We start from the raw sequence: 55323 nt of genomic DNA, 5'->3' as shown, positions 1-55323 counted from the left end.
ACGACGCTGATGAAGCTCCTGATGCGAATGTACGACGCGGACGACGGCGCGGTCAGGGTCGACGGCCGCGACGTCAGAAACGTGACGCTGCGGAGTCTGCGCGACGCCGTCGGTTACGTCAGCCAGGAGCCGTACCTGTTCTACGGCAGCGTCCGGGAGAACATCGGCTACAGCCGACCGGGGGCGACCGACGAGGAGATCGTCGCGGCGGCGAAGGCAGCGGGCGCCCACGAGTTCGTCGTCGACCTGCAAGACGGCTACGACACCACCGTCGGTGAGCGCGGCGTCAAGCTCTCGGGCGGCCAGCGCCAGCGCGTCTCCATCGCCCGCGCGGTCCTCAAGGACCCGGAAATCCTGATCCTCGACGAGGCCACGTCCCACGTCGACAACGAGACCGAGGCAGTCATCCAGGACAGCCTGCGCGACCTCGTCGCGGACCGGACGACGTTCGCCATCGCCCACCGGCTCTCGACGGTTCGCCACGCCGATACGATCCTCGTCCTCGACGACGGCGAACTCGTCGAACGCGGCACCCACGACGACCTCCTGGCCCGCGACGGGCTCTACGCCACCCTCTGGCGCGTCCAGGTCGGCGAGGTCGACGCGCTCCCCCAGGAGTTCCTCGACCGGGCGGCGAGTTACTCGCCACAGCCCGGCGACGGAGACGACTGATACCGTCGGTCCCAATCCGTAGCCGCACTTCGACGCAACCGTGGGGTCTCGAACACCGGTAAACCGTTACGACCGACGGTATGTCGGGGCGGGCGTACGCCGACTCGCCGGTCGAAGCGGCGCTTACGCCGACTCGCCGGACGCGGTTCCGTCGCCGTCGCGGAAGAACTCGGGCTGTTCGAACGCCTCCTCCTCGCCCTCGACGTCGAGGACGTCCAGCGCGGTCACGACGGCGTCGACGCCGAGTTCGCCGGAGAGACTCGGTTCGGTCCGTCCCTCGTCGCTGGAGACGAGTTCCTTGACGTACAGCCCGCCGGCACCGTGAATCTCCAGGTCCGCGTGGCGGTCGTCGACCAGTTCACCGCCCGCGGCGTACACTTCGCGCGTGCGGACGAGCGACGCGCGCCGGTGGTCGACGCGCTGGGGCGTCTCCTGTTCGATGGTCGCGCCTTCGAGCGCGTCGAGGGCGGCCAGTAGCTGGTCCTCGTCGACGGGCTCGTCGAACTCCACGTCCATCCGGTAGGTCTTGGAGGCCTCGTGTCCCTTGACGCGCTCGACCATGTCGTAGGTCGCCCGGCGGAGGCCCTCGACCTCGGCCTTCCCGTCGGCGAACTCGTTGATGTCCTCCTGCAACTGCTCGACGTCGACGTCCCGCTCGCGGGGCTGCTTGACCTCGATGACGAACGGCCGCCCGCCGCCGAGCATCAGCGCGTCGACGTCCTCACGACCGGCGCCGTGGAACACCGCCTCCTCGCCGTCCATCGCCTCCAGTACGACTGGCGCGGTCAGTTCCTCGACGCTCTCGTCGTAGCGGTAGCCTGTCCCGTCGCAGCCCGGACACTCCTCGCCGCGCTTGATCCCCGTCTCGTGGCACTCGTTACAGGGCCACTCGGTCTGGGGGATGTCCCGGACGAGCTTGCGGTACCGGCCGTAGACGAACGCGGAGTTGACGTTCACCTCGATTTCGTCGGTCGCCAGGTCGAGGAGTAACTGGATATCGGGGCGCTCGAAGTCCACCTCTGCGCCGGTCAGCTCCCCGACGCGCTTGCCGACTTCGCGGTTGAACTCCGTCTTCAGCGCCTCGCCCTCGTCGTCGTCGATCCCGACCTCCTCCCAGAGCAGGTGGTCGTTCTCCTCGAGCAGCGGCGGGACGCGCGTCCCGAGCTGGTAGGTCTCGAACTCGTAGCCCCGGACGGCCGCCGCGGCGCGTTCGGCCAGGCGGTCGTACTCGGCGGTCTCCATCTCGCAGACCCAGCAGTCCTCGCTCGCCTCGTACGGTTCGTCGTCGTCGAGCGCCAGCGTCGTCCGGAGCGCCCGCCCTCGCTCGGCGTTGGTGAGGCCGAAGCTGCGGTCGGCGAACGGCCGGCCCAGACAGGGATCACAGAGGGGGCCGGTGTCGAGCGCCGCGCGCGCGTCTTCGAGTATCGTCATTGGACAACGGAACGGGCTCGGCCGGTAATTCAGTTTCGAAGGCTAGCTGTGGTAGTACTGTACAGATGAGTTACGACGATAACGCGAAGACCCCGAAAGCCCTCGTGTGGCTCCAGTCCCGGGACCCGTACTGCGCTCCTCGGCCTTCGACCTGCGGTGCTTGTCGGGTCCGGGTTCCCGGAGCCACACTCGCCCTTTCAGTCCACCAGGAATCTCGTGTGGTCACCAGCAGACCCTGGTGGACTGAAAGGGCGAGCGGCGGTCGAACCCTCCCGGGCGAAGTAAGCACCCACTGGAGCGCAGCGAGGCCCGGAGCGGTCGAGCGCCGCGAGGGCTTTCGACGTCACGGTTCTCGGCCAATGTTTTGATTCCAGGGAGTTCCACGGTCGAGACGCAAGGGCTTATTGGACCACGAGACGACGGTTCGGGCATGTCAGAAGCAGACCGAACCGAACTGATCGACGCGTATTTCGACGCGATGGACGCCGAGGACCTGGAGCTCGTTCGGCCGGCCCTCGCCGACGACGTGGTGTTCGAATCGCTCTCGGGCCCACTGGAGGGATTCTCCGGCTTCGAGACGTACATGAACGAACTCCGCGGACTCTCGGACACCGACCACGAGCTGACCAACCTGGTCCACGGCGATGACGCCACGGCCGTGGAGGGCACCGTCACCGGCGAGAGCGACGACGGCCCGGTCGAGACCGACTTCTGTGACGTCTTCGAGTTCGACGCCGACGACGAGGCGATGACCAGAATCGCCGTCTACCTCAACGACGCGTAGGGCCGGCGCGATTGCCCGTCGACGACCTCGTTCGGACGGTCAGGAGTCGACCCGCGGGTCCCCCGGAACGTCGCTATTAGCCTGGATTCCGTCGGTCGAGGCGGGCGACGCCGTCCCGTCCTCGCCACCGGCGGCGGCCGACGACAACCTGACGTCGCGTTGCGGGAACGGAATCTCGACGTTCGCCTCCTGGAACCGCTGGTAGATCCCCCTGTTGAGGTGGTGCGTGACGCGGGCCCGTAGCGCCGGATTGGGCACCCAGCACAGCAGTTCGTGCTCCAGGGCGGAGTCGCCGAACTGCCGAAAGCGGACGCGCGGGCTGGGGCGGTCGAGGACGCTCTCCGTCGATGCTGCGACGTCGAGCAGAATCTCCTCGACCTCGTCGAGGTCGCTGCCGTAGGCGACGCCGACGGGGACGCGGATGCGGCGCTTCCGTCGGGGCGTCGACTCGTTGACGATGGCCGCGTTGTTCAGCGTGGCGTTGGGGACGGTGATGAGGATGTCGTCGCGCGTTCTGATGACCGTCGAGCGCACGGAGATGTCCTCGACGCGGCCGCGTTCGCCGGAGTCGAGCACGACGTAGTCGCCGACCTTGTACGTGCCGTCGACGTACAGCGCCAGCGACCCGAAGAAGTTCGCGATGGTGTCGCGGGCGGCGAGGCCGACGACGATACCGGCGACGCCGGCCGAGGCCAGCAGCGGCGTGACGTCGATGCCCCAGTAGGTGAGCAGGAGGAATCCGGCGACGCCGACGACGACGGCGCTCCAGACGTTCTGGAAGATGGGGACCACCTGCCGGTCGAGGTAGCGGTTGTCGGTGACGGCGTTCGACACCTTCCGACCGACGCGGACCAGCGTCACCAGCCAGATGACAGTCACGAGCGAGAGGACCGCGGCCTCGAGCGTCGCGGCGTCGGTCTCGGCCAGGTCGAACAGGTCGACGCCGACGAACACGCCCCCGATGGCGACCGTCAGGTAGAGCGCGGGGTGGACGCCTCGCAGGACGACGTCGTCCACCTCCCCCGGAATCCGGGCCGTGACCCGCTTGAGGTACCGGTCGCCGGCTATCTGGAGCAGGGCGGCGGTCAGAACCGCACCGCCGACCACGACGAGGAATCCCTGCCAGTCCGGCAGGCCCTCAATCCCCTCCCACATCGTCCCCAGCGTCCCGTTCGATTGCATCTTGCACTCGGGAAGGTGCCAGGAGTATATAGCTACGCCGTCAGGTGCGTTCGGCCACTGGGCGGCAGGGCGGCCGTCGCTGGTATCAGGTGCCGGGTCTCGGACCGAATGACCTTTACCCGGCCACACACGCCTCTGTCCATGAACGAGACGCTGATCGCCGTCCTCCTCGGGGTCGTCCAGGGGATTCTGGAGTGGCTCCCGGTCTCCAGCGAGGGGGGCGTCGCCATCGTGGTGACCGGGCTCACCGGCGCCTCGCCCGCCGTCGCCACCCGGTTCGCGCTCTTTCTCCACGCCGGCACCGCGCTCTCGGCGCTGGCGTACTACCGGGGCGAGGTGGCAACGGTCCTCCGGGAAGTGCCATCGTGGCGTCCGCGGACCGCCTTCGACCGCGACCGCGCCGACCTGTCCTTCCTCGTCCTTGCGACGCTGGCGACGGGCGTGACCGGCCTCCCGGCGTACGTCCTGCTCGACGCGCTCGTGAACGACCTGACCGGCGGGGCGTTCGTCGCCCTCGTCGGCGGCCTGCTCGTGTTGACCGGGCTCCTCCAGCGCTTCGCGGAGTCGGTCGCGCTGGACCCGCGCGCTACGCCGGACTGGCTCGACGCCGTCCTGGTGGGTGCGCTCCAGGGACTCGCTATCCTCCCCGGCGTCTCGCGCTCGGGAACCACCGTCAGCGCGCTGTTGCTCCGGGGCCACGAGGGCGAGTCCTCGCTTCGACTCTCCTTCCTGCTGTCGATTCCGGCGGCGCTGGCGGCGAACGTCCTCGTCCTCGTCGACGACGGCGTCCCGGCCATCTCGCCGTCGGCCGCCGTCCTCGCGGTCGCCGTCAGCGCCGTCGTCGGCTACCTCACCGTCGGCGCGCTCGTCGCGCTCGTCCGCCGGGTCCCCTTCTGGGCGGTGTGCGTCGGCTTCGGCTCGCTCGGCGTTTTCGGCGGCGCGCTGTTAATCGTCTGAGCGGACCAGGGGTGGCCGCCGCGGTGGCGAACATATATAGCGCCGAACGACAATCCACAGTGTGAACGGCGGGCCATGAGCGAGGACGAACAGAAACTGGTCGACACGGCGGGCGATTACTGCTACGCCGTCAAGAACGGCGAACCAGTCGCCGACCCGCAGTGGAACTCCTGTCGTCTCGTCATGACCAGCAAGCGGCTCGTCCTCGCCAACAGCAGCGGCAAGCAGACGCTGCCCCACTCTAACATCGAGATCGTCGACGACGACGTCGTCCCGGACGGCGTCGACGCGGCGGGCGCGACGCCGCTCCGCATCGGCGACAACGTCGTCCTCTTCGACGCCACGGGCATCTCGGACTTCGAGCGCGAGTACTGCCGGGCGACGCTCCACGGCGAGATCATCCTGGCGAACCACCCCGCTGTCGTCGGTGGCGTCGTCCAGGACGACAGCGAGTGGCGCAAGACTCGCTTCCGCCTGGACGACGAGACGATATCGCTGGGGTTCCCCGGCGGCGGATCGACAAGTTTCGCCGTCGAGGACGTCGGGACCATCGAGACGGTGACGCGGCAGGTCATGGGCCAGGAACGAACGGTGCTGGAGGTCGAGCACACCGACGAGGAGGACCGGAGCGTCGAGACCCACTTCTCGGGGATGGACCACCACACCACCGCGCTCCAGTCGCTGTTCGAGCGCGTCATCGAGGACCGCGAGGGCGATTACGAACTCACCGAGACGGAGAACCAGGTGCTGATGGCGCTGTACTCGGGCGTCTCGCCCTTCGAGATGGCGGACTTCGTCGGCCTTCCCGTGGACGAGGTCGAGGAGATCTACCAGAAACTACTCGACGTCGGCGCCGTCGACGAGGTGCGGACGCGGACCGAGGTCGCGTTGAACGCCCAGGGGCGGAACATGGCGAGTGAGGCGATGTCGGAGAACTAGGCTGCTCCGAACGCAGTGAGCGACCAGCTTGCGTGCGAGCGGGGAGGAACGACCCGCGAGCAGTAGGCTGCTCCGAACACAGCGAAGCCTGGTCCCAATCACGTCAGTTCTGAGAGGGCTCAAACGAGAACGGACGAACGGTTATTACAACCGAACACCAATAACACCATACCGTGCCGATCGACATCGAGCGCTTCGAGACGGGGGAATCGCTGGATGCCCCGCCGACGAGCGAGCGCATCCTCCGATTCCTCCGGCGAAATCCTGACCGAGCGTACACCCGGTCGGACATAGCCACCGCCATCGACGCGGACCCCGAGACCGTCGGGACCAACCTGACACGTCTGAAAGAGCGCGGGCTGGTCCGCCACCGGAGCCCGTACTGGGCGCTGGCACCGGATACTGGCTCGGTCGATGACGCCCAAGCCGAGAAGACGACAGACCACCCAGAGCGGCCGAGAAACGTTAAGACGACGACTGGAACCGACGGCCCGGAGGGAGCGCACGGTCGTGCAGCCGACGCCTTCGTCGAGGCGGTCGAGAACGAACTCGACGAACGAATCGAGGCCGTCTACGTGTTCGGCTCCGTGGCCCGGGGAGCCGAGACTGAGCAGAGCGACGTGGACGTGCTGGCGGTCGTCGCGGACGACGCCGACTTCGGTGCCGTCGACGACCGATTGCTCGACATCGCCTACGACGTCCAGCTGGACCACGGCGTCGTCGTCGAAGTCCACACGCTACGGGGCGAGGAGTTCCGAGAGCGAAGAGACCGTGGCGAGCCGTTCGCCCGGACCGTCGTCGAAGAGGGCGTTCGACGTGTCTGACGACGACGTGGCGCGGGAAGACGTCGACCGCGAGTTCGAGCAGGCCGTCCAGATGCTCGACGACGCCAGGAAGGCGCACGAAGTAGGCATCTCGAAGAGTACCGTCGTGAACCGCCTGTACTACTGCTGTTTCCACGCGGCACAGGCAGCGCTGTACGCCAGGGGGTTCGATCCCCAGTCACACGGAGCGGTCCAGACGCTACTCGGTCGAGAGCTGATCAAGCCCGGTGTCGTCGAACGCGAACACGGACGGTTCCTGAACGACGTGGAGACGTATCGGCGCAGGGCCGACTACGGGTCGGGCACTGTCGACCGTGACGCGGACGAACTCGTCCGCCGGACGAGCGCGTTCCTCGACGCGATGCGGTCCGTCGCGGGCGACGCCTCGGAGTGAGTACCCTCGCGTCTGTGCGTCGACGTCGCGTCTCGACGACGACCGATCGGTGGCCCCATTCTCTCTCGCAAAAATGGGGGCGGAAGTTATATTCCCCCGACTGGGCTACCTCCGCAGAGACGCACGACGCGCGTATCATGAGTGACACGGAGAAGAAGATCACGGACACACAGGGCCAGTACCTGCAGGCGGTCCAGAAGGGCCAGCGGCTCACCGACGCGAGCTGGCAGACCTGCCGGATAGTGCTGACCACGGAGCGCCTGGTTCTCATCGCCGACGAGAAGCGCCAGTTCCCCCTGTCCGCCATCGACCGCATCGCCGACCGGTTCGACGTCAACCAGCAGAGCGCCAGCGTGTCGAACTACGTCGTGCTCCACCTCGGCGACAACGTGTTGCTCGTCACCGCCAAGGAGCACGAGTCCTTCGAGACGGACCTCTACCGGGCGGCGCTCGACGGCGAGATCATCCTCGTCCAGCACCCGGCCGTGGAGGGCGGCGTCGTCCAGAACGCCGGGTGGACCAAGGGGCGGATGAAGGTGACCGACGAGGCGCTGCAGCTGGCGCTCGCCGACGGCCAGGCGGTCCCCATCGAACGCGCCGACATCGGCGACCTCTCCTTCGACGACAAGACCGTCTCCGGCGAGGAGCGCACCGTCATCGAGGTCGAACACACCCAGGACGACATCAGCGTCGAGACCCACCTCGCCGGCGACGACTTCCACGCCACCGTGTTGCAGGTCATGCTCGAGGAGAGCGCCGAGCGAAACCGGGCCGACCTGGACCTGTCGAGCACGGAGCGGCGCGTGATCATGGCGCTGTACTCCGGTATCTCTCCGTTCGACGTCCCGAGCTTCGTCGGTATCTCGGTGGACCAGACCGAGGAGATATTCGACCGCCTCATCGAACTGGAGGCGATCAGTCTCCGTCGCGAGCGGACGGAAGTTGCGTTGACGACGAAGGGGCGGCGGGTTGCCGGGGAGAAGATGGGAGAACAGTAGGCTGGTCTGAGCGTAGCGAGGAGCAGCTTAAGTACGAACGGCGAGCGGAGCGAGCCGTGAGAGAGGCTGGACCGAACGGGGCGAGAGATTCCCTGGTACACTGTCGAACCTGTCGATTCGTCATCCCGAGTGGCTTCGGTGTGGGGGCAAACGGTTTACTGTTGTAGGTGAAACTGGTGACAACGCGAAGTGAACGACGTGGCAAGCCAATATCATTCCCAGCCCGTTCTGACGAATCCGTACCTGTGGGCGCTCGTGCTCGTGTCGACGGGGGCAGGCGTTATCGCTCTCGGCCTGACCTCGGGTGTCGGGATTTTCCTGGGTGGGATCATCGGCATCATCGCCCTGGCGGTCGGTGCACGTTTTCTCGACGAGATCCGACAGCCGGGATACGACAACAAGATCGACCCCTGGAGCGACTAGGGCCGTTCGGCGGTCTGCATCGACGCGGCGTTAGTGGCCGACCCCGCGTGTCCGTCGTGGTCCACGACGACGAGGCCGGCGCGTTCGCCAGTCGCGTCCGCGAACTCCTCGATGACTTCTTCTGCGGCCTGGTGAGAACTCCTGCGCTCGAGTTCGTCGACGGCGCGACGAGCGAGGCCGAACCGCGCGATGGCTTCGCCCGCACCGGTGGCGCTCGCCCCGCCGCGGTCGTCGGCGTAGAAACCGGCGCCGATCTGCGGGACGTCGCCGACGCGGCCGGCGAGGGCGAACCACCGGCCGCCGGTCGACGTCGCGGCGACGAGTGACTCGCCGTCCGTCGCCACTGCACCGACGGTGTCGCTCCCGCGGCCGAACTGCTCACGGACCCACGGAAGCGTCTCGTCCAGGCCGCCCGAGGGCGGGTCGGCGGCGTCCCAGCGCTCCCGCGTGCGGTCCGTCCAGAGGTCGACGTCGGTCTCGACGTCGAAGGCGGCCGCCAGGTCGACCGCCGGTTCGCCGGCGAGTACGACGTGGGGCGTCTCCGTGGCGACGACGCTGGCGACGTCCACCGCGTTGGCGACGCCGGCCATTCCGCACGCAGCCCCCGTCGTCCCGTCGTCGGCCATCAGCCCGGCGTCCGTCCGAATCGTCCCGTCGCTCTGGGCGACGCTGCCGACCCCGGCGTTGAACCGCGGGTCGTCCTCCAGCGCCCGGACCGCCGTACAGGCCGCTTCGAGCGGGTCGTCGGACCGGGTCGCCTCTTCGACCGCCGTCGCCAGGGATCGCTGTCGCATCGCGGGTTCGTCCGGGACGCTCCCGGCACCACCGTGAGCGATGACGTGCATGCGTTCGTTTTCGGGGCCCACCACCGTAAGCGTCGCTGGCCCCAGCGTACCGGAACACCGTGCCCTGCACATCGGGCGCATACTGTCACGTTATACCATGACGGAAGCGAAACAGCAGCCCTTTAGGCACGTTTCACCGTAGCATAGGTCATGGGATATCAGTACGACAAGGTCGAAGTGCCGGAAGACGGAGAGCCGATTCAGGTTATCGACGAGGACAACGACGAGCTGGAGATCCCGGAAAACCCGATCATCCCGATCATCCACGGCGACGGGATCGGCAAGGACGTCGGCCCCGCGGCACAGAAAGTGCTCGAGGCCGCCGCCAACGCCACCGGTCGAGACATCGCGTGGATGCGCGTCTACGCCGGCGAGTCCGGCCGGGAGAAGTACGACGAGAACCTCCCCGACGACACCGTCAACGCCATCGACGAACACCGCGTCGCCATCAAGGGCCCGCTGACGACGCCCGTCGGCGCCGGCTTCCGCTCGCTCAACGTCGCCCTGCGCCAGACGCTCGATTTCTACTCGAACGTCCGACCGACGTACTACCTCGACGGCGTCCCCTCGCCCATGAAGGCGCCCGAGGAGATGGACATGGTCACCTTCCGCGAGAACACCGAGGACGTCTACGCCGGCATCGAGTGGGAGGCCGGCACCGACGAGGTCGAGCAGGTCCGCGAGTTCGTCGAGGAGGAGATGGGCTTCGACGACGTGATGCACGACGGCCCCATCGGCATCGGCATCAAGCCGATCACCGAGTTCGGCTCCAAGCGCCTCGTCCGGAAGGCCATCGACTACGCCATCGAGCACGACCGCGACAAGGTCACCCTCGTCGGCAAGGGGAACATCATGAAGTTCACCGAGGGGCAGTTCACCGAGTGGGGCATGGAAGTCGCCGAGGAGGAGTACCCCGACGAGGAGGTCTTCGCCGCGCCCGACTCCCTCTGGGAGACCCAGGACGAGATCGACATCCCGGAGGACGCCGTCATGGTCGAGTCCCGCCTCGCCGACGCGATGCTCCAGTGGATGCAGCTGCGGACCGACGAGTTCAGCGTCCTCGCGATGCCGAACCTGAACGGCGACTACCTCTCGGACGCCGCCGGCGCACAGATCGGCGGCCTCGGCATCGCGCCGGGCGCCAACTTCGGTGACGCCCGCGTCCTCGCCGAGCCCGTCCACGGTAGCGCGCCCAAGCGCGCCGGCCAGGACATGGCCAACCCGACCGCGCTCATCCTCTCCGGTCGCCTGATGTTCGACTACATGGGCTGGAAGGACACCGCCGACCTCGTCCGCGACGCCGTCGAGGAGACCATCTCCTCGGGCAAGGTCACCTACGACCTCGAACGCCAGATCGAGGGCGGCGAGAAGCTCGGGACGACGGAGTACGCCGAGACCATCGTCGAGAACATCGAAAAGCTGTCGTAGACAGCTTTTCGTGCGCCCGGAAATCTTCGATTTCCGGGAACATCGAACAGCTCTCCTGAGGCGTCGCTCCGGGAATTGAGACCCGCGGCGTCGTCCGGCGGCTCCGACGACACTTCTCCGCTCGTTCGTCGCTATCGCCCTCACGTACCGAGCGGTCGCCCCACGACGGGCGTCGACGTTCCCGACTGGCCGCTGACGTTCTCGACCCAGGCCGGTTCCGTCACGCGCGTCGATCCGACGTCGGTGAACGCGATCGTCAGCTGGGCCTCGACGGGTCGGTCACGGACGATCGCGTCGAACCCGATAGCGATGCGACCAACGTAGCCGTCGGGGGTGATATGGGCGGCCATCGTGACGTTGCGCTCGTCGCGGAACTGCGAGAGGCCCTGGAGCCCGTAGACCCCCGAAACGGGGCCGGTGACGACGGTGCTTCCGAGGGCCGTCTGTCGGACGTCGACCGGGCGCAGGCGGGCGAACAGTCCCCTGATGAGGCTCGCACCAGGGTACTGGATGGCGACCTCGGTCTCTATCTGTCGGAACACCGGACCGGCGTCCCGCGAGTCCACGCGGTAAAACGAACGCTCCCCGTCGTACCACAGTTCGTGACCGGTCCGGTTGATCGCCCCGCGCGGGCGACCGTAGTCGGCGACGGCGTGGAACCGCTCTCGGTCGGGTCCGACCCGGTGGACCGTCGTGTCGTCGTACGTCGAGCCATTTGGATACCGCCATCGAACGCTAGTGCGAGCGGTGTGTGACCTGCCGTCGAGCGCTCGCCAGTGATCCGCGGCGACGGAGTCCGCGTCGATTCCCCCGTCAGAGGAGGGCTGTGGCGTGTCGGTCGGGACGGTCGGCACCGGGGCCGGCGTGACGGTGTCCGCGACGTCGGCGTCTGGCTGTCCGACGAAGCCGCCACAGCCCGTCAGGACGCACAGACCGGCGACCAGAATCGCCGACGCTGGCCGCGTCATCAGTCCCGCCAGTCCGGGTTCGCCCGCGGCGGACTAAAGACGTCGATGCCGCTGACCGGCTCCTCGCCCTCGTTGCGCGCCGCGTGGGCTTCGTCGCCCGGGATGGTGTAGGAGTCGCCTGAACCGACGACGTACTCCTCGCCGTCGACGGTGAACGTGAGCGTCCCGCTCGCGACGAAGCCGACCTGTTCGTGGGGGTGGCTGTGTTCGGGCACCGAAGCACCGGGTTCGAAGTGAAAGTGCTGGACGCTCATCTGTTCACCGACGGCGAGCTGGGTCAGGTGGACCCCCTCGACCGCCTCGACGGTCTCCCGGGACGCGTGTGGGACCTCCTCCATGTTCCGTTCGTTGGGGACGCGGCACCTAAGGCCTGACTCCGGGGCCGCCCGCCGACTGGCCGCGTCGGCGGGAGTCCGAACGTTGAAATCCGAACGCGACCCAGATCAGTTCATGTACGCCGTCGTGGGTTGCAGCGACTGCCAGGCCCTCTGGATCGTCGAGGGACGACCCGAGACGACCCAGTGTCCACGGTGCGGGTCGAGCCGGCAACACGCCAAGCGCCGGAAGTTCGTCGAGACGGACGACGAGGACCACGCCCGCGAGGTGCGCGCGTCGATGCTGGCGAACCGACAGGGTCACGGCGAGGCGTTCGCCGAACTCGAGTCGTTCAGCCAGATGGAGGAGCAACTCGACGACGCCGGCGTGAGCGACGAGGAGTTCCTGACCGGATCCGGGCTCGATGCAGACGAAGTCGCCGCGGCGGGCGAACGCGTCGAAGGCGGGTCGAACGGGGGCCAGAGCCGGAAGGAGACGGTACTGTCGGCGCTGCGGACGCTCGAGGAACCGACCGCCGAGGACGTCGAGGCTTACGCCACCGATAGAGGCGTCCCCGCCGACTACGTTCACGACGCGCTGGCGAAACTCGTGCGCCGGGGCGAGGTCTCCGAGAACCGCGGCACGTACCGCTTGCTCTGAGCCGCTGCGACGGCCACGCTGGCTGGACCGTCAGCCGAACAGTCCCCAGAAGAGAAGCGTGTAGACCGGCGTCGAGACCAGGTAGACCAGTGCCAGCGCGAGGAGCCGTCCCGAGGGACCAGCGTCCTCGTCGACGGCGGGTTCCGCCAGCGTCTCCGCCCTGAAGGCCTCGCGATAGCGGTCGGGGATCCGGTCGCCCTCGGTCGGAGGGGTGCCGACTGATACCCACTTCGGCGCCCGGAGCGACCCGGTGCGAACGCCGTACCCGTAGAGGCCGACCGCGGCAGAGAGTGGACTGACCAGGAGCAAAAAGAGTGGGACGGCCCAGTGGAGTCCGTACGTCACCGTCGCGCCGCCGACCGCCGCGATACTCGCCACGGGCAGGACGGCACCGACCACGGCGAGCGACGCGAACTCGGGCGTCTCCATACTTGGCACCTCGCGGGGCGGTACCAAAACGGTTAGCGGCGCGGGGGCGCGGCGGCCGGCTTCGCGTCAGATCAGGCCGAACGCCTTCGCGGCGGCGCCCAGCGCAGCGAGCGTCGTGGCGGCGAGCTTCGCGAGGGTCAGCAACCGGTGGGCGAGCGATACCGCGTCGTCGTCGGTTTCGTGGCTGTGCATGCTATCACCTGGAGACGTCCGCAGGTGCTGACCGGCGGACGCCAGCACGAACTACCGGCGGGGGCGGAATAAACCACAGCCAGCACCGGAGTGAAAGTAAAAGTTGTCCGAGGGCCGACCGATGGGCGCTAGCGACCGAGTTCCGCGTGTGCGCTGGAGAGGTGCCGGGACGCGAGCGCGGCGAGCAGGGAGAGTTCGCCGGCCAGTGCGCCGGCCGCGATGACCTCGGCGAGCGCGTCGGCGTTGGATCCGGGCGGGTCGCCGCCACCGCCGTAGCCGAGCACGTCGAGGCCGGCGGCCTGCGTCGGGAGCGACGTGCCGCCACCGACGGTGCCGACCTCCAGGGACGCGATGGTGACCGAGGCGTACAGCCCCTCCTCGCGGGCGTCCACGGTGGTGATGGCGTTGGAACCCTCGACGACCTGGGCGGCGTCCTGGCCCGTCGCCAGGAAGGCGGCGGCGACGACGTTCGCGGCGTGGGCGTTGAACCCCAGCGCGCCGGCCTTGGCCGACCCGACGAGGTTCTTCCGGGTGTTGGCCTCGGCGATGGCGTCCGTGGTCGTGCCGAACCGCTCCTCGACGTCGTCGTGGGGGATGAGGACGTCCGCGGCGACGGTACGACCGCGGCCCTCGACGGCGTTGATGGCGGCGGGCTTCTTGTCCGAACAGAGGTTGCCCGAGAGGGCGACCAGATCCGCGGGCGTCTCGTCCTCGACGACGTCGCAGGCCGCCTCGGTGGCGATGGTGGCCATGTTCATCCCCATCGCGTCCTTCGTGTCGTAGTTGAAGCGGAGGAAAACGCTGTCCCCGACGACGTAGGGCGTGACGTCCTGTAACTCGCCGTGGCTGGTCGTCGCTTCTGCGGCCTCGGCCAGGTCGTCGACGTGCTCGCGGACCCAGGCCGACACCTCGCCCGCTTCGGCGACGTCGTCGACTTTGAAGACAGGCGCGCGGGTCATCCCGGACTTCAGGACTCGCGCCGTCGCACCGCCCGCGTTCCGGATGGCGCTCACGCCCCGGTTGACCGAAGCGACGAGCGCCCCCTCCGTCGTGGCGAGTGGGAGGTAGTGCTCACCCTCGGCCGCGCCGCCGTCGACGGGGAGCGGGCCGACGACGCCCATCGGCACCTGCGCCGCACCGATCATGTTCTCGATGGCGGAGTCGGCGTCGCTCGCCTCGAAGGTGTAGTCGCCGACAGAGTAGAGGTCGGCGTCCGTCTCGGCTTCGAGGAGCGTCCGGCGGGCCTTCGCCGCCGTCTCGGCGTCGGCGTGGTCTTCGAGTTCGTAGAGGCGCAACTCGCCCTCCCGGACGCGCTCGGCGAGAGACTCGTGGTCGGTCATGCAGGATGGGTCGGTACGCTGGTTCCTAACAGTTGCCTTCCCATCGAGGCCGTCTCCGGACGGGCGAATCGTTCACGCCTCCCGACAACACCGGCGACGACGATTCGATCCCCCGTTCTGGCCGAGAATACCCACCGGTCCGAAGTATTGAAGGCAAAATCTTTTCAATAGTGGCCTTCGTTGGCTTCGAGTACCGACAGGTGTCCCATCGTGCCCGAAATGGAAACAGCCCGCTTCGAGACTGACCTCAGTCTCTTCAAGTACGACAACCTCGAACAGCTCCCGGCGGCCTACCGGGACCTCGGGGAGGACGAACGGACCGAGCGCATCGAGGCCGCGCTGGACGAACTCGGCGACGACGTCGTCATCCTCGGTCACAACTACCAGCGACGCGAGATCGTCGAGCACGCGGACTTCATCGGCGACTCCTACCAGCTGAGCAAGGAAGCAGCGAACTCCGACGCGGACTACGTGATCTTCGGCGGCGTGACGTTCATGGCCGAGTCCGCGGACATCATCACCGACGACGACCAGTCGGTGATCCTCCCGAGCATGGAGGCCTCCTGCCCGATGGCGGGGATGGCCGAGGCGCTCCAGGTCGACGCCGCGTGGGCCGAGATCACCGCCGAGACGGACGAACGGATCATCCCGATCACGTACATGAACAGCTACGCCGACCTCAAGGCCTTCTGCGCCGAGCAGGGCGGGCTGGTCTGTACGTCCTCGAACGCCCACAGAGCCTTCGAGTACGCCTTCGAGAAGGGGGACAAGGTCCTGTTCCTGCCCGACAAACACCTCGGGGAGAACACGGCCCACCGACTCGGCATCGAGGACGAGATCGTCGAGTGGGACCCCTGGGACCCCGAGTCCAAGGACGCCAGCAAGGCCGTCGACAACGATGTCATCCTCTGGGATGGCTACTGTCAGGTCCACGAGCGCTTCCGGGTCGAACACGTCGAGCAAATCAGGGCGGACCACGAGGACGCCAACGTCATCGTGCACCCCGAATGCCGCCGCGAGGTCGTGGAGGCGGCGGACAAAGCTGGCTCGACGGCAACCATCTGCGAGACCGTCGAGAACGCCGACCCCGGCGACACGTGGGCCATCGGCACGGAGATACACCTCACCCACCACCTCCAGCGCTGGCACCCAGAGGTGAACGTCCTGCCGCTCTGTGGCGAGGCGTGCATGGACTGCAACGCCATGCGCCAGATCGACCCGAACTACCTCACCTGGGTGCTGGAGGAACTCGTCGAGGGTCGCGAGCGCAACGTCATCGAGGTCGCCCCGGAGGAGAAGGAACTCGCCCAGGTCGCCCTCGACCGGATGCTGGAGATCTGAGTCATGACCGACCAGAACTCCGCCGAGACGACCGACGTCCTCGTCGTCGGCTCCGGCATCGCGGGCCTCGCGAGCGCCCTGGCTGCGGCCCGCGAAGGCAGTGCAGTCGTCGTCGCGACGAAGGCCAAGCGGCCGGAGGGCGCCTCTTCCTGGTGGGCCCAGGGCGGTATCGCCGTCACCCGCGACGACCCCGAGGGGTTCAAGCGGGACATCCTCGACGCCTCCGACGGCACCGCCGACCCCGACGCCGTGGACGTGCTCGTCGAGAACGCCAACGACGCCGTCCGCGGCGTGCTCGTGGATACCTTGGACGTTGAATTCGATCAGGGTTCAGACGCCGACGCGGCGGACTTCGACTTCGCCCGCGAGGCCGCCCACAGCGACGACCGGATCCTCCACGTCGACGCCTCGACGGGCAAGCACGTCCACGTCCCGTTCCTGAACCACCTCGACGACCACGAGAACGTCGAGATTCGGGACGACACCGCCGCGCTGGAGTTGATTCGTCACGAGGGGCGAGTCCACGGCGCGATGCTGGAACACGACGGCGACGTGGAACCGGTATTCGCCGGGTCGACCGTCCTCGCGACGGGCGGCATCGGCGACCTGTTCCCGCGCTCGACCAACCCTGCGAATTCCACCGGCGACGGCGTCGGCATGGCGGCGCTCGCCGGCGCCGACGTCGCGGACATGGAGTACGTGCAGTTCCATCCGACAGTCTATCCGGGGGAGGATGGGGACCCCGAGGACGGCCCCTTCCTCGTCTCCGAGGCGGTCCGCGGGGAGGGAGCGCTGCTCCGCAACGGAGACGGTGAGCGCTTCATGCCCGACTACCACGAGGACGCCGAACTCGCGCCCCGCGACGTCGTCGCCCGGGCCGTCGCGGCCGAACGGGAGGCGACCAGCGAGGTGACGCTGGACGTCGGTCCGCTGGAGTTCGCCGACGAGTTCCCGGACCTCGCTTCGAAGTGCGAGGACCGCGGTGTCGACTGGGATGACGGCATCCCCGTTGGCCCGGCCGAGCATTTCCTCTGTGGCGGCGTCGCGGTCGACGACCGCGGCCGGACGTCGCTCGACCGCCTCTACGCCGTCGGCGAGTGCGCCCGGACCGGTGTCCACGGCGCGAACCGCCTCGCTTCCACGAGCCTGCTGGAAGGCCTCGTCTGGGGGCTGCGCGCCGGCGAAGACGCCGCGGGCGTCAAAGCTCAGGTCATCGAAGCGCCGGAACTGCTCGAACGCGACCCGGCGCTCCCCGACGACTTCGCTCGCCAGAAGTTCCACCGCCTCCGCCGGGTGATGGACGAGTACGTCGGGCTGGAACGCGATCCCGAGGACCTCCAGCGCGCGCTCGCGGTCCTCCGCCGGCTGAAGGGAGAGGTCGACGCCTACGTCCGGACGCGCACCTCGCGCTCGCTGTACGAACTCCGCCACGCGAGCGTCGTCGCCCTGCTGGTGACCCGCCACGCGCTGGAGAACGACGAGAGCCTGGGGACCCACCACCTCGTCGACGACGCGGCGGAGACGGCGTCCGGGGCCGACCCCTCCGAACCGCAGGAACCCACCGTCGACCACTGATGATCCCCGATTCCAAGATAGAGGAGTGGCTGCAGGAAGACCTCGGCCACCACGACGTGACCAACCAGGTGCCCGGCGAGACGACGGGTCGACTCGTCGCGAAGGAAGACGGCGTGACTGCTGGACTCGCCGCCGCCGTGGCCGTCTTCGACTACCTGGGCGTCGACGCCGACGCGACCGTCGACACCGGCGACCGTATCGAGGCCGGCGACGTCGTCCTGCGCGTCGAAGGGACCGCGCAGGACGTCCTCCGTGGTGAGCGCGTCGCAGTGAACATAGCCGGACACGCCTCGGGCGTCGCGACGAAGACCCGGGAGGCCGTCGACGCCACGAGATCCGTTACCGATCACGTTCGAATAGCGTGTACACGCAAGACGACGCCCGGACTCCGGAGGATCGAGAAGCGCGCCGTCGTCGCGGGCGGCGGCGATACCCACCGGCTGGACCTCTCCCACATGGTGATAGTCAAGGACAACCACGTCGCCGAGATGGGGCTGGAAGCGGCGGTCGCCCACTTCCGGGAGCGCGTCTCCTTCGCGACGAAGATAGAGGTCGAAGTGGAGGAACCGGCGGACGCACCGCGGGCGGCCGAAGCAGGGGCAGATATCGTCCTGCTGGACAATATGAGTCCCGACGTGACCGAGCGGGCCGTGGGCCTGCTTCGCGAGCAGGCAGGGACGGAGGTTCTGGCCGAAGCCAGCGGTGGCATTACCGTCGCGGACGTGCCCGACTACGCGGCGACTGGTGTCGACGTCATCTCGATGGGGAGTCTGACTCACTCGGCGGACGCACTGGACTACTCCTTCCGCACTGGGTGAAACCTTCGGGCGCTGGATAGGTACCCGTCTTCGCTCACTCGCGTAATTCGTCACGAACGCCTCGAGCGAGCAGTCCGAACCCCGCCAGGAACCCGAACACAGACGGGATGTAGCTTCCAGATTCCGAGTGTTCGGTCAGGTGAACCGCGTAGTAGCTTCCGTCGTAGCGGACTACTCGTCCAGTGGCGTCTAGATCACGGTGGACGGTTCTGGCGCCGTCCCTGACGACGCGTTGAAGAGGTTGATCGAGGTGTTCGATGTCCCGCGCTATGGCGTCGAGCACTTTGGCCGACGAAACTGGGCGAAGACCGAGGACGACAGTGTCGTATTTTCCTTCGCGTATACGTTCATAGAACTGCCCGTTCTGGTACGTGTACCGTTCTTCGGGCGGATCGTAGATCCCTGGCGGATCTTCGTACGTCCGGTTCTCGTCGACGAGGTCGCCTTCAAGCAGACAGAGCCGAGAGCGCTCCCACCCGTAACAGCTGACACCTTCGAGCCCCTCAACGAACGACACGTCTCTGTCGTATTCGAACCCACCGTCGGCGGGCCGGATCTCCACTGCCTCGTACCGGTAGTTCGGCTGGCCGTAGCCGCTGACATACACCAGGGCTGGCGACGAGAACAGCAGGACGGCGAGAGCGAATCGGAGGAATCGGTACCGCCGCGTCGTCGGGGACCAGCCGCGACCCAGGACGTTGCCCATGTCTCTATCTTGGCTGACAGTCCGAACCGTCCTCCCTCAACGTTTCGTTTCAGAAGGACGATGATCGAACGATGACGGATCCTGCTTCCCATTGCGACGGCCACGGATACCACGAAGGGCCGACGTGACCGGCGGGCGGTAAACATACTTTGCGAGGCTGATTCGGACGATCTTGTTGAAGTCTGTGGCGGCATTACAGCCGTGGACGTGCCTGACTCCCCGTAACCGGTGTCGATGCCATCTCGATGGGAAGCCCGATTCACTCGGGAGACGCGCTGGTCGTTAGTTCCGGATGGGTTAGTTGAGCGTCTCCCAACGAAGAATTCCCGGCCAGAGTAGCCTGAATCCTCCGTAAACGGCACCGATGGTGACGATCGCGACGAACAGCGGATCGTCCAAGATGGGATCGCTCGTCGTGTGGTGCTCGTAGATCACGACGTACCCATCACTCGTCTCGACGATCCGTCCGGCTTCGGCAATCGGAACCGTGGTGGTCAGAGAACCTCGCCAGAGCGCGAGTCGGCCGAGGGGTGAGACGCGGTCCTCCGAGACGGCGAGGTGGTCGAGCACGGTCTCCGGCGATACTGGTTCCAGCCCCATTCGGTCCCCGTCGGACGTTCGTCGGTACAGTCGACCGCCGTGCTCGGCGTACGGGTCGGCGGTCCTTTCGAACGGCGCCCGCTCCACCGTGACTGACTCGTCTATCAGGCGGCGTTCGAGTGCGCACAGTCGACCCGTCTCGACGGTCGTCGCACAATCGATCCCCTCTATTCGCGCCCAGGAGACGCCTCTCCCTTCGAATCGGAGGTCGCCATCAACCGCGGTTACTGTCGCCGTCTCGTAGTGGTAGCCCGTGTGGCCGATGCCGAGGAGACCGAGGTAGGCGGGAGAGAGCAGCAGTAGCGTGCCGAGAACGATCGAGCCGACGGCACGGGTTCGGGGTGCCGGTGACCACCCGTGGCCTATCACATCAACCATTCGACTTCTTGGCCGAGAGTCAGAACAAACTTCCCTCAACGTTTCGTTTCGCGCTCCCCTCTGGCTGAGTGATGACTGACCCCGTCTTTCGCTGCGACGACCACGGCTACCACGAAGACAGGTCGTGCCCCACCTGCGAGCGGTCCGGGGAACTCGTTCTCCAGGGCAACCCGCGCCGTCGACTCTCCAAGTTCGTCTCCGGCGCGCTCAGGCACTTCCCGGACGACGCCGGCGTCGAACTGGACGACGCGGGCTGGACCACCCGCGAGGAACTGATCACCGCCGTCGAGTCGAAGTACGACTGGGCGAGCGCCGGGCATCTCGACGCCGTGATAGCCACCGATCCGAAGGGGCGCTTCGAGCGCGACGAACGGAGGGGCGAGACCGTCGTTCGTGCCGCCTACGGCCACTCCGTCGACGTCGACCTGGGAGGGGCCGACGGTCCCGTTCCGGACACGCTCTACCACGGGACGGCGCCCCGCAACCTCGACGACATTCTCTCGGACGGGCTCAAACCGATGGGGCGCCAGCAGGTCCACCTCTCGGGGAGCGTCGACGACGCGCGCGAGGTGGGCACGCGCCACGCCGACGACCCCGTCCTCCTCGAAATCGACGCGGCCGGCATGCGAAGCGACGGCCTCGACATCGTCGCCCGCGGCCTGTCGACGTACACGACTGACCGGGTGCCTCCGTCGTACCTCCGGCGAATCGATCGGTAGCTCCAGTCTCTCGGAATCGGCCGTCGACCCTGTCGATCTTTTAGTCAGAATTCCGAGGAGTACCGGCATGACCTGACCCGGACCGGTAGTTTTATTCTCGACATGACGGTGGGTGCGAGTGAGTATTCGTCCGGCCGCGATACCCACCAGTGTGACATGCCGACGGCAGATTCCGACCCAGAAATCGCGGGCAGCGACCCCCTCACCGAGCACCCGGTGCGCGAGTACCTCGGCGAGGACGAGCGCGTCCGCGCGACGCTGACGAACACCCGGGTCGGTGTCGAGCGCGTCGACGACGACGGAACCGATCGGATCGAACCCGACGCCGACTACGGGGCTGTCGCGGTCCTGACCGACCGGCGAGCGGCGTTCGTCGTGGGCACGTCAGGTGGCGACGAGGTGACGTCGATTCCATACGTCGAGTTCGCGAATGTCGACACACGCACCGAGATGCTGACGCGCACGCTCGTCGTCGAGACGGAGGTCGGCGCGACGTGGGAGTTCACCGTCAGGGAGTCCGACGCCCTCGACGACGCCGTCGAGCACCTGCGAGCGGCCATCCCCGAGCAACTCCTCGCCCGGGCGAGGGAGCACCGCGACACGGCCGAAGCGGCCGTCGAAGACGGCGACTGCCAGGCCCGCATCGACGCGCTGGAGGCGACGGTCGACGCGTTCCGCCGTGCGACCACGGTCGTCGACGACCCGGACATCGCCACCGTGGCGACCCGGGACGAGGCCGAATCCGCCATCGCAGACCTCGTCGAGGCCCACCTCGGACGCGCCCGGGACTGCCGGTCAGTCGGCAACTGGTCCGCCGAGGCCGGTGACGCCGCGGACGCACTCGACCACTTTGAGGACGCCTGCGACTGCTTCGAACGCGCCCTCGAACTCGCCGAGCGATACCCGCCGGGCGACGCCGACGCCATCGCCGCCGAACACGAGCACCTCCTGGAGAAGTGCGACTCGGTCAAGGTCTCGGCCAGCGTGTCGAGCGCGTTAGATTGATCTCGTTTCGTCGACGTCGATTAGTCTCATCGTTGGACGTCCCGAGTCGCCTTTTCGCCTGGATTATGGTCGGCTAGACGGTCGATAGACGTGTGAATTGCTCGGGTATTTTGGTGGAATAGTGCTGGAAGAAAGGAGACTGCTAACAACCAGAAAGCCCTCGGCCCGCTCCGGTCCCGGGGCTTGCTGCGCTCCTCGCTGCGCTGCGGTGCTTACTGCGCCCGGGTTCCCGGAGCCCGCCTCGCCCTTTCAGTCCTCCAGGAAACAGCACCGCAGCCTTGCCCTTCCCCTGGTCGCGCGATAAAACGCGCTCCCGGCCGGGCGGTTGCCGAGCGGCTAGGACGCGTGATTCGGCGCGGACGCGCCGAATCCGGGGAGGAGTGGTGGAGTCAATCGCGAGCGCGTGGCGAAGCCAGCGCGAGCAACGGTGGGCCTGGAGGACTGAAAGGGCGAGGCGTGGTGAACGAAGCACGGGCCCACAAGCACCGGAGCGTAGCGAGGAGCGCAGTGGGTCCGCGCGAGTTCAGCGCGCCGAGGGCTTTCGACGTGTTTGTGTCTAGGAATAGAGCTAGAAGCCCGAACCCCATCGATCGCTCACTATACACACTCAACTGACCAGCCATCGAACTGTGCTCAACAAACCCAGACACCACGACCCAGGTCGTCACTCCAGCAGCGACGAACCGGTCATCGCCTCGGGCTGGTCGACGTCCATCAGCGCCAGAATCGTCGGCGCGAGGTCGGCCAGGGCGCCGCCGTCGCGCGCGGTCCGCCCGCCGTTCGTCCCGTCGGGCGCCAGGTAGATCAGCGGGACCGGGTTGAGCGTGTGGGCGGTGTAGGGGTCGTCGACGGTGCCCATGTCGTCGGCGTTGCCGTGGTCGGCGGTGATCAGGACGTGGCCGCCGGCGGCCTGGATGGCGTCGACGAGGCGACCCAGCTGTTCGTCGACGGCCTCGACGGCTGCGATGGCGGCGTCGAACTCGCCGGTGTGGCCCACCATGTCGGGATTGGCGTAGTTGAGGACCAGGACGTCAGGGTCGTCCGATTCGATGACGTCGATGGCGGTGTCGGTCACGACTGGCGCGCTCATCTCGGGCCGGAGGTCGTAGGTCGGGACGTCCGGGCTCTCGACGATTTCGCGGCGCTCGCCCGCGAACTCGACCTCGCGGCCGCCGTTGAGGAAGTAGGTGACGTGGGCGTACTTCTCCGTCTCGGCGAGTCGGAGCTGGGTGTGGCCGGTCTCCGAGAGCACCTCGCCGAGGGTGTCCTCGGGCTGGTTCGGCGGGTAGGCGACGGGCACGTCGAAGGTGGCGTCGTACTGGGTCATCGTGACGAGGCGGATATCCGGCGGCGTCGTCGGGACGTCCCAGTCCTCGGACTCGATGTCCGCGAGCATCCGGGTGAGCTGACGGGCCCGGTCCGAGCGGAAGTTGAAGAAGATGGCGGCGTCGCCGTCCTGCATCCCTGGCTGGCCCTCGACGACCGTGGGTTCGACGAACTCGTCGGTGTCACCGCGGGCGTAGGAGTCGGTGACGGCCTCGACACCCGAAGACGCCTGGTAGTCGGCCTGGTGATCGACGATGGCACCGTAGGCCCGCATCGTCCGCTCCCAGTTCTGGTCGCGGTCCATCGCGTAGTAGCGCCCGGAGACGCTGGCGACGTGGCCGGTACCGTGCTCGTCGATGTGGTCCTGGAGCGTCTGCAGGTACCCTTCGCCGCCCTTCGGCGAGGTGTCGCGGCCGTCGGTGAAGGCGTGGGTGACGGCCTCGGTTCCCCGGTCGCCGGCGAGTTCGATCAGCGCGTGGAGGTGTTTCTGGTAGGAGTGGACGCCGCCGTCGGAGACGAGGCCCATGAAGTGGACGCGACCGTCGTTCTCCTCGGCGTACTCGAAGGCAGAGAGGATACCCTCGTTCTCGAAGAACGTGCCGTCCTCGATGTCATCGGTAATCCGCGTCGAGTCCTGTTTGACGACGCGGCCGGCGCCGATGTTGAGGTGGCCGACCTCGGAGTTGCCCATCTGGCCTTCGGGGAGACCAACCGCACGGCCGTGCGTCGTGAGCGTCCCGTGGGCGCCGGCGTCCCAGTAGCGGTCGAAGTTCGGCGTCTCGGCAGCGGCGACAGCGTCCCGGACGGTCGAGTCGGGATTGAGGCCCCAGCCGTCCAGGATGACGAGTCCGACGTGCATGGTCGAGGAGTCGCGTGCCCGCCGTAATATCCCTTCGATGACGCGAACGGAACCGTCGGACGGGCGGCGGAACGTCGGGTCCAAGTCCCACGGTCCACGCCGTGAGCGCACCAGTTATAGGCCCGGCCGACGAACATGAGCGACATGAGCGACGGGAGCGAACTGGACGATGACGACGAAACGGGCGGGAGCATCATCCGGCAGGAACTGGCCGACGAGATCGTCTCGTCCTCGCGCGCCGCGACGAGCGACACCCTCCGGTCGGTGACGTACTTCACCCGCGCGAACTACCAGCAGCTGTACCTCCGCGAGGACCTGGAACGCGACGCCGACCTCGACGAGTTCGTCGGCCACGAGTGGCGCGACTTCAAGGAGACCCAGAACGCCTACCAGACGACCGAACTCGGCCCCTATCACTTCACCGTCCGCGTCTTCGAGAACGGGTATCTCCTCCGGATCACCACCGAACGCGAGGGGGTCATCATCACGACCGACGGGCTGACGATGCGCGAGTACGAGGAAGTCGCGGAAGTGCTCGAACGACTGCTGCAAGAAGAGTCCGGCTAGGCGTAGTCGGCCGAGAAAACACTTAACCCGAACCCGAAGAAGGGTTCGAGCAATGACCCTGGACCCGGTCCACGTCGACGGCATCGCGCGACTCGCGGGCCGCATCACGCAGGGGGTGGACCCGACCGACCACCGGGACTTCGCCGGCACCGTGTGGAACGACCTCCTCGACCCGCTCCTTTCTGATGGAAAGCCCGTCCTCGAACCGGTCGACGAGCAGGCCCGGATGCTGGTCGACGTCCAGGACGCCGCGCTCCAGGAACCGCCGTTCCCGACCCAGCACGGCCTGGACTCGGGGACCATCAACCCGACGACGTTCAAGAACGGCATCGTCCTCGACGTGGCTCAGGCCGCGATGGCGTCGGTGCCCTCAGACCTGGACCTCCACCGCGGCCGGACCATCGTCATGACCGCCCACTCGAACGACGTCGCCGCGGCGCTGGACGAGGACTGGCGGATGCAGGACGAGGGGTACGCCCGTGAACGCATCCTCCAGGTCCCCCGCGTCGACCGGTACGAACAGGACGTCGTCCACGCGCTGGCGCTCTACCTCGCCGAGAGCGAACACGCGCTGAAGGAGGCCGACCTGGTCGGCGACCTGCTGATCCTCGACGGTCCCGTCTACCCCACCGGCCTCCTCCAGTGGGCCGACCACGACCCGGAACTGGCCGAACTGCTGGTCAAAGACGACGTGCTGGACGTGGTGGCGAACTACGTCGCCCTCGTCGAGGAGTTCGTCGAACGCGACGCGGCGCTGGCCGGGTTCGTCAAGTCGACGACGTCGAAGGCTATCACCCGGATCGTTCGGAAAGAACAGGGGAACGCCCCGTGGGCCAACGACGCCGCGTTCTTCCGACAGATCCTGGAACGTCACGACGACGAGGGCGAGCGTCTCACAGACGCGCTGACGTTCACAAACTGGTTCCGTTCGCGCGTCGGGACGGACGAGGTGCTCTCGACCAGCGGCGACGCACTGGGCATCGAGCGGGAACTCGACGACGAGGCCTACGAGGTCACCTTCTTCGTCGTCTACGACCCCCGCGAGGACCTGCTATACAGGGTCGAATCGCCCTACGGCATCACTCGCGACGAGGAGACGCGGGACGCCATCACCCGCCAGGTGCTCGCCGACGTCGCCGCCGAACGCGGCCCGCCGCTGGCAGTGCGCAAGGCCGACGAACTCGCCCGCATCGGCGGCGACGAGAAGGAGGCGCTCCGCGAGGAGATCGAACGGCAGTTCGACAGCGAACAACAGCGCGAGTACAACGACAAGCGGTGGGGGGTGGCGTTCGAGGAGTAGGGTGGTCTCGAACGGAGTGAGAGACCACCTTGCAGACGAGCGGGAGTGAACGGAGTGAACGACACGCGAGGAGTAGGATGGTTCCGAACGGAGTGAGGAACCATCTCAATTGCGAACGGGGAGCGGAGCGACCCGTGAGCAGGCTGGGGCGCGACCGTAGGGAGCGGCCCAGCTATATCGCGAACGGCGAACGGAGCGACCCGTGAGGTAGGCCGGGCCCGAGCGTTGCGAGGGGCCGGCTCGAAGACGGGCGGGAGCGGAGCGACCCGTGAGCAGACTGAAGCGCGACCGCAGGGAGGGACCATCTCAATTGCGAACGGGGAGCGATTCGCGAGCAGCGAGAGGGGCCCGGACGAACAGTCGTCCCGGGAAGAGGGCCTAATATTTAGTGAAATAGGAGCAACATTTTTATTCTCTCGCTGGAACATATCTGGTGGACATGAGTTCAGACGAACCAGTCCACTTCGTCGAAGACCTGGAAGAGCGGACGAACGCGTCCATCGCGACGCCGACCACACTCGCCGTGGGCGAGGAGGGCGGCGGCGGCCCGATCACGATGGCGTGTTACGAGACGGGTTGTTGAGGTATCGATTCCCGAACCGTCGCGACTCCCACCGGTCGCTCACACGAGGCCGACCAGGGTCGCGGCGACGTATCCCATCATCGCGAGACCGAACAGCGTGACGGCCGTCGAGAGCGTCGCGTACAGGGCGCCGACGCTCGGTTCGAGGTTCTTCAGGTCGCGGACGCCCCTGGTGTGGAGGTTCGTCGCGCCGAACCAGTCGACCAGCATCCAGTAGCCGTCGCCGTGGACGAAAGGGTTCAGCGAGAAGAGGAGGCGGACGTACTCGAACACCGGGAGGACGGCGAGGAGGTACGACGCGGGGAAGACGAACAGTGAGAGCGCCGCGAGGACGAGACACTGCAGACAGTCCAGGAACGGCCCGGCGAGGTTGATCCAGACGCGGACGCTCCGCGGGCACCGCCAGGCGTCGTTGGTCCGCGTGACGAACGCGGGGAAGACGCCGTTGAGGAGGGTCAGGTCCAGCGACGGGCGGAAGTACGGGCGGGCGGCGAAGTAGTGGCCCGCCTCGTGGACGAGCGCGAGTGCGACGAACACCGGGACGGCGAGGAGCAGGTCACCGACGACGCCCCCGCCGAGGTTCGGCGCCGTCCCGGTGCCGACAGGCATGCCGGTGAACAGGAGCCGGTAGCCGACGTAGGCGGTGAGCAGGGCGAACGCGACGCCGAACGCGAGGATCCGCGGCCAGAGCGTGACACCGGGCGGCGTCTCGTGCCGGGTGACGGAGCCACCGGGGTGGAGAAAGTCGGCCTCGCGGAGGTGGTCGACGGCGGCGCGTTTCTTCTCGGAGAGGTCCGTGACCCGTCGCTCGCCCGCGGCGACAGCCCTGAGGTCGACCAGCAACTCGCGGTCGACGCGCTTGTAGTTGCCCTCGTCGTCGCGGAGCCACACCAGTCCCTCCGTCTCGCCCCACGTGAACCCGAACGACTCGCTCGTGTCGTCGCTCATCGGTCGAGGAAGGCGGCCAGGTGGCCGGCGACGTCGGTGCCCGCCCGCTCGTCGAAGGCCGCGAACATCGGCGAGGGGTTCGCTTCGAGGACGGCGAACTCCCCCTCACCGTCCGCGATGACGTCGACGCCCGCGAAGTGCAAGTCGAGGACGTCGGCGGCGCGGACCGCCGCGTCTTCGACGGTCGATGGGACGATCGCCGCGTCCACCTCGTGCTCGCCGAGGCGGTAGTCGAGTTCCTCGCTCCGGATGTGGCCCGTCGCGACGACGTCGCCGCCGACGACGAACAGGCGGTAGTTCTCGCCCGCGACGCGTTCCTGGAACTGGACGGGCGCGTTGGCGAGGCGGTCGAGATGGTCCGAGTCGAGGTCCGCCGGCGTTATCGACCGTGCGTGACCGCCGCCGCCGACGGGCTTGTAGACGGCGTCGCCGACCCGCTCGACGAACGCCCTCGCGGCGTCGGGGTCGTTCGTCGCGAGCGTGTCGGGGACGGGGATTTCGGCGTCCTCGAACGCGGCGAGCTGGTACGGTTTGAGTCCGTGGACCGACTGGGCCGCGACGGGGTTGACAACCGGGACGCCACGCGATTCGAGATGGGTGAGCACCGACGTGACCAGGCCCCGGTACTCGCGGACCTGGTTGACCAGCGAGTACGGGCGCTCGGCCAGGTCGTCCTCGAACGCCGGGCCGCGGGGGTCGAGGCCGATGCGGCGGAGGTAGACTGCGGTGACCCTGTCGGGGTCGACCATCTCACCGACGACGGCCCAGGTTCCCGATGTACCGGTCGCGGATTCTGAACCGGAGCCGGCGTCGGCGGGTCCGGCGGCGACCGACAGCGAGACCGGGTGGTCTCCTGGCCAGTCCCCCGAATTCCACAGTTCCCACTCGACGCCCCGGTCGTCGAGAGCCGCCCCGACCGACTGGACCTGTGGGTCGTCTCGCGTCCCGAGAATCGCGACCACCATCTATCGATCCGACACGTCACACGTGAAATAAAAAGAACTTTCGGCGGACCGGTTTCGCGCCTCAGACCGTCCCGCCGGCCGCTTCGACCCGCTCGACGGTGACGTCGACGTCCGCCGCTGGCACGCCGACCCGGGCGAACTGCGTCCGGACGTGTTCCTTCGCCGCGGCGACGGCCTGCTCCCGGTCGTCGAACCCGCGGGGCATCGGCGATTCGAAGGCGACGCGGACTTCCTCGTCGCCGAACCGCTGGACCGTCCCCCCGGACGCCACCGCGTAGAACTCGTCGCAGACCCAGACGAACGCGGCGTTCTCCTCCGGTGCACCCCGGAACGAGGGCGCGCGCTCGCCGTCCTCGTAGAGCGTCCCCGTCAGCGTCGTTCCACCGGCACTCCCACTGATCTGTAGCATCGTTTGTGCTATGGTACCAGGCGTAACAAGCGTTGCCCCGGTAGCTTTTTGCCGGACGGGTCGGCGACGGACGTCCGGCCAGATGCGTCGACTGACGCCCGGCCGGACGGGTCAGGAACGGACGACGTCGGCGACGACGGGGAGGTGATCCGACGGATAGCGGACGTCGTCGCGGTCGGTGAGCGCGGCGTACCCGGTGACCGAGCAGTCCGACGGGACGAAGACGTGGTCGATCTTGCGCCCGGGGTCGAGTTCGTGGAAATCGGTCCGCGTGGTTTCGGGACCGTGGCGGAACGCCGCGGTCTCGGCGGCGGGTTCCAGCCGGCGGCCGTCGCCCAGGTCCAGTCCGTCGAGTCGCGCGTGTGCGGGCTCGCCGGCGAGGCAGTTCAGGTCGCCCGTCACGACCGGCGTCGTTCCGTCGGCGAGTTCCTGCACGCGGTCCGCGACGAGCGCAGCGCCCTCGCGTCTCGCCACCTCGCCCCTGTTGTCGAGGTGCGTGTTCACGTGGACGAGCGGCCGGTCCGCCGTCGCGTCGTCGAGTCGCGTCCAGCTCGCGACGCGCGGATGGTTGCCGTCCCAGCCGCGGCTGCCGGGTTCCTCGGGCGTCTCCGAGAGCCAGAACGTCGCCGTCTCGTCGAGCCCGAATCGGTCGGTGTGGAACCCGACGGGTGCGTGTTCACCCTCGCCGTCGGTGGCGAGCCGTGACTCGCCGACCCACTCGTAGCCGGGTAGCGCCTCGTCCAGATAGTCGAGCTGGTGGGCGAAGGGCTCCTGGAGGCCGATCACGTCGGGCGCGTGGTACCGGATCGTGTCGGCGACCAGACCGCGTCGGTTGGCCCAGGCGTCGTCCCCGTCCGCGGCCGTGTCGAGCCGGACGTTGAACGTCATCACGCGCAGGGGATCCATACTCGTGGAATACGGTGCCACGAGGGTAAGCGTGTCGTCGGGGGAAACCGGTTTGTCCGGGGAGCGTGTGCACAGTCCTATGTCCGATCTCGGGGATTTCACGGAATTCGAGGGCGACGACGGTCGCGAGGGCGAACGGAGTGAGCCCTCGGAAGGGGCGAGCGGGGACGAAGGACCCGCGAGCCAGCGGTCCGCGGCGGACGCGACGGACGGGCCGACGAGCGACGACGATACCCAGGCGGACGACTTCGAGGAGTTCGCCGTCGAAGCGACGGGGCAGGACCACGGCCTGGGCGTCCTCTCGGCCTCGGAGGGGCTGACCATCAGCGAGGACGAGATGGAGACCTGCCTGCGGGCCTACGTCACCGTCGGCAACCGCTCTGACGTCCGCATCGGCAAGTACCTGCTTGCGCCCTATCCGGACGGCGAGCGCCTGTTCTGCCGGATCACCGGGCTGGAGTACGCCCAGGAGTTCCGGGCCGACGACGCCACCGAGATCCACGCCCGCCGGGCGATGCGTTCGGGCGGTATCGACGAACAGGACTTCAAGTTCATGGCGGAGCTGGAACCCGTCGCCGTCCTGTACCAGGACGAGGACGGGCTCAAGCGCCGGATGACCGACCGGGTGCCCAAGCCCGAGACGGTCGTCCGCCAGGCCACGGACAAAAACGAGATCAAGACCGGGCTGAAGATTCCCGAGGACGGGGTCTTTCTGGGCCACCTCTCCGTCGGCGGGGAGAAAGTACGAACGGCGGCCGAACCGCCGACCATCGACTACCGGCTGAAAGACGACTATTCGGAGGGCGACCCGCTGGTCTTCCGGCACACCCTCGTCGCCGGCGGAACGGGGTCGGGGAAGACCCACGCCTCGAAGAACGTCCTCCGGCAGTACCTCGCCGACGAGCGGACCTACCCCGTCGAGGGCGAGAACCGCGAGGCCGCACCCTGCGTCGTCATGTTCGACCCGCAGGACGAGTACTCCCAGATGCACGACGACGGCGACCTGTCTCAGGAGTTCGCCCGCCGCTGCGAGCGTGAGGGCATCGCCTACGGCGGCCACGAGCAGACGACGGCGTTCGTCCCGAAAGTCGAGGGCGCCGACTACTCGGCGAGCCACCACCGCGCCGAGCAGGTCGAGTTCACCATCCCCTTCACGATGGTGTACGACAACCCCTGGCTCATCGCGGGCAGCCAGCTCAACGACAACCAGTACAACGCGCTCCAGTTCCTGCTCGACCGCTTCCGCCGCGAGTACGGTCGCGGCGGGACCTACGACCAGTTCCGGACGTTCCTCGACGACCCCGTGCTGAAGGAGGAACTCGACGAGCAGGGACGGGTCCACGAGGCCACCTTCGACGCCATCAAACGCCGCGCGTACGGCTTCGACGGCATCTTCGACCAGGACGCCCGGCCAATCACCGACCTGGTCGACCAGTTCGTCCGCCCCGGCCAGCTGAGTTGCGTCCCGACGTACCACGTCAACAACTCCCGGAGCAAGACGACGGTCGTCCTCGCACTCGCCTCGATGCTCGTCGACGAGAAGCTCTCGAACAACCCCAACTTCCAGCGCATCAAGGACACCCCCCTCGTCGTCGGGATGGACGAGGCCCACAACTTCCTCACCGGCGCCGACAACGTCCAGGCCCGCCAGGTCATCGGGAAGTTCACCGAGGCCGCGAAACAGGGTCGGAAAGAACGGCTCGGGCTCTTCCTCATCACCCAGGACCCCCAGGACATCGCCGACCCGGTGTTCAAACAGATCAACTCGACGGTCGTCCTCAACCTCGGCGACGAGGACGCCATCTCCGCCGTCAACATCCCGACGAATCTGGAGTCGAAGGTTCCCTACATGGAGAAAGGCCAGATGGTCGTCTACTCGCCCGACAACTCCGAACCCGTGGAGATTCAGGGACTGCCGTACTGTCTGACGAGACACGGACGGGACTAGGGATCAATCGTTCTCTGAAGACTCCACTAGACGCGAAACGAAACCCGCGGTACTTACTCCCCACCCGGTCCCACGGTCATCTAATGCCGAATGGAAAGCCAGGAGACCGACCAGATACAGACGTTATCGTCCACGGGATCGACGTTTACGACGATCAAGAGATCAACGAGATGATCCGGGAGATCGACCGGCGCACTGAGGGGTTCTACGAGCACACCGAAATAGATCTGTATTCAGATTGGGAGAGTGAGTTTTCCGGGGAGGAAACACAGCTCAAAGAGAGTCTAGTCGAAATACTCGACAATCTGGACGAGAGCGGTGGGTAGATCGTCTCCTTACCGTGCTGATTTCTGGGTGAAAGGTGGATGGAGACTACCGACACCGTACGTCGGCCCCTTTCACTGTTCGGTCCTCGAATTCACGAACCAACCCTCGACTTACAGTCACGACGCTGTCACCTGAGCCAGCGGCGCATTCGTCCGAATCCTTATCAGCCAGTTCGCACTAGAACGACTATGGCGAGTTCCACGCGCTCGGGTGAAGACGGCGTGGAGCAGGAGATTCGCCTCACCAAGGAGGACGACTGGTGGGTGGCGCGAGACGTCGAGACGGAGGTAACGACCTAGGGAGAGACGCGGACCGAAGCCCTGGAAAATCTCGACGAAGCGGTCGCTCTGCGGAAGGGCGAAATCGGCCGTGAACCGACCGGCGAGGAACTCCGGGAACTCGGTATCGACCCTGCGGACAACACGACCGGCGACGAGGAACCGCCAGACGTACTCGACTGATCGATGGGGAGGCGAACGTTTTCGGGTCACGAAGTCGCGAAGGTACTGGTCAACGCCGGTAACTTCGAGTGGCGACGAACGACGGGCGACCACGCGCAACTGTACTACGTCCATCCGATGAACGAGAACGACCGCTGGCACGTCACGGTCCCGTTACACGACGAACTCCGGGTCGGGACGCTCAGAGACATCGCCGAAGAGACCGGAGCGCGGAATTTCGAAGATTTTTGTGACTGGATTAACGCCAACGAGTAACCGATACACTGGCCAGCCACCCCACTTTTTGACCCCTCATCGCAATCCCCACCACATGACCGACGAGCGCGACCCGGAAGCGACGCTACAGCAGTGGAAAGAAGAGATGCAGGGCGAGCACGAGGACGCCATCCGCAACCCCGACCCGGAGGAGGACCACCGCATCGAAGGGGTGTCGCAGGTCAACTACCGGATGTACTACGATTACGACGCCGAGAGCGGCGAACTCGTCCGCGCTCGCGAGGAGCAGGTGGACGACCTGACCGACCCGGAACTCCGATCCTGTTCCTGTGGCGTCCGGGGGATGACGCCCGAGGAGGCACGCCAACACGTCGCTGCGGCACGGGAGCGGACCTGACCGGCGACCGGTCGCTGGCGCGGCGGCTATTCGCGACTGTTCAGACGAACCAGACGGCGAGCGGTGCGCTCACGGTCCTGGAAGACAGGCGGAAAATCGGACCACGGCGGGTCGAAGACCCGGCCCGTGGTCGTGGTTGATGCAGACCGTAGCGAGGGAGTGCCTCGCTCGACTCCGCCTGTGGCAGACACCTCACCGAACCCGTGGATATAACTTGCGATAATAATTTTAATTCCGATCCGAGTCATCTTTTCACCGCGAGACGAGAGACGACGCGGCAGACGGGCGTCCACCTGGACTTGGCGGGCGGCTGGACCGGGCATCCGCCTGGACCGGGCGTTCGCCTGGACCGGGCGGGCGGCTGGGGTCGCCCTGGCCCGACGGACCGGTTGCGGTCACCCCGGCCCGACGGACCGGTTGCGAGGCGTGATTGCCCGTGATCAGCCTTCGTCGCGGGGAGTCGGGTCGTTGTACGTCTCGGCCTCGGCGTGCCCGACGTCCGGTGGCGCGCCGTCGAGGTCCAGCTGGCGGACGTAGGAGAACTCGCCCTCGCCGTCCGGCGAGGCACCCGTCGTCCAGGGCTGTTCGGGGTCCTCGGTCGGCTCGACGTTCGTCGACAGGAAGGCGTAGTTGAACTCCTCGTTCTCCTCGGCGTCGGGGAAGCTATCGGGAATCGGCAGGACGTCGAACGGTTCCTCGGAGTCGCCCAGTTCCGTCAGGAGTTCCAGCCACTGATTCTGGTGCATCGTGTCGCGGGCGACGAGATAGGCGAGCATGTCCTTCATCCCCGGGTCGTCCGTCATCTCGTAGAGCCTGGTCGCGAGCAACCGGCCGGTGGACTCGGCCATCACGTTGGCGACCATATCCGCCGCGATGTTGCCGCTGGCGACGACGTAGTTCCCGCTGAAGGGGAATCCGTTGGCGTCGGTAGCCGTCGGGTTCATCCCGCCGGAGAGGTACTGCCGGGGTTGCATTCCGGCGATGGACGCGAGGCCGGTGGCGTCGTCGCTGCTGATGTCGCCGAGGGACACCGACGTGTCCCGGAGATTCTTCTTGACCGCGGTGGCCAGCATCTCGATGTGGCCCAGCTCCTCCGCCGCCGTATCGAGCAGCAGTTCCTTGTATGCCTGCTGGTCGCTCGGAACGGCGAAGGCCTGGAACAGGTACTGGTTGGCGACGCGCATCTCCCCCTCGACGCCGCCGATGGCCTGCTGGAGGGCGCGTGCGAACGTCGGGTCCGGTTCCTCGACTTCGACTTCGTACTGTAGTTCGTTGTCGTGATAGAACACTATCAATTCACTCCAGACTACAGGAGTGGCGTGACGGTAAATTGTATTGTTACCAGAACGGTCGCTTTGCCCGGGCGTTGTCCGAAGCTAGTGGCCAATCTACAACGTCGGCAGGACGACGGCGAATCGACGGTCCCGAGGTGAACGTCCCAACCACCGCCGTGCCGGGACCGAACGCCCTCGGACACGGACCCGCTGAACGATGGGGAACTTTCAATGCCTCTGGAATGGGACTCTTTCGCATGGCGAAACGCATCCTGGTCCCGGTCGACGGTTCGGAGCAGGCCCACCAGGCCTCGGACTTCGTCGTCGGCGAGTTCCCCGACGCGACGCTCGTGCTATTACACGTGATCAACCCCGCAGAGGCCGGCTACAGCGCCCAGGCGTCGATACCCTCGTTCTCCGAAGAGTGGTACGAGCGTGAGAAGGAACAGGCGGAGTCGCTGTTCGACGAGATCGAAGCCGAGGCAGAGAGCGCCGGATTGGCCGTCGAGCGCGTCGTCGAAGTCGGCAAGCCCACGCGGACCATCGTCGAGTACGCCCGGGAGCACGACATCGACCAGATCGTGATGGGAAGCCACGGCCGCTCGGGGATGTCCCGGATTCTGCTTGGCAGCGTCGCGGAGAACGTCGTCAGGCGCTCGCCGGTTCCGGTCACGGTGACGCGCTGAACAGCCACCGAGAGAGACGGACGAGAGTTCTGGAGTCGGTCGGTACTCGCCCTCGACGTCTCGCCGTCGAGGAGCAGAATGTGGTGTAGCGCTGTGAAGTGCTCAGATGTTTTGATGGGATAGCGCTGGAAGAAAGGAGACCGCTAACACCCAGAAAGCCCTCGGCGGGCTCCGGTCCCGCGGCCCACCTGCGCTCCTCGCTCCGCTCCGGTGCTTGGTGGACCGGGGTTCCCGGACCCCGCCTCGCCCTTTCAGTCCACCGGAAGACTCACTCTGTTCGTCTTCCGAGCCCTGCTTCGCTTCGCTCAGCAGGACACCAGGCACAGCACCGCAGCCCTGCCCTTCCCCGGGTCGGCCGACGAGACGGCCTCCCGGCCGACCGCCGGGCGGTTGCGGAGCGGTCAGGACGCGTGATTCGCGCCGGACGGCGCGAATCCGGGGAGGGGTGGGGAGTCAATCGCGAGCGCGTTGTATCGCGCGAGCGGGGCTGTGCCTGGAGGACTGAAAGGGCGCGGTGCGGTCGCGTGGCCTGCGCGGGCCCTATCCGAGCGACGGAGGAGCGAGGATATCCCGCACAGGGCGCGTCGAGCGCACCGAGGGCTTTCGACGTGTTGTCGTTTCCAGTCGCGTCACCCGTTCGAAACCACCCAAATGATACCTCTACACACTGTACTGAACAGGACAAAAGCGTCGACGAATGCGGACCAGAGCGCGTCGTTCGAAAACCCATGTGGACGACGTCTCAGTCGGCGTGGCGGACGATGTGGACGTCGTAGCCCGGGTCCTCCGAGACCGGCGCGCCGACGCTCGACACCGGGGTCGAGACCCGGCCAGCGTTCTCGCTGCCGACGAAGACGATGGAGGCGTCGACCTCGTGGGCGACTTCCCGGATCGTCCGGACGACGTCGGTCGTCACCGACGCCATCGAACTCACGTCTTCGGGGATCTCACAGCGGAACTCGGCGGCGGGTGCGACGTCGGCGACCTGGTCGCGCAGCCGCTGGCCGATGGCCTCGGGGTCGTACGGATCCCCCTCGTCTATCCAGCCACGCTCGATGGCGTAATCGGGCTCTTCGGGGACGATACTGAGCGCGAGGACGGACTCGTCGGTGTACTCGGAGAACTCCGCGGCCCGGTGCAGGGCCGCCGTCGAGAGGTCGGAACCGTCGAACGGGACGAGCAGAACCATACGTTGGGCGTGCAGCGGGTTCCGCTTAACTGTTGGCCGTCGCCGGACCGCGCTCGGTACCGACTACTCGTGGCCCGCGACCGGCAGCGGTTCGTACGGTTCTTCGAGATATTCGAGGTCGCTGTCGGACAGATCAAGGTCGACCGCTTCGGCGGCGTCCTCGAGGTGCTCGACGCTCGTGATACCGACGATGGGCGCGTCGACGGCGTCCTGATGGAGCAGCCAGGCGAGCGAGATCTGGGCCATCGAGACGCCCCTGTCCGCGGCCAGTTCCTGGATCCGCTCGTTGATCTCCTCGCCGCCGCCCTGCAGGTACGGCATCCCCGCCAGGTACTCGTCCGTCTCGCCGCGGGTCGTCGACCCGGCCTCCTCGTGGGGACGCGCGGCGACGCCGCGAGCCAGCGGTGACCACGGGATCAGGCCGACGTTCTCCCGCTCGCAGAGGGGGGCCATCTCCCGTTCCTCCTCGCGATAGACGGCGTTGTAGTGGTTCTGCATAGTCGAGAACTGTTCGAGTCCTTCCCGCTCTGCGACTCGCAGGGCCTCCTGGAACTGGTGGGCCCACATCGAGGAGGCGCCGAGGTGGCGGACCTGCCCGCGACGGACGGCGTCGTCGAGCGCCCGGAGCGTCGTCTCGATGGGCGTGTCGTAGTCCCAGCGGTGGATCTGGTAGAGGTCGACGGTGTCCATCCCCAGTCGGTCCAGCGAGTCCGCCAGTTCCTGCTCGATGGCCTTTCGCGAGAGGCCCTGCCGGTTGGGCGCGTCGGCCATCTCGCCGAACACCTTCGTCGCGACGACCTGCTCGTCGCGGTCGTACTCGGCGAGGACGTCGCCGAGGATCTCCTCGGACTCGCCCGTCGAGTAGACGTTCGCCGTGTCGAAGAAGTTGATGCCGAGTTCGATGGCCCGCTCGACGAGTTCGCTTCCCTCCTCGGGATCGAGCATCCACTCCCGGCCGGTGCCGAAGCTCATGCAGCCGAGACAGATGCGGCTGACGTCCATGCCCGTGTCACCGAGTGTCGTATACTCCATGAGGATACTCCGCTTCCCGGCCCCAAAAACGTCGTGGCTCCCGCGGTATCGCCCTCAGTACGGCACTATTCGCTCAGTACGCCGCGTCACCGGGCCCGCCGTCCGACTGCGCCTCGCGCCACTCGCGGGCGATGACGTCGCCGCTGGAGGCGCCGATGCGCGTCGCGCCGGCGTCGAACATGGCCTTCGCCTCCTCCCACGAGCCGATCCCGCCGCTGGCCTTGACCGGGAGGTGTTTCGCCAGCCGCTCGACGTCCGCGACCGTCGCGCCACCCTCCGAGAAGCCCGTCGCCGTCTTCAGGAAGGCGGCGTCGGCCTCGGCGACGAGTTTTCCCACCCGGTCGGGTTCCTCGTCGGTCAGCAACGGCGCCTCGACGATGACCTTCATCGGCACCGGCACGCTGGCGACGACCTCCGCGACGTGCTCGCGGACTGCCTCGTCCTCTTTCGCCTTCAGCCGGCCGACGTTGCAGACCATATCGACCTCCTCGGCCCCGTCGCTCCAGGCCTGGCGGGCCTCCTCGCAGACCGCGTCGGTGGCTCCCTGCCCGTGTGGAAAGTCGATCACCGTCACCAGCGGCACGTTCGCGTACGCGGCCGCCTCGGCGACGTAACACGGCGGGATACACGCCCGCATGCCGTACTCGAGCGCGTCGTCCAGGACTCCCTCGACGTCGCTCCACGTCGTCTCCGGCCCCAGCACCGTGTGCTCTATCCGCGCGGGCACGTCGTCCATGCTCGGTGAGTGGTCGAGCACCACCGTAAACGTCCCGCCAACGAACCGTCCCAGACCGAGTCAGACGGTCGTCGGACCGGGCCGGAAGGTTTTCCCCGGCGGAGAACACCCTCAGGGACATGCTCGTGCTTCCGTCCGGGATGGCGTTGCCGCCGTTGCCCTATCTCCTGGCCCTCGTGGGCGGGTGCGTCCTCGTCTCGGCGCTACTGTTCGCCGTCGAACCCCCGATCGACCAGAAACTCGCGCTCGCGATGGCGCCGTGGATCGCCATCGGCGGCGCGCTCCACGCGTTCTACCAGCTCGGCGCGTTCACGCCGACGTACGCGCCGCTGTTCGGCGCGCCGTCTGTCTACCTGACGACGTTCGTCGTGACGGGATTCGTCTGGCTCGTGCTCTCGGTCGTCGGCATCGTCCGCGGGAAAGACGACGACATCCACCGGAACATGGGATTCGCCGGTACCGGCGTGCTGACGGTGTTGTTCGTGCTGGTCGCCTACCAGGGGATGGGGCTCGGTGCGTTCGACCCGGTGTGGCCCGCCATCTCCATCGTCGTCGCGCTGGCGCTCACCGTCGTCACGATATTCCTCATCAGCATCTGGCGGACGCCCGTGTTCTTCCGGACGCGCTACGTCGGACCGGTCGTCGTCTTCGCCCACGCCCTGGACGGCGTCTCGACGGCCGTGGGCGCGGACGTCATCGGCGTCCACGAACGGACGCCGATTCCCCGAGCGATCATGGAGTTCGCCGGCCAGTTGCCGACCGCGGAGATCATCGGCGTGGGCTGGCTCTTCGTCGCCGTCAAGCTCGTCGTCTCCGCCGCCGTCGTCGTCGCGTTCAACCGCTACGTCGACGAGGATCCAGCCGAGGCGACGCTCGTGCTCCTGGCCGTCATCGGCGTCGGTCTGGGCCCGGCAATGAACAACCTCTTCCTGTTCCTGGCCGGCGTCGCCTGACGGCTGGCCGGCGCCACCTGAGGTCCGGCCGGGGGCTCCCGAATTCGCCGCGCTACTCTGCGCTCACTGAGCCGGTTCCCGCAGGCTGACTTCTTTCAGGTTGACTTCGTCGTATCCCTCCGAAGCGGCCTCCTCACGTGCGCGTTCGATGGCGTCGCCGGGTCGTTTCAGGTCCCCGTCGACGGTGTACGTCACCACGTCGGTCCGGTCGTCGACCCAGAGCTTGACGTCGAGCTTTGGCATCGACTGGACGTACTCCGGCAACGAAAAAATGCGTTCGGGTGACCCGGGTCGGAGGGGTCTCAGCGTGTCATACGTCGATTACGCGAGTGCACCGAAGATACCGCCGCCGTCCGAATCGTTTCCGTCGGTGTCGTTACCGTCCGTGTCGTTCGCGCTCTCGGTGTCGTTGCCGTCGCCACCGAAGATGTCGAAGATACCACCGTCGTCCGACTCGTTGCCGTCAGTGGCGTTCGCACCGGTCGTGTCGTTCACACCGGTGTCGTTGGCGTCGTCACCGACGCCGATTCCGTCGGTGTCGTTCTCGCCGGACTCGTTGAGACCGGCGTCCGTGTCGTTGGCGTCGTCGCCGACACCGACGCCCTCGGTGTCGTTCTCCTCGGTCTCGTCGAAGTCGACGCCCGCGTCAGACTCGTTCTCGTCCTCGGCGAGTCCGGCGGTGTCGTTCGTCTCGTCAGACTCCTGCGAGGCGTTCTCGACCGACATCGTGTCGGCGTCGAGCGTCTCGATGGTGGCGCTGTCGATGGAGACGTTGTCGAGCGTCTGGGCCGCGCTTTCTCCGCCGTCCTCGCTGGCGTTCGTGCCGGCGGACTCGTTCGCCTCGTCGCCGACGTCCATCCCGTCAGAAGCGTTCTCGGCGGACTCGTTCTCGGCGGACTCGTTCTCGGCGGACTCGTCGAGACCCGTCTCGGTCTCGTTAGCGTCACCGAGCGTGTCCTCGCCCCCGTCGGCCTGCCCGCTGGTGAGGGTGCCGACGTTCATCTGCTCGACGGTGAGGTCACCGACGGTGACGTTCTCGACGACCAGCTCACCGCTGCTCTCGGCCGAGTCGCTGGCGTCGTCGCCGACGTCGACGCCGTCAGTGGCGGTGTCGTCGGACTCGTCGAGACCGACCGAATCGTTCTCGGTGTCGTTCAGGCCGGCGGCGTCACTGTCGTTCTCCCCGTCCTCGAACTGGCTGCTGATGAAGTCGACGAAGCCCTCGGCGTCCTGGGCGTCGCCTTCCTGCTCGGAGACGTTCAGGTTCTCGACGGTGAAGCTCTCGACGTGCATCTCCTCGATGACGACGCTGTCGACGTCACCGACGTCTGCTTCGTCACCGGCCGTTGTGGCGTTCGTGTCGTTCGTGCCAGCACCGGTGTCGTTCGTCTCGTTCGTGCCGACGGAGAGGCCCTGGGCGGAGGCGTTCTCCAGCGAGAGGGTGTCGAACGAGACGTTGTGCAAGACGACGGTGCCGTCGTCACCGAGCGTCTGCTCGGAGGCGTTCCCGTCGCTCTGGTTCTCGACCGTCATCTGGTCGATGCGGAGCTCCTCGATGGTCACGTTGTCAACCGACGAGTTCTGGAGTTCCAGCGTGTCGACCTGGGCGTTCGTGACGGTCACTGTCGACGCCTGCGCGTCGTCCGATGCTGGCGCGGCCAGCGCTGCGGTGGGCACCGCAGCCATCACGGCGACCGCGACGAGCACGGCTGTTAGTTTGCGTAGCATGCACTGCGAGAGAGGGCCTGAGACCGGATAAACCGGCAAAACCGTTCGAGAAATCAGCGTTGGGATACTTCTCGCCCGAAATCGATAAGATAGACCTGTCTCGCGCCGGCGTGAGACAGCGTGACAGTCAAACGACAGGCCAGGCGAGACTAGTGTCGTCTTAGCGATCAGCTGACGACGCTCCGACACCGTCTCAGCGGCGGAAACCGCAGTACGGCGAGCGTATTCGAAAGGCTGATAGGGGACCAGATCGCCCGGTGATACCGGCGAAGCATCGACGTTTAAAGGCGTGCCCGCCCTCGCATTCGTCATGGCGAAACAACCGCACCTGCTCGTGGAGTCGGGCGAACTGGCAGACGTCGCGCTCGTGCCGGGGGACCCGGGGCGCGTCGACCGCATCGCGGCCCAGTGCGACGACTCGACGGTCGTCGCCGAGAACCGCGAGTACCGCGTCGTCAATGCGACCTACGAGGGACGAGAGCTGACGATCTGCTCGACCGGCATCGGGTCGCCGTCGGCGGCAATTGCCGTCGAGGAACTCGAAGCCGTCGGCGTCGACACCGTCCTGCGCGTGGGCACGACCGGTGCCCTCCAGGAAGGGATCGAGATCGGCGACATGGTCGTCGCGACGGGCGCCGCCAAGGACGAGGGGACGACCAAGCGTTACGAGGACGCGACGGTCCCGGCAGTCCCGGACTACGAGGTGCTCTCCGCACTGGTCGACGGCGCCGAAGCCAACGGCGAGGACGTCCACGTCGGCCCCATCGCGACGGACGACGCGTTCTACGCCGAGACCGAGGAGTACGTCGAGAACTGGGAGGCCGCCGGCCTGCTCGCCGTCGAGATGGAGGCCGCCGCGCTGTTTACCCTCGCACGACGGAAAGGGATGCGCGCAGGCGCTATCTGTACCGTCGACGGTAACCTCGTCGAAGGGACCCAGAAGGGCGAGACCGATGCCGAGGAACTGCCCCCGAAGGCGAAGAACAACGTCGAGCGGGCCATCGGCATCGCGCTGGACGCGACGACCGAACTCTGAACGAGCCTCTCTCCACCCGGTGTAGACCCAACGGCGGTCCGGCCCGCCGCCGGTCCACGGGACTTTTATCGCCCGTCCGACCAACAGGGAGGCAATGCGTGACCGGCTGTGGGACCGTTGGACGTCGTTCGCGCGCCGGGTCCGTCGGTTCGAACGGCGAGAACTCCGCGAGTTTCGCGCCTGGGTCGAGCGAACGTCCAACCTCGTCCGCCTGTCCGCGCTGGTGTTCGTTCCGTTGCTCGTCGCAACGGTGACGTACCTCTCGAACACGCTCGAGACGCTCTCCTTTCTCCTGTTCCCGCCACTCGCGTCGGGGACGTACACCCTCTTCTCGAACCCGCGAGGGAAGTACGCCTCACCCGTGCGATTCGTCACGGGGCTGACGGTGGGCGCGGGCTGTGGCTGGGGGGCGCTCTGGCTCGCCACCGCGGTCGGCATCGTCGCGCCAGCCACCGGGAACGGCGTCAGCGTCGTCGCCGCGGCTGTCGCGGTGTTCCTGGCGGGCGCGATCACCTGGGCCTCCGACGTCGAGGAGCCGGCGGCGTACTCGACGGCGCTGCTGGGCCTGCTCGTCCCGCTCGACACCCAGCTCGCGTTCGTCACCAGCGTCGGACTCACGTCGACGCTCGTGGCCGTCGTCTTCTGGATCTGGCGCACGGAGTTCTACGAGAAGCGCGCGACGATACTCTACCAGTCGACGAGCGGCGACGACCACGTCCTGGTGCCGATGCGGGGCGACCACGCGCACGCCACGGCCATGCTCGGCGCCCGACTCGCCGCGGCCCACGACGCGGGCAAGGTCGTGCTGCTGGACGTGGTGGCCGACGAGGCCGCGGCCGCGGCCGAGCGAGCGCTCCTCGACAGCCACGACGACGTCACGCTCGCGACGGACGGCCCGAACAGCGACGAAAGGGCCTCGGCAGCCGGCGACACCGAGTCCGGCCCGGAGCGCGCCGTCGCCGAGACGGCCGGCACGCTCGAAGCCAGGGCCGCCGAGATCGCGTCCGTCGTCGACGTGCCCTGCGAGGTCGTCGTCGCGGTCGACCGCGGGGACGCGGCCGCGACGATCCTCCAGGCAGCCCGGGCGACCGGCTGTGACCTCCTCGCCGTCCCGTACCGGGGGCGTGGGGGGAGCCTCGCGCCGTTCGTCCGTGACCTGTTCGCCAGCGAAATCGACGTGCTGGTCCACCGGTCGAACGACGGCCGGACCGACTGGCGCCGGACGATGGTTCCGGTCCGGGAAACCAGCCACGTGGCCCACAGCATGGTCGAGTTCTCGCTGCGGCTGGCTCGTGACGCGGGGTCCGTGAGCGTCTGTCACTGCGTCGGCCCCAGCGGGAACCTCCGCCGCGCCGAGGAGATGCTCGCCGACCTCGTCGAGCCGTTCCGCGGCCCAATCGAGACCCGCATCTCCCGCTCGCCGATCCTGGAGTTTCTCGGAGAGAACGCCCACCACTACGATCTCGTATTCGTCGGCGCGAGTCGGGACCGAAGCGCCGCCTCCCGCTTCGTCTCACCGCCGACGTTCGAACGGCTGGGCGACCTCGACACCGACGTGGCCATCGTCGACCGCGGGTAGGGCCGGGCGCCGAAGCGAACCTGTTAGACCTCGTCGTCGACGATGCGGTCGGCGACCTCCTCGGAGTCGTCCTCGCCCAGCGCCGACTCGGCGAGCAGGTGGCCGCCCAGCACCGCGGGGCTGATAACCGAGTCGGCGCCCGCTCGTTTGAGCTTCCGGACGTTCTCCCGGTCCGTCGCCGCGGCGACGATGCGGACCTCCGGGTTGAGTTCGCGGGCCGTGAGGATGGAGAGCGCGTCCTGGGCGTCGTCGTTCGTCGCGGTGACGACTGCGCGCGCCCGCTCGATACCGGCGCGGAGCTGTGGTTCCTCGTCGCTCGGGTCGGCGGTGAGCACCGCGACGTCGCGTTGCTGGAGCGTCGCGGCCGTCGCCGAGTCGGGCGTGACGACGACGTACTCCACGACGTCGGTGAGTTCCTCGAGGATCGGTTCCGTCAGGTCGCCGTAGCCGAGGACGAGCACGTGGTCCTCGAGCAGGTCGAGTTGCGTGTCTGTCATGGTGCCGAGTGCCCTGGTGATGCGGTCCTGGATGGCCGGGCCGAGCACGGACCCGAGCGCGAGCGCGAAACTGGCGGTGCCGACGACGATGGCCGAGAGGGTAAAGAGTCTGGCCGACTGCGCTCCATCCACCGGTGCCATGTCGCCGTATCCCACCGTGCTCGACGTGACGATAGCGAAGTACAGCGCGTCGGTCAGCGTCGAGAGGTTCGAGAAGTCGTCCCTGAGCGCGTACGCGCCGGCGGTGATGTACACCTGCGCGCCCAGTAGCGCCGCGATCGACGCCTGCTGGGCCGCCGACAGCTCCAGCTCGCGGTCGAACAACCGTCGGTTGATCAGGACCGTCGGAATCGAGAGGAGGGAGAGCGCGATGAGCGGCGCCGAGACTGGCACCGGGCCGAAGCCTGGAACGGTCACGCTCCCCTGAAGGAGCCCCTGAACCGCTGACATCGGGAGGAACAGCAGGGTGGCGTACCAGGCGACCCGGAGCCGACGCCGGAGTCCGTAGGCGCTGACGAGCAGGAGGAACCCGGTCAGCGTGCCGGTGAAGCCGACGGTCTGGGCGACGGTCTGGGCGACGGCCTCGGGGAGATACGGGTCGAGCGGTCTGGCGTCGACCGGTGCGCTGATGTTGGCGACCCCGGTGACGAACGAGAGTATCGCCACCAGCGTCGGCAACAGCAGCGTCGCGCGGACGCCGAACCACTCGCGTACCCTGTCCATGCACGTCCCCTTACCGTCGGTCACCGTAAAACCCCGCTGTCCGGCAGACGGCGTTCACGCGCCGGTCGCCCCCCGCCCGCCGGAAACGATAAGCGGCGCCAGCAGAGTGAAGGAATATGGCTTCTCCCCTCCCGGTCGAGATTCTCCTCGGCATCTATCTCGGGCTGCTCGTCGGGATCATCCCGGCGCTCGTCTCGTGGGGGCTCGCGTTCACCTTCAAGTACTTCGCCGGCGTCACCATCCCGAGCTTCGGTGTGGCGGTGCTGGCCATCGCGCTGGCGGGCGTCAACGGCGGCCTGCTCGCGTTCGCGGACAAGTCGATCACCTCGGCGCCCAACGCCGAGCGGGTCGTCACCGCCATTCTCGTCGTCACGATGGCGTCGATGTACGCCCACGCGAAGGGCGACCAGATGGGGGCGGAGCTCCCCCGCCGGCTCTCGCTGGACAAACTCCGGGAGAAGACGCTCTCGAGCGACGTCGTCGAGTTCGTCGGCGGCCGCGGCGAGGTCCGCGTCCGCGTCGTCGGCGAAGTCGCCGACATGGAGGGGTACCCACCTCTCTCGGAGGAACTCCGGGCGGAGATTCGCGGCGAGGAGTTCACCTTTCCGGCGGATCTCCGGATCGCTGAGATCGAGGAACGGTTCGAAGAGCGCCTGACGAAGACGTTCGACCTGGGCGACGCCGCCGTCGCGATCGACGAGCGGGGCCGGGCGTCGGTCGTCGCCGCCCCGCCCTTCTCCGGCCTGTCGAAGCGCATCGACGACGGCGACCACGCCGTCTCCGTCGACGCGCTGTTGCCGACGGGGCTCGCCCGCGGCGACGAACTGACGGTGATCACCCCGGACGCACAGGCACGCGGAACCGTCCTGAGCGCCCGTTCGAACGAGGCGTCGGCACCCGACGTCGACCAGACAGGCGGCCTGGACGCGGAAGGCGCAGTCGGGGACGGCGAGGAAGAGGACCTCCCCGCCGCGCCCGTTCGCGCGCCGACCACGGACGGCGGTGAGGGTCGACTGACGGTCGGCGTCACGCGGACGGACGCTCAGCCCCTGCTGCGCGCCAGCGAGGCGAAGGTCGTCGTCGAGTCCCGGGGCACCCGGCGGGAGTACGAACTCGTCTCGCTGTTGCGCCGGGCCGACCAGCGGTTCCGTCGCCTGACGGTAGCGGCCGGCGGCGCACTCGCCGGCGCCTCGCTCGGTGACGCGGCAGTCCGTGACACCTACGGCGTCGCCGTCCTGGCGGTCCGGAACGGCGGCGACTGGCAGATCGCTCCCGGCGACGAGACGACGCTCGCCGCCGGCGACGAACTGTACGCCGTCGGGTCTCGCGACGCTCTCGACGGGTTCGCGGAGGCGGTCGCGTGAGTCTCCCGCCGGCCGAAGCGGTTGCGCAGTTGGGGGGACCGACCACCGAAGGAGTGACGGTGACGCTCGCTGGCGTCCTCGGCGTCGCCGTGTTCGCGGGCGTCGTCGCGGGCAGCGTCGCGCTCGCGTACCGCTGGTACGTCCGGGAACGCGTGCCCACCGGGCTCTCGCTGCTCGCCGGACTCGCCGTCGTCGCGGTGTCGCTCAGCACGACGACGTTGCTGGCCGAGGAGATTTCCCCGGACGGTCGGGACATCGTACTCGCCACGGCGCTCGTCCACGTCGCTGCGTTCCTGACCAGCGGACTCGCAGCCACGGCTGGCACCCGCTTCGGCGACAGGCTCGGCGTCGACCTCTTCGCCGCGACGGGGGTCAGCGACGTCGACGCCGACGTCAGCGAGATCGTCCAGACCGTCGGCCGCGTCACGACCGTCCAGTTGCCCGACGAGGTCGCCGACATCGTCGGCTACGACCCGGTTACCGAGGAGACCAAGGAGACGCTGGCCGGCCGGCGATTCCTCTTTCCACGACGGCTAACGAAGGCCGAACTCCGCGAGCGTCTCGTCTCGCGGCTCAGGACCGACTACGGCGTCGGCCACGTCGACGTCGAGGTCGGCGACGACGGCTCGGTGTCGTTCCTGGCCGTGGGCTCGCGGGCGGCCGGCATCGGTCCGACGCTCCCGCCGGCGACCAACGCCGTCGCCATCCGCGCCGACCCGGCCCACGCCGCCAGCGCCGGCGACCTCGTCCAGGTCTGGGAGACCGACCCCCTGAAACGCGTCCTGACGGGCGAGCTCCGCGGCGTCGCGGGCGACGTCGTCACGGTGGCTATCGACGCCGCCGACACGCCGAAGCTGAACCCCGCGGATCGGTACAAGCTGGTGACGCTCCCCGTCCAGGACCGCCCCGACCGCGAGTTCGCGTCGCTGCTCCGCTCGGCCGACGAGACGCTCGCCACCGTCACCGTCGAGGGCGGGAGTGACCTCGACGGGGTGACAGTCGACGCCCTCGACGTGACCGTCGCCGCCATCACCCGGACGGACGAGCGCCCCGAACCGTTGCCAGCCAGGAACCGGGCGCTCCAGCCCGGCGACGTGGTCTACGCCATCGCGACGCCCGAGAACCTCCGGAAAGTCGAGGCAGCCGGGCGAGGGCCAGAGGGCGGCGTCACGGACACCGTGTCGGAGAGGTCTGAACCCGTCGAGACAGCCAACGACTCGGACGAGTCACCCGACGAGGAGCAGGCCGAGACGGCCTCGGAAGAAGCCCCGGACCCCGCCGCGGAACTGGACGACGGAGACGATACGGACGGCGGATCCGGTGAGGGCGAGGGTGACGGCCACGACGCGCCGTCGGCCGAGCTGTCGAACGGCGAGGACGACGAGTCGCTCCTCGACGGCGACGCGTTCGCGGACACCGACGACCTCCCCGGGATGGACCGGGAACTGGACGTCCCCGACGCGTCCGTCGGCCAGGGAACGGCGACTGACGACGAACAGGTTGACGACGCCACAGACGCGTCCGGTGGCGACGTCGACGAACAGACCGCCGACGGCCAGTCGGACGACAAAGCCGTGGAGGAACCGGCCGACGACGACGCCGTCCCCTTCACGCCCCTCGACGTGGGCGAGGACGACCCGCTGGCCGACCCACTGCTCGGTGGGGGTGAAGGCGACGGTCCGGACAGCGATGGCAGGCCCGACGACGACGGCGACGCCGTCCCTGACGACGAGGACGGCGTTTCCGATGGGAAGACCGACGACCGCGACGGCGACGACGACCATGACCGCTGACGGCGGCCGCGAGCGCTGACGCACCGGGCCCCGCAACCCTCATTGTTCCCGGGGACGGCCACTCCGACATGGAGTGGACGCTGTTCGCGACGCTCGCCGAGACCGCGGGCGACTCGGAAGTCGCTGTCGACGTCGACACCCCCGCCACCGTCGGCGACGCGCTCGACGCGCTGGTGGCGGCCCACCCCGGTCTCGAAACCGAGGTGCTCGACGACGATGGAACGGTCCAGGACCACATCCGCCTCCTCCACGAGGGCCGCGACCCGTTCGTCGAGGCCGACGGGCTGGAGACGACGGTCGAGTCAGGCGACGAACTCGCGCTCTTTCCCCCGGTCAGCGGAGGATAGGTCCGCGCGAATTGTGCGCGAACCGACAGGTTCCTCGGAGTTGGTGGCAAATCGTCACGCTATGGCTGCGGATCGGCGCGTCCTGCTGACGAACGACGACGGGATCGACAGCCCCGGCCTCGCCGCGCTTTACGACGAACTCACGGAGATCGCGTCGGTGACGGTCGTCGCGCCCGCCGAAGACAACAGCGGCGTCGGCCGTGCGAACTCCCGCGAGGCCAGCGTCCGTGACCACGAGTGGGGCTACGTCGTCGAGGGAACACCCGCCGACTGCGTCGCCTTCGGACTCCGGGGACTCGACGAGACGCCGGACGTCGTCGTCGCGGGCCCCAACCCCGGCCCGAACATCGGGATGCACCGACTGGGCCGGTCGGGGACCGTCGGTGGCGCCGCCGAAGCCGCCCACCTGGGAACGCCGGGCGTCGCCGTCTCGGCCTACGACGTGACCGTCGGCCACGTTCGCGAACCGGACCGGGAGACGTTCGCCACGACCACGGGGTTCACGGCTTCGCTCGTCGCGGACCTGCTCGACGCCGACGCCCTCGAACCGACCGACTACCTGAACGTCCACGTGCCCACAAACCCCACCGAGCCCCCGCGGACGCGTATTACCCGCCCAGTCGACGACTTCGACGTCACCGTCGAGCGCGACGGCGACCAGTTATCCCTCGTGGATCGCGTCTACGACCCGCTCAGAGACGACGTCGAAGGCGAGTTGCCACCCGAGGAGGGTGAGACTGACCGCCGAGCGCTCCAAGACCACGACGTCAGCATCTCGCCGCTCACTGTCGGCTTCGACTCTGTCGAACGGGAGGTCCTTCTCGACGTTCTCGACGACGGCGACTAACGATAACGGCACGAGAAACCCAGTACTCACTCCGCTACGTCAGGTCCGCCTCCAGCACGAAGTCGCAGTGCTCGCTGAATCCGACGCGAGCGGCCGCCGCCTCCGCGACGTGACGTGGCGACTCCGGGATCAGCACTCTGGTCGCGTCGGCACCGAGTTCGTGTGCGTCGGCGCGAATCGCGTCGAGCAGTCGCCTCGCGGCCGTCACGTCTGCCCACGCGCCGACGGCGTACTCGGCCAGCGTCTCGGTGGCGTCGTCCTCGGTGGATCGCTCCGTGGTCCTGACTCGCGCCGCCATCCCGCGCGTACCGTCGTCTTTCACCGCGAAGACGCGCTCGTCGTCTGCCAGCGCGTGGAGTCGCTCACGGGAGAGTTCCGAGAGCGTCCAGGAGTGCTCACTGTCCAGGGAAAGTCCGCCGAGCACATCCCGCGCGTCGCTCCTGGCCCAGTAACTCCAGGCCGCCGCCGGGTCGTCGACGACTTGCGGATCCTGCCCCGCGGACTGTGGCTCCGGCTCCGGTTCCGCCCACCGAAAGCTCGTCCGCGGTTCGAACCCCGCCGCCATCGACTGGCCGAGGCCGGCGTCGTTCCACCCGAACACCATGTTGCGCGCGACGGTCGCGCCCCCGTCTCGCGCCCACTCGAAGAGGTCCCTCACCATCCGTAGCCCGTGGCCCTCGCCGCGGTACTCTGGGTGGACGCGCATCCCCTCCAGCCACGCCTCGTGCTCGGAGAGGAACTTCCCCTGGCAGATTCCGGCGACGTCGCCGTCGACCTCGACCACGACGGTCCGCCACTCGGGCCCGTTCGCGTCGACCCAGTCGTGGAACACGTCGGGGATGTAGTCGCCCCGCCCCTGGTCGGCCCAGGTGTCCTGCGTGAAGGCTTCGACCGCCTCGTAATCGTCGTGGGTTGCCTGCCGGACGACGGTTCCGTTCATGGATCACCGATGGGCGGGAAGGGTCTTGAACTCAGTTACGGACGATGGATTACTCGCTGTATCTGGCTGTCGAACAACTATATATTGTATGACGGTTGGAGTCCCCATCAGATGGCGGAGCAAGACGAGTTCGATTCCGAGATCGATCTGCTACACCGCTACGAGCAGATGATTCAAACCCAGGTCGAGACGCTCAACGGCATCGACGACAAGGCGGCATACGTCGCCCGGCTCGTTGGCATCCTGGCGGGACTGATACTGACGGGCGTCTCGCTCATTGCCAGTAATGAGGGGTTCGCTATCGGCGCGAGTAATGGTGGTGCGCTCGCATTGGCGGCGCTTGCTATCACGTCGCTGTTCGTCTCGCTAGTCTACGCGATCGTCACGTACCTCAGTAGCAAGTTCGAATACGGCCCCTCCGCAGGAATCGGTGATTTCATGTCACAGGCACAGGTCCCCGAGCAAGAGTACAAAGACGTGCTCCTCCGCGGATACAGTCAGGCTATCAGGGCTAACCGGAGGGTCGTCGTCACGAATGCCAGACGCTTCGAGCGGTGTCTCGCTAGTTTCGCCAGTGGACTGCTCCTCTTCTTCGGTGTAGGCGTCGTTCTGGTCCTCCTAGACGAATCGTGGATAGACCTCGCCGTCGTATTCTCGTCCGTAACGATAGCGCTGGTTTTCTCCCGGTACATTCTCCGGGAAGAATACTTAACCCTGGACAGACAAATTCCGACCGATGACTGAATACGAGAAGCCAGAGGGAACACTCGCCGATGCCGACGGAGTGTACAGGGACGACGAGGGGGAGTTGGTCGCCGAAATGGAAACACTCCAGAAGGGTGGCGGTGACCTCGATTCGGACGAGTGACCTCCGCTAGTAGTAACTGATTTTTAGTCACCGACGTCTGTGATATCGAGGTCGTCGATGAACTGAACAGCTGACAGACGAGCAGGGATTACGTCCAGGGGACCGACCGCGTCGTAATCTCGCCCGCGAGCGAGCGTCCCATCGTGTCGGCGACGTCCTCCGAGTTCGCGAGCGCCCACATCAGCTTCACCTTCGCCGTGCCAGGGAGGATATCTTCGCCCTCGACGACGCCGGCGTCGAGCAGGTCCCGACCGGTGTCGTACACCCGGTCACAGACCCGCCCCTCGATGCACTGGCTGGTCATGACGACGTGGGTGCCGCCGTCGGTCAGGTCCTCGATGGTGTCGATCCAGTCGGTATTGACGTGGCCCAGGCCGGTACCCTCGATGACGACGCCCGAGTTCTCGGAACACTGTTCGAGGAAGGCCGGGTCGGTGCCGGGCGTGAACTTCACGAGGTCGACGTCGGTGGCGAGGTCCTCGTTCAGGTCCAGGTCGACCTCGCCGCGCTGGGCGTGCTCGCGGCGGAACGTGACCTCGTTCGGTTCGTCGCTCCCGCCGTAGTCGACTTCGCCGAGCGGTTCGGACCCCACGGTCTCGAAGGCGTCGCGCCGCGAGGTGTGGTTCTTGCGCACGCGGACGCCGCGGTGGAGTGCGCAGACGTCGTCGGACTCGGAGGCGTGCATGCAGACCAGCACCTCGGCGCAGTCGCTGAGTGCGGCCTCGACCGAACAGACGGCGTTCATCACGTTGTCGGAGGAGGGGCGGTCCGCCGAGCGCTGGCTGCCGGTGAAGACGATGGGGACCGGCGTGTCGAGCATGAAGGCCAGGGCGCTGGCGGAGAACTGCATCGTGTCGGTGCCGTGCATGACGACGACGCCGTCGGCGCCGGCCTCGATCTCCTCGTGGACGGCGCGGGCCAGGTCCTGCCAGACCGCTGGGGTCATGTTCTCCGAGAGGATGTTGGCGACGACGCGCCCCCGGTAGTTGGCCATCCCGGCGAGGTCGGGCACCGCCCGGAGCACGTCCTCGGCGTCGAACTGGGCCGTGACGGCACCGGTTCGGTAGTCGACGGTCGAGGCGATGGTGCCCCCCGTCGAGATCAGGGAGACCGTCGGCAGGTCCTCGTCGAACTCGACGGCGGACTCGCTCTGTTCGTCCTGTGCCCCCTCGACGTCGTACACGTCCGATTCGAGCACGTCGACGCTCGCGGCGTCGCGGTCGACGCCGACGTTGTAGCCACCCTCGAGCTTGAGGACGATCTGGTCGGGCGTGCTGGAGGGCAAGAGGACGCCCTCGAAGGTCTGGTCCGCGCGGTCGACGCGCACCCGGTCGCCTGCGTTCATGCCCCGGGATACCGCCCCGCCGGACTTGAATCCACTCGTTCGTCGACCGACGGCGCGATGGGAGTCGCCTCGGGCGCAGCCGGCCGGGTACACCGCGAGGACGGAACGAAGGAACCGGCAAGGAAGAACGGAACCGAGGAACCGACCGGGGCCAACGAGTCGGCGACAGGCACACCGGCCGGAGCGGGCACGTCACCGACCCGCCGATTAAATTTCACAGTTAGTTGTCAGTCCAAAACAATTATTACCGGATTTCGTGTGCTGGACAGTAATGGAACAGTCGACAGCCGACCGGATCCGCGTCCTCCACGTCGAGGACGACGGGGACTTCGCGGAGATGGTGGCGACCTGCATCGAACGCGAGAACGACCGCCTCGTCGTGGAGACGGCGACGAGTGCCGGCGACGGTCTCGACCGCCTCGAGGACGGTGGTGTCGACTGCATCGTCTCGGACTACGACATGGGGCAGCGAAACGGTATCGAGTTCCTCGAGGCCGTCCGGGAGGACCACCCCGAACTCCCCTTCATCCTGTTCACCGGCAAGGGGAGCGAGGAGGTGGCGAGCGACGCGATCTCGGCTGGCGTCACCGACTACCTCCAGAAGCAGACCGGAGCGGACCAGTACGCGATACTGGCGAACCGGGTGGTCAACGCCGTCGAGCGAGCGCGGGCCGAGCAGGCCAAGCGTCGCCACCTTGATGCCATCGAAGCGGCCCAGGAGGGGATCAGCATCGTCGCCGAATCCGGCGAGTACGTCTACGTGAACCAGGCGTACGCGGACATCTACGGCTACGAGCCAGAGGAGATGCTCGGGGAGTCGTTCACCATCACCTACCCGGACGAGGACATCGAACTCGTTCAGGCCGACGTCATCCCCGACTTGGAGGAGACCGGCGTCTGGTCCGGCGAGACGACCGGCGTGCGCGCCGACGGCACCACCTTCGTCGAAGACCACACGCTCGCGAAGACGAAGGACGGCGAACTCATCTGCAGCGTCTGGGACAAGTCCGAGCGCAAGTCCCGCGAGCGGGCCATCGAGGGACTTCACTGCACCGTTCGCTCGTTCATGCAGGCGACGTCGTTCGCGGACGTGGCCGAGACCGCCACGGAAGCGATGCGGGACATCCTCGGCCTGCCCGCGGCGGCGGTCTACCGCTACGACGAGGACGAGGACTGTCTGAGGCCGACGGTCTGGACCGAGGAGACCGAGGCGATACTCGGCGAACCCCCGGCGTTCCCGCGAGGCGAAGGGATCGCGTGGCAGGTGTTCGAAGACGGTGAACGGCAGGTGTACGACGACGTCTCCACGGCCGAGGACCGCCTGAACGAGGACACGTCGATGCGAAGCGAGATGATCCTCCCGCTCGGCGACCACGGCGTCCTCCTCGTGGGCGTGGACGACGCCGACGCGTTCGAGACGACGGACGTTCCCCTCGCCCAGACCCTCGCCGTTCACGCGACGACGGCGCTGGACGGCATCGCGTCGGAACGCGACCTCCGCGAGGAACGCGAGTTCGTCGACCAGGCGCTGAACGCGCTCGCGGACGTCTTCTACGTGCTCGACACCGACGGGATGTTCCGCCGCTGGAACGACCGGCTCGCGGCGGCGACCGGCTACGACGACGCTGAAATCGCCGACCTCGAACTGTCGGACCTCTTTCCCCAGGACGACACCGAGCGAGTCCGGTCGGCCATCGCCACGGCGCTGTCGGAGGGGCACGCGACCGTCGAGGCGGACCTCGTGACGGCGGATGGAGACCGCGTCCCCTACGAGTTCACCGGCGCACGACTCACGGACACCAGCGGCGACGTGACCGGCGTGGTCGGGATGGGACGCGACATCTCCGAACGGACGGAGCGCGAGCAACGACTGGAACGGCAGAACGAGCGGCTCTCGGAGTTCGCGAGCATCGTCAGCCACGACCTCCGAAACCCGCTGAGCGTCGCACGCGGTCGCATGGAGATGATCCAGGAGGAGTGCGACAGCGAGCACGTCGACCCGGTGGTGGGGGCACACGAGCGGATGGAGACGATGATAGACGAGATTCTGACGCTCGCACGCGAGGGGGACGCGGCCACGGAACCGGAGTTCGTCTCGCTCGCCGACGTGGCAGCTGACTGCTGGCACAACGTGGAGACGGACGAGGCGAGCCTCTCGGTCCAGACGGACCTGACGATCCGTGCCGACCGGTGCCAGCTCCAGCAACTGCTGGAGAACCTGTTCCACAACGCGGTCGAGCACGCGTCGGCAAGCCGTCACGAGTCCCAGACGAGTGACGGCACCGTGAAGTACAACTCCACGATCCCTCCCTCGCAAGCTCCAGCGGACCCGGTGGAGCACGACGGGGAGGGCGTGACGGTGACGGTCGGTGACGCCGACGACGGATTCTACGTCGCCGACGACGGCCAGGGAATTCCAGAGCCCGACCGTGACGGCGTGTTCGAAGCTGGTCGTTCCAGCGTCCCTGGCGGCACCGGGCTCGGGTTGCGGATCGTCGAACAGATCGCCGACGGCCACGGCTGGGCGGTCGACGTCCACGAGAGCGAGGGCGGCGGCGCTCGGATCGTCCTCTCCGGCGTCGAAACGCGAGCGTGACGTCGGCTCCGGCCCGTCGACGCTGTTCGACAGAGAGCTCGGGCTTCCAAGAGCAGACAGCGAACGGCCTGACCGCGCGGCGATCGGACGGGGAAAGGACCTTGAACGCTCGGTCCGGAGACACGACTATGGCCGAACGGACGGACGAACTCACCCGGAACGGGGACGGCGGCGGGAAGCGCGCCGACGAGGACGTCGTCGGCATCGATAGCGACGAGTTCGGCGTCGACGGCGACGGCACCGTCGCCAGCCCGGACGAACACGGGACGGAGTTCGGGATCGGTACGTCGACGTCGGCACCGGCCGAAACCACCGACACAGAGTCCTCGCGAGTCGGCCGCCTCAAGCGTCGCGCAAGCAGCGTCTTCTCGCCGACGACCTTCGTCCTGCAACTCGGGGCGGCGCTCGTCGGCGCCTTCGTCCTCGGGAACCTGATCCCCCTGATCCCCTTCGCCGGGTTTCTCGGCATCTTCCTGATGGCCGGCCTCGTTGGGACGCTCTCGGCGAAGCCGCGCTACCTCGAGGCAGCGGCCGCCGGTGGTGCGAGCGGTGCGCTGGCGCTCTTTCTCGGTGCGATGGGACTCTCCGTCGTCACGGGCGGGCTGGTACCCATCGCCGGCGCCGCCGTCGGCGCCCTGGCGGCGGTCGGCGGCTT

General features: G+C 67.4%; 58 protein-coding genes and 1 pseudogene (2 of these 59 running past the window's edge). 35 read left to right on the top strand and 24 right to left on the bottom strand.

Going from position 1 to position 55323, the window contains the following annotated elements; genetic code table 11:
- Positions 1-672 carry the end of an ABC transporter ATP-binding protein gene (locus BM337_RS06260; RefSeq protein ID WP_089814969.1) on the top strand. 1287 nt of this gene lie to the left of the window's left edge, so 672 of the gene's 1959 nt are visible here — the last part of the coding sequence; its start codon lies off the left edge, out of view; the stop codon is at positions 670-672.
- A gap of 123 nt (positions 673-795) precedes the next feature.
- Here BM337_RS06260 and BM337_RS06255 read toward each other — a convergent pair whose 3' ends face one another.
- Entirely contained in the window at positions 796-2103 is a 1308-nt protein-coding gene (locus BM337_RS06255; RefSeq protein ID WP_089814967.1) for a tRNA pseudouridine(54/55) synthase Pus10, read from the bottom strand.
- A 430-nt stretch (positions 2104-2533) separates the two neighbouring features.
- Between BM337_RS06255 and BM337_RS06250 the strand changes: the two genes are divergently transcribed.
- Positions 2534-2887: a nuclear transport factor 2 family protein gene (locus tag BM337_RS06250; protein WP_089814965.1), complete on the top strand. Its 354-nt coding sequence runs from the start codon at positions 2534-2536 to the stop codon at positions 2885-2887.
- Positions 2888-2926: 39 nt separating this feature from the next.
- Here BM337_RS06250 and BM337_RS06245 read toward each other — a convergent pair whose 3' ends face one another.
- On the bottom strand, positions 2927-4069 hold the full coding sequence (locus BM337_RS06245) for a mechanosensitive ion channel family protein (RefSeq protein ID WP_245778615.1): 1143 nt from the start codon (positions 4067-4069) through the stop codon (positions 2927-2929).
- Between the two features lie 141 nt (positions 4070-4210).
- On the opposite strand from BM337_RS06245, the gene BM337_RS06240 reads away from it, so the two are divergent.
- The 6 genes from BM337_RS06240 to BM337_RS06215 all read left to right on the top strand — a co-directional run bounded on the left by BM337_RS06240 (position 4211) and on the right by BM337_RS06215 (position 8604).
- Positions 4211-5026: an undecaprenyl-diphosphate phosphatase gene (locus BM337_RS06240; RefSeq protein WP_089814964.1), complete on the top strand. Its 816-nt coding sequence runs from the start codon at positions 4211-4213 to the stop codon at positions 5024-5026.
- Between the two features lie 75 nt (positions 5027-5101).
- Complete coding sequence (locus tag BM337_RS06235; protein ID WP_089814962.1) at positions 5102-5965, top strand: CheF family chemotaxis protein; 864 nt, start codon at positions 5102-5104, stop codon at positions 5963-5965.
- Between the two features lie 173 nt (positions 5966-6138).
- The gene (locus BM337_RS21370; protein ID WP_218155513.1) at positions 6139-6789 is read left to right on the top strand and encodes a nucleotidyltransferase domain-containing protein; all 651 of its coding nucleotides are present in this window, start codon (positions 6139-6141) and stop codon (positions 6787-6789) included.
- The gene (locus BM337_RS06225; RefSeq protein WP_089814960.1) at positions 6782-7183 is read left to right on the top strand and encodes a HEPN domain-containing protein; all 402 of its coding nucleotides are present in this window, start codon (positions 6782-6784) and stop codon (positions 7181-7183) included. The genes BM337_RS21370 and BM337_RS06225 overlap by 8 nt, the downstream gene beginning before the upstream one ends.
- A gap of 137 nt (positions 7184-7320) precedes the next feature.
- Positions 7321-8181, top strand: a complete 861-nt coding sequence (locus BM337_RS06220; RefSeq protein WP_089814959.1) for a CheF family chemotaxis protein — start codon at positions 7321-7323, stop codon at positions 8179-8181.
- Positions 8182-8370: 189 nt separating this feature from the next.
- Positions 8371-8604 carry a hypothetical protein gene (locus tag BM337_RS06215; RefSeq protein ID WP_089814957.1) on the top strand — a complete coding sequence of 78 codons (234 nt, stop codon included), beginning with the start codon at positions 8371-8373 and terminating at the stop codon, positions 8602-8604.
- Here the strand turns inward: BM337_RS06215 and BM337_RS06210 are convergent.
- A complete protein-coding gene (locus BM337_RS06210) occupies positions 8601-9449 on the bottom strand; it encodes an isoaspartyl peptidase/L-asparaginase (RefSeq protein WP_089814956.1) in 849 nt (282 codons plus the stop codon). The genes BM337_RS06215 and BM337_RS06210 overlap by 4 nt on opposite strands.
- Before the next feature lie 150 nt (positions 9450-9599).
- Between BM337_RS06210 and icd the strand changes: the two genes are divergently transcribed.
- Positions 9600-10877 (top strand): NADP-dependent isocitrate dehydrogenase, encoded by a 1278-nt coding sequence (gene icd / locus BM337_RS06205; protein ID WP_089814954.1) that lies wholly within the window; start codon positions 9600-9602, stop codon positions 10875-10877.
- Positions 10878-11017: 140 nt separating this feature from the next.
- Here icd and BM337_RS06200 read toward each other — a convergent pair whose 3' ends face one another.
- Positions 11018-11845 carry a hypothetical protein gene (locus BM337_RS06200; protein ID WP_089814952.1) on the bottom strand — a complete coding sequence of 276 codons (828 nt, stop codon included), beginning with the start codon at positions 11843-11845 and terminating at the stop codon, positions 11018-11020.
- Entirely contained in the window at positions 11845-12183 is a 339-nt protein-coding gene (locus BM337_RS06195) for a cupin domain-containing protein (RefSeq protein ID WP_089814950.1), read from the bottom strand. Before BM337_RS06195 ends, BM337_RS06200 begins: the two co-directional genes overlap by 1 nt.
- 112 nt (positions 12184-12295) lie before the next feature.
- On the opposite strand from BM337_RS06195, the gene BM337_RS06190 reads away from it, so the two are divergent.
- Complete coding sequence (locus BM337_RS06190; RefSeq protein ID WP_089814947.1) at positions 12296-12820, top strand: DUF5817 domain-containing protein; 525 nt, start codon at positions 12296-12298, stop codon at positions 12818-12820.
- A gap of 30 nt (positions 12821-12850) precedes the next feature.
- On the opposite strand, the gene BM337_RS06185 is transcribed toward BM337_RS06190, so the two are convergent.
- The 3 genes from BM337_RS06185 to hmgA all read right to left on the bottom strand — a co-directional run bounded on the left by BM337_RS06185 (position 12851) and on the right by hmgA (position 14781).
- Positions 12851-13249 carry a hypothetical protein gene (locus BM337_RS06185; RefSeq protein ID WP_089814946.1) on the bottom strand — a complete coding sequence of 133 codons (399 nt, stop codon included), beginning with the start codon at positions 13247-13249 and terminating at the stop codon, positions 12851-12853.
- Positions 13250-13315: 66 nt separating this feature from the next.
- Complete coding sequence (locus BM337_RS21720; protein WP_281244878.1) at positions 13316-13441, bottom strand: hypothetical protein; 126 nt, start codon at positions 13439-13441, stop codon at positions 13316-13318.
- 128 nt (positions 13442-13569) lie between these two features.
- Positions 13570-14781, bottom strand: a complete 1212-nt coding sequence (gene hmgA / locus BM337_RS06180; protein ID WP_089814945.1) for a hydroxymethylglutaryl-CoA reductase (NADPH) — start codon at positions 14779-14781, stop codon at positions 13570-13572.
- Positions 14782-15000: 219 nt separating this feature from the next.
- On the opposite strand from hmgA, the gene nadA reads away from it, so the two are divergent.
- The 3 genes from nadA to nadC are packed head-to-tail and all read left to right on the top strand — an operon-like array spanning position 15001 to position 18515.
- A complete protein-coding gene (gene nadA / locus BM337_RS06175; RefSeq protein ID WP_177227212.1) occupies positions 15001-16122 on the top strand; it encodes a quinolinate synthase NadA in 1122 nt (373 codons plus the stop codon).
- 3 nt (positions 16123-16125) lie between these two features.
- Complete coding sequence (locus tag BM337_RS06170) at positions 16126-17697, top strand: L-aspartate oxidase (protein ID WP_089814941.1); 1572 nt, start codon at positions 16126-16128, stop codon at positions 17695-17697.
- Positions 17697-18515: a carboxylating nicotinate-nucleotide diphosphorylase gene (gene nadC, locus BM337_RS06165; RefSeq protein ID WP_089814939.1), complete on the top strand. Its 819-nt coding sequence runs from the start codon at positions 17697-17699 to the stop codon at positions 18513-18515. Before BM337_RS06170 ends, nadC begins: the two co-directional genes overlap by 1 nt.
- Positions 18516-18549: 34 nt before the next feature.
- On the opposite strand, the gene BM337_RS06160 is transcribed toward nadC, so the two are convergent.
- Positions 18550-19221 (bottom strand): DUF8127 domain-containing protein, encoded by a 672-nt coding sequence (locus BM337_RS06160; RefSeq protein WP_089814937.1) that lies wholly within the window; start codon positions 19219-19221, stop codon positions 18550-18552.
- 297 nt (positions 19222-19518) lie between these two features.
- A complete protein-coding gene (locus tag BM337_RS06155) occupies positions 19519-20199 on the bottom strand; it encodes a hypothetical protein (protein WP_143117645.1) in 681 nt (226 codons plus the stop codon).
- Between the two features lie 71 nt (positions 20200-20270).
- On the opposite strand from BM337_RS06155, the gene BM337_RS06150 reads away from it, so the two are divergent.
- On the top strand, positions 20271-20918 hold the full coding sequence (locus BM337_RS06150) for an RNA 2'-phosphotransferase (protein WP_089814933.1): 648 nt from the start codon (positions 20271-20273) through the stop codon (positions 20916-20918).
- Between the two features lie 156 nt (positions 20919-21074).
- Entirely contained in the window at positions 21075-21923 is an 849-nt protein-coding gene (locus BM337_RS06145) for a hypothetical protein (protein ID WP_143117644.1), read from the top strand.
- 664 nt (positions 21924-22587) lie between these two features.
- Here the strand turns inward: BM337_RS06145 and gpmI are convergent.
- Positions 22588-24108, bottom strand: a complete 1521-nt coding sequence (gene gpmI, locus BM337_RS06140; protein ID WP_089814930.1) for a 2,3-bisphosphoglycerate-independent phosphoglycerate mutase — start codon at positions 24106-24108, stop codon at positions 22588-22590.
- 144 nt (positions 24109-24252) lie between these two features.
- On the opposite strand from gpmI, the gene BM337_RS06135 reads away from it, so the two are divergent.
- The 3 genes from BM337_RS06135 (at position 24253) to BM337_RS21000 (ending at position 26558) form a co-directional block, all read left to right on the top strand.
- The gene (locus BM337_RS06135) at positions 24253-24675 is read left to right on the top strand and encodes a DUF7522 family protein (RefSeq protein WP_089815594.1); all 423 of its coding nucleotides are present in this window, start codon (positions 24253-24255) and stop codon (positions 24673-24675) included.
- A 52-nt stretch (positions 24676-24727) separates the two neighbouring features.
- Positions 24728-25975 carry a DNA double-strand break repair nuclease NurA gene (locus BM337_RS06130; RefSeq protein ID WP_089814928.1) on the top strand — a complete coding sequence of 416 codons (1248 nt, stop codon included), beginning with the start codon at positions 24728-24730 and terminating at the stop codon, positions 25973-25975.
- 439 nt (positions 25976-26414) lie between these two features.
- A complete protein-coding gene (locus BM337_RS21000) occupies positions 26415-26558 on the top strand; it encodes a hypothetical protein (RefSeq protein ID WP_177227210.1) in 144 nt (47 codons plus the stop codon).
- 39 nt (positions 26559-26597) lie between these two features.
- Here the strand turns inward: BM337_RS21000 and BM337_RS06125 are convergent, their stop codons facing one another.
- The 4 genes from BM337_RS06125 to BM337_RS06110 form a co-directional block, all read right to left on the bottom strand.
- Positions 26598-27506 (bottom strand): zinc metalloprotease, encoded by a 909-nt coding sequence (locus BM337_RS06125; RefSeq protein WP_089814926.1) that lies wholly within the window; start codon positions 27504-27506, stop codon positions 26598-26600.
- Complete coding sequence (locus tag BM337_RS06120) at positions 27503-28471, bottom strand: ATP-grasp domain-containing protein (protein ID WP_089814924.1); 969 nt, start codon at positions 28469-28471, stop codon at positions 27503-27505. Before BM337_RS06120 ends, BM337_RS06125 begins: the two co-directional genes overlap by 4 nt.
- Positions 28472-28532: 61 nt before the next feature.
- A complete protein-coding gene (locus tag BM337_RS06115) occupies positions 28533-28880 on the bottom strand; it encodes a DUF7113 family protein (protein WP_089814922.1) in 348 nt (115 codons plus the stop codon).
- 111 nt (positions 28881-28991) lie between these two features.
- Positions 28992-29786 (bottom strand): endonuclease/exonuclease/phosphatase family protein, encoded by a 795-nt coding sequence (locus BM337_RS06110; protein ID WP_089814920.1) that lies wholly within the window; start codon positions 29784-29786, stop codon positions 28992-28994.
- 79 nt (positions 29787-29865) lie between these two features.
- On the opposite strand from BM337_RS06110, the gene BM337_RS06105 reads away from it, so the two are divergent.
- From BM337_RS06105 to BM337_RS06085, 5 genes and pseudogenes are all read left to right on the top strand, one after another.
- Positions 29866-31734, top strand: a complete 1869-nt coding sequence (locus BM337_RS06105; protein WP_089814918.1) for an ATP-binding protein — start codon at positions 29866-29868, stop codon at positions 31732-31734.
- 83 nt (positions 31735-31817) lie between these two features.
- Positions 31818-32060, top strand: a complete 243-nt coding sequence (locus tag BM337_RS06100) for a hypothetical protein (RefSeq protein ID WP_089814916.1) — start codon at positions 31818-31820, stop codon at positions 32058-32060.
- Positions 32061-32249: 189 nt separating this feature from the next.
- Positions 32250-32522: pseudogene (locus BM337_RS21855) on the top strand (type II toxin-antitoxin system HicB family antitoxin).
- A 3-nt stretch (positions 32523-32525) separates the two neighbouring features.
- Complete coding sequence (locus BM337_RS06090; RefSeq protein ID WP_089814915.1) at positions 32526-32777, top strand: type II toxin-antitoxin system HicA family toxin; 252 nt, start codon at positions 32526-32528, stop codon at positions 32775-32777.
- 55 nt (positions 32778-32832) lie between these two features.
- Positions 32833-33135 (top strand): hypothetical protein, encoded by a 303-nt coding sequence (locus BM337_RS06085; RefSeq protein ID WP_089814913.1) that lies wholly within the window; start codon positions 32833-32835, stop codon positions 33133-33135.
- A 440-nt stretch (positions 33136-33575) separates the two neighbouring features.
- Here BM337_RS06085 and BM337_RS06080 read toward each other — a convergent pair whose 3' ends face one another.
- Positions 33576-34424, bottom strand: a complete 849-nt coding sequence (locus tag BM337_RS06080; RefSeq protein ID WP_089814911.1) for a manganese catalase family protein — start codon at positions 34422-34424, stop codon at positions 33576-33578.
- Between the two features lie 242 nt (positions 34425-34666).
- Between BM337_RS06080 and BM337_RS06075 the strand changes: the two genes are divergently transcribed.
- Complete coding sequence (locus BM337_RS06075; RefSeq protein ID WP_089814909.1) at positions 34667-35095, top strand: universal stress protein; 429 nt, start codon at positions 34667-34669, stop codon at positions 35093-35095.
- 742 nt (positions 35096-35837) lie between these two features.
- Here BM337_RS06075 and BM337_RS06070 read toward each other — a convergent pair.
- From BM337_RS06070 to deoC, 3 genes are all read right to left on the bottom strand, one after another.
- Positions 35838-36284: a universal stress protein gene (locus BM337_RS06070; protein WP_089814907.1), complete on the bottom strand. Its 447-nt coding sequence runs from the start codon at positions 36282-36284 to the stop codon at positions 35838-35840.
- 63 nt (positions 36285-36347) lie between these two features.
- Positions 36348-37316 carry an aldo/keto reductase gene (locus BM337_RS06065; protein WP_089814905.1) on the bottom strand — a complete coding sequence of 323 codons (969 nt, stop codon included), beginning with the start codon at positions 37314-37316 and terminating at the stop codon, positions 36348-36350.
- Positions 37317-37389: 73 nt separating this feature from the next.
- The gene (deoC, locus tag BM337_RS06060) at positions 37390-38052 is read right to left on the bottom strand and encodes a deoxyribose-phosphate aldolase (protein WP_089814903.1); all 663 of its coding nucleotides are present in this window, start codon (positions 38050-38052) and stop codon (positions 37390-37392) included.
- A gap of 119 nt (positions 38053-38171) precedes the next feature.
- On the opposite strand from deoC, the gene BM337_RS06055 reads away from it, so the two are divergent.
- Entirely contained in the window at positions 38172-39005 is an 834-nt protein-coding gene (locus BM337_RS06055; protein WP_089814902.1) for a DUF63 family protein, read from the top strand.
- Between the two features lie 63 nt (positions 39006-39068).
- Here BM337_RS06055 and BM337_RS06050 read toward each other — a convergent pair whose 3' ends face one another.
- Positions 39069-39248, bottom strand: coding sequence for a hypothetical protein (locus tag BM337_RS06050; protein ID WP_089814900.1), 180 nt, complete (start codon positions 39246-39248; stop codon positions 39069-39071).
- A gap of 78 nt (positions 39249-39326) precedes the next feature.
- On the bottom strand, positions 39327-40733 hold the full coding sequence (locus BM337_RS06045) for a putative sodium/potassium/calcium exchanger (protein WP_089814898.1): 1407 nt from the start codon (positions 40731-40733) through the stop codon (positions 39327-39329).
- 310 nt (positions 40734-41043) lie between these two features.
- Between BM337_RS06045 and BM337_RS06040 the strand changes: the two genes are divergently transcribed.
- The gene (locus BM337_RS06040) at positions 41044-41769 is read left to right on the top strand and encodes a nucleoside phosphorylase (protein WP_089814896.1); all 726 of its coding nucleotides are present in this window, start codon (positions 41044-41046) and stop codon (positions 41767-41769) included.
- A 94-nt stretch (positions 41770-41863) separates the two neighbouring features.
- Positions 41864-43348 carry an HPP family protein gene (locus tag BM337_RS06035; RefSeq protein WP_089814894.1) on the top strand — a complete coding sequence of 495 codons (1485 nt, stop codon included), beginning with the start codon at positions 41864-41866 and terminating at the stop codon, positions 43346-43348.
- A 23-nt stretch (positions 43349-43371) separates the two neighbouring features.
- Here BM337_RS06035 and BM337_RS06030 read toward each other — a convergent pair whose 3' ends face one another.
- Positions 43372-44568, bottom strand: a complete 1197-nt coding sequence (locus tag BM337_RS06030; protein ID WP_089814892.1) for an NAD-binding protein — start codon at positions 44566-44568, stop codon at positions 43372-43374.
- A 116-nt stretch (positions 44569-44684) separates the two neighbouring features.
- Here BM337_RS06030 and BM337_RS06025 point away from each other — a divergent pair, with 116 nt between their 5' ends.
- From BM337_RS06025 to surE, 4 genes are all read left to right on the top strand, one after another.
- Positions 44685-45932, top strand: coding sequence for a potassium channel family protein (locus BM337_RS06025; RefSeq protein ID WP_089814890.1), 1248 nt, complete (start codon positions 44685-44687; stop codon positions 45930-45932).
- Entirely contained in the window at positions 45929-47725 is a 1797-nt protein-coding gene (locus BM337_RS06020) for a cation:proton antiporter regulatory subunit (RefSeq protein ID WP_245778614.1), read from the top strand. Before BM337_RS06025 ends, BM337_RS06020 begins: the two co-directional genes overlap by 4 nt.
- 68 nt (positions 47726-47793) lie before the next feature.
- Positions 47794-48072 carry a ubiquitin-like small modifier protein 1 gene (locus tag BM337_RS06015; RefSeq protein ID WP_089814885.1) on the top strand — a complete coding sequence of 93 codons (279 nt, stop codon included), beginning with the start codon at positions 47794-47796 and terminating at the stop codon, positions 48070-48072.
- A gap of 61 nt (positions 48073-48133) precedes the next feature.
- On the top strand, positions 48134-48919 hold the full coding sequence (gene surE, locus BM337_RS06010; RefSeq protein ID WP_089814883.1) for a 5'/3'-nucleotidase SurE: 786 nt from the start codon (positions 48134-48136) through the stop codon (positions 48917-48919).
- Between the two features lie 34 nt (positions 48920-48953).
- On the opposite strand, the gene BM337_RS06005 is transcribed toward surE, so the two are convergent.
- Complete coding sequence (locus BM337_RS06005; protein ID WP_089814881.1) at positions 48954-49859, bottom strand: GNAT family N-acetyltransferase; 906 nt, start codon at positions 49857-49859, stop codon at positions 48954-48956.
- A gap of 111 nt (positions 49860-49970) precedes the next feature.
- Between BM337_RS06005 and BM337_RS06000 the strand changes: the two genes are divergently transcribed.
- Complete coding sequence (locus BM337_RS06000; RefSeq protein ID WP_089814879.1) at positions 49971-50603, top strand: Pycsar system effector family protein; 633 nt, start codon at positions 49971-49973, stop codon at positions 50601-50603.
- A complete protein-coding gene (locus tag BM337_RS21715) occupies positions 50596-50727 on the top strand; it encodes a hypothetical protein (RefSeq protein WP_281244877.1) in 132 nt (43 codons plus the stop codon). The genes BM337_RS06000 and BM337_RS21715 overlap by 8 nt, the downstream gene beginning before the upstream one ends.
- Positions 50728-50815: 88 nt before the next feature.
- Here BM337_RS21715 and gatD read toward each other — a convergent pair whose 3' ends face one another.
- The gene (gene gatD, locus BM337_RS05995) at positions 50816-52072 is read right to left on the bottom strand and encodes a Glu-tRNA(Gln) amidotransferase subunit GatD (RefSeq protein ID WP_089814877.1); all 1257 of its coding nucleotides are present in this window, start codon (positions 52070-52072) and stop codon (positions 50816-50818) included.
- A gap of 271 nt (positions 52073-52343) precedes the next feature.
- On the opposite strand from gatD, the gene BM337_RS05990 reads away from it, so the two are divergent.
- A complete protein-coding gene (locus BM337_RS05990) occupies positions 52344-54668 on the top strand; it encodes a PAS domain S-box protein (RefSeq protein WP_089814875.1) in 2325 nt (774 codons plus the stop codon).
- Between the two features lie 128 nt (positions 54669-54796).
- On the top strand, positions 54797-55323 hold the 5' portion of the coding sequence (locus tag BM337_RS05985; protein WP_089814873.1) for a hypothetical protein. It continues 46 nt past the right edge of the window; the window shows 527 of its 573 coding nt (coding positions 1-527); the start codon lies at positions 54797-54799; its stop codon lies beyond the right edge, outside the window.

It is taken from the genome of Halomicrobium zhouii (assembly GCF_900114435.1).
GTDB classification, from domain to species: Archaea; Halobacteriota; Halobacteria; order Halobacteriales; family Haloarculaceae; genus Halomicrobium; species Halomicrobium zhouii.
The sequence above is the reverse complement of the archived record's forward strand: the minus strand, read 5'-3'. Positions and strand labels throughout refer to the sequence as shown.

Bases quoted from the DNA above. Each gene is read 5' to 3' on its own strand.
- BM337_RS21720 (WP_281244878.1), bottom strand. From the start codon at position 13,441: ATGCACAGCCACGAAACCGACGACGACGCGGTATCGCTCGCCCACCGG.
- BM337_RS06115 (WP_089814922.1), bottom strand. From the start codon at position 28,880: ATGCTACAGATCAGTGGGAGTGCCGGTGGAACGACGCTGACGGGGACG.
- BM337_RS06075 (WP_089814909.1), top strand. From the start codon at position 34,667: ATGGCGAAACGCATCCTGGTCCCGGTCGACGGTTCGGAGCAGGCCCAC.
- BM337_RS06110 (WP_089814920.1), bottom strand. From the start codon at position 29,786: ATGGATCCCCTGCGCGTGATGACGTTCAACGTCCGGCTCGACACGGCC.
- BM337_RS06035 (WP_089814894.1), top strand. From the start codon at position 41,864: ATGCGTGACCGGCTGTGGGACCGTTGGACGTCGTTCGCGCGCCGGGTC.
- gatD (WP_089814877.1), bottom strand. From the start codon at position 52,072: ATGAACGCAGGCGACCGGGTGCGCGTCGACCGCGCGGACCAGACCTTC.
- BM337_RS06185 (WP_089814946.1), bottom strand. From the start codon at position 13,249: ATGGAGACGCCCGAGTTCGCGTCGCTCGCCGTGGTCGGTGCCGTCCTG.
- BM337_RS06065 (WP_089814905.1), bottom strand. From the start codon at position 37,316: ATGGAGTATACGACACTCGGTGACACGGGCATGGACGTCAGCCGCATC.
- BM337_RS06085 (WP_089814913.1), top strand. From the start codon at position 32,833: ATGACCGACGAGCGCGACCCGGAAGCGACGCTACAGCAGTGGAAAGAA.
- BM337_RS06000 (WP_089814879.1), top strand. From the start codon at position 49,971: ATGGCGGAGCAAGACGAGTTCGATTCCGAGATCGATCTGCTACACCGC.
- nadC (WP_089814939.1), top strand. From the start codon at position 17,697: ATGATCCCCGATTCCAAGATAGAGGAGTGGCTGCAGGAAGACCTCGGC.
- BM337_RS06030 (WP_089814892.1), bottom strand. From the start codon at position 44,568: ATGGACAGGGTACGCGAGTGGTTCGGCGTCCGCGCGACGCTGCTGTTG.
- icd (WP_089814954.1), top strand. From the start codon at position 9,600: ATGGGATATCAGTACGACAAGGTCGAAGTGCCGGAAGACGGAGAGCCG.
- BM337_RS06255 (WP_089814967.1), bottom strand. From the start codon at position 2,103: ATGACGATACTCGAAGACGCGCGCGCGGCGCTCGACACCGGCCCCCTC.
- BM337_RS06150 (WP_089814933.1), top strand. From the start codon at position 20,271: ATGACTGACCCCGTCTTTCGCTGCGACGACCACGGCTACCACGAAGAC.
- BM337_RS06105 (WP_089814918.1), top strand. From the start codon at position 29,866: ATGTCCGATCTCGGGGATTTCACGGAATTCGAGGGCGACGACGGTCGC.
- gpmI (WP_089814930.1), bottom strand. From the start codon at position 24,108: ATGCACGTCGGACTCGTCATCCTGGACGGCTGGGGCCTCAATCCCGAC.
- BM337_RS06210 (WP_089814956.1), bottom strand. From the start codon at position 9,449: ATGCACGTCATCGCTCACGGTGGTGCCGGGAGCGTCCCGGACGAACCC.
- BM337_RS06160 (WP_089814937.1), bottom strand. From the start codon at position 19,221: ATGGGCAACGTCCTGGGTCGCGGCTGGTCCCCGACGACGCGGCGGTAC.
- BM337_RS06130 (WP_089814928.1), top strand. From the start codon at position 24,728: ATGACCCTGGACCCGGTCCACGTCGACGGCATCGCGCGACTCGCGGGC.
- deoC (WP_089814903.1), bottom strand. From the start codon at position 38,052: ATGGACGACGTGCCCGCGCGGATAGAGCACACGGTGCTGGGGCCGGAG.
- BM337_RS06170 (WP_089814941.1), top strand. From the start codon at position 16,126: ATGACCGACCAGAACTCCGCCGAGACGACCGACGTCCTCGTCGTCGGC.
- BM337_RS06250 (WP_089814965.1), top strand. From the start codon at position 2,534: ATGTCAGAAGCAGACCGAACCGAACTGATCGACGCGTATTTCGACGCG.
- BM337_RS06120 (WP_089814924.1), bottom strand. From the start codon at position 28,471: ATGGTGGTCGCGATTCTCGGGACGCGAGACGACCCACAGGTCCAGTCG.
- BM337_RS06155 (WP_143117645.1), bottom strand. From the start codon at position 20,199: ATGGTTGATGTGATAGGCCACGGGTGGTCACCGGCACCCCGAACCCGT.
- BM337_RS06220 (WP_089814959.1), top strand. From the start codon at position 7,321: ATGAGTGACACGGAGAAGAAGATCACGGACACACAGGGCCAGTACCTG.
- BM337_RS06070 (WP_089814907.1), bottom strand. From the start codon at position 36,284: ATGGTTCTGCTCGTCCCGTTCGACGGTTCCGACCTCTCGACGGCGGCC.
- BM337_RS06040 (WP_089814896.1), top strand. From the start codon at position 41,044: ATGGCGAAACAACCGCACCTGCTCGTGGAGTCGGGCGAACTGGCAGAC.
- BM337_RS06050 (WP_089814900.1), bottom strand. From the start codon at position 39,248: ATGCCAAAGCTCGACGTCAAGCTCTGGGTCGACGACCGGACCGACGTG.
- BM337_RS06090 (WP_089814915.1), top strand. From the start codon at position 32,526: ATGGGGAGGCGAACGTTTTCGGGTCACGAAGTCGCGAAGGTACTGGTC.
- BM337_RS06055 (WP_089814902.1), top strand. From the start codon at position 38,172: ATGCTCGTGCTTCCGTCCGGGATGGCGTTGCCGCCGTTGCCCTATCTC.
- BM337_RS21000 (WP_177227210.1), top strand. From the start codon at position 26,415: ATGAGTTCAGACGAACCAGTCCACTTCGTCGAAGACCTGGAAGAGCGG.
- BM337_RS06015 (WP_089814885.1), top strand. From the start codon at position 47,794: ATGGAGTGGACGCTGTTCGCGACGCTCGCCGAGACCGCGGGCGACTCG.
- BM337_RS06145 (WP_143117644.1), top strand. From the start codon at position 21,075: ATGCCGACGGCAGATTCCGACCCAGAAATCGCGGGCAGCGACCCCCTC.
- BM337_RS06245 (WP_245778615.1), bottom strand. From the start codon at position 4,069: ATGCAATCGAACGGGACGCTGGGGACGATGTGGGAGGGGATTGAGGGC.
- BM337_RS05990 (WP_089814875.1), top strand. From the start codon at position 52,344: ATGGAACAGTCGACAGCCGACCGGATCCGCGTCCTCCACGTCGAGGAC.
- BM337_RS21715 (WP_281244877.1), top strand. From the start codon at position 50,596: ATGACTGAATACGAGAAGCCAGAGGGAACACTCGCCGATGCCGACGGA.
- BM337_RS06240 (WP_089814964.1), top strand. From the start codon at position 4,211: ATGAACGAGACGCTGATCGCCGTCCTCCTCGGGGTCGTCCAGGGGATT.
- BM337_RS06005 (WP_089814881.1), bottom strand. From the start codon at position 49,859: ATGAACGGAACCGTCGTCCGGCAGGCAACCCACGACGATTACGAGGCG.
- BM337_RS06235 (WP_089814962.1), top strand. From the start codon at position 5,102: ATGAGCGAGGACGAACAGAAACTGGTCGACACGGCGGGCGATTACTGC.
- BM337_RS06200 (WP_089814952.1), bottom strand. From the start codon at position 11,845: ATGACGCGGCCAGCGTCGGCGATTCTGGTCGCCGGTCTGTGCGTCCTG.
- BM337_RS06045 (WP_089814898.1), bottom strand. From the start codon at position 40,733: ATGCTACGCAAACTAACAGCCGTGCTCGTCGCGGTCGCCGTGATGGCT.
- hmgA (WP_089814945.1), bottom strand. From the start codon at position 14,781: ATGACCGACCACGAGTCTCTCGCCGAGCGCGTCCGGGAGGGCGAGTTG.
- BM337_RS06135 (WP_089815594.1), top strand. From the start codon at position 24,253: ATGAGCGACGGGAGCGAACTGGACGATGACGACGAAACGGGCGGGAGC.
- BM337_RS06190 (WP_089814947.1), top strand. From the start codon at position 12,296: ATGTACGCCGTCGTGGGTTGCAGCGACTGCCAGGCCCTCTGGATCGTC.
- BM337_RS06100 (WP_089814916.1), top strand. From the start codon at position 31,818: ATGCCGAATGGAAAGCCAGGAGACCGACCAGATACAGACGTTATCGTC.
- BM337_RS06025 (WP_089814890.1), top strand. From the start codon at position 44,685: ATGGCTTCTCCCCTCCCGGTCGAGATTCTCCTCGGCATCTATCTCGGG.
- nadA (WP_177227212.1), top strand. From the start codon at position 15,001: ATGGAAACAGCCCGCTTCGAGACTGACCTCAGTCTCTTCAAGTACGAC.
- surE (WP_089814883.1), top strand. From the start codon at position 48,134: ATGGCTGCGGATCGGCGCGTCCTGCTGACGAACGACGACGGGATCGAC.
- BM337_RS06195 (WP_089814950.1), bottom strand. From the start codon at position 12,183: ATGGAGGAGGTCCCACACGCGTCCCGGGAGACCGTCGAGGCGGTCGAG.
- BM337_RS06125 (WP_089814926.1), bottom strand. From the start codon at position 27,506: ATGAGCGACGACACGAGCGAGTCGTTCGGGTTCACGTGGGGCGAGACG.